Below are 57,671 nucleotides of genomic sequence, written 5' to 3'. Positions count from 1 at the left end.
TAAACGGGCGCAACAGAACAAATTGCAGTATCGTATCATATCCGTCAAATCCATATAAAAAAGCAATTATTCCGAACATGAGCAGAGAAAGAAGCAGCGTAAAACCTACACCTACCGTCAATCCCGCAAGGGTTTTCGCTGCATATAATTTCTTCTTCCCAAGGCGGGTACAAAGGATTACCTGGTCTGTTTTTCGGGTATGCTCCACGGTAAATACCGTTGAAAGACAGATTGCAATAAACATGATTTCCATACAGGTAATCAATTTCATCATATCTGCAATTTGCCGCCAACCGTCAAAATATCCGTGATAAACAATCGGCTCGTCAAATGAAATACTTTCGGTCAGCCCTGCCGGGGTATTTGCTTCTAACTGTGCATTTAATTTTTCATAAAATGCTTCGCTATCACATACTAATATTTCCGCGCCTGCTTGTGTCCCCAATGTTCTGCCAATGAAATTATATACATCTAAGTACGGGAGTGCTTCTTTGTAATTTCCGTTAAAAATAAAATCCTCATACGCAGGGCGCATTTCGTCAATCAGTTTTTGGTCTATCGCTCTGCCGGAGATCTGCTCTGCGGCTTCCTGTTCTGCCCGATTTGCTGCATATCCATTTAGGGAACTGTCGGAATATTCCCTATTTTGCGGAAGTACAGCACTTGCTATACCCCAAATAACAAGTCCTACAAGCAGGACGCCGCCTGTAATCCAAACAATTTTTCTGCTGATAATCTTTCGCAGTTCAAACTTATATAGCGTAAGCATAATCACTCCTCCTCAAATTCATCAAGATAAAATTTCTCCAAGTCGTCGATTTCATCAGCAGAGCCATTAAATACAATCTGTCCTGCTTTCATCATAAGCACCGTATCTGCGATATGCTCAATATCTGATACGATATGGGTAGACAGTAAAACAATGCTTTCCGTACCCAATTCTTTAATCAGATTACGGAAGCGCACACGTTCTTTCGGGTCAAGCCCAGCGGTAGGCTCGTCTAAAATAATAATCTTTGGGTCATTCAAAAGTGCCTGTGCAATACCAAGCCTTTGCTTCATGCCGCCGGAATAGGTCGCAATTTTCTTTTTGGCTACGTCGGAAAGGCTCACCAATTCCAGAAGTTTTTTTGATTTTCGTTTTGCTTCTGTCTTTGTCAGTCCTTTTAATGAAGCCATATATAAGAGAAAATCCATGCCGTTAAAATCCGGGTAATAACCGAAGTCCTGCGGAAGATATCCCAATTCCGCCCGGTATTCCTCGGAAGATACGTCCATTCCGTCAAAAGTAACCGTACCGCTTGTGGGTTTCAAAATACCGCAAAGCATACGCATAAAAGTAGTTTTCCCTGCGCCGTTTGCCCCAAGCAGACCATAGACACCGTTTGTCAGTTGTAGGCTTACCCGGTCAACGGCTATTTTGTTTTCATACTGTTTTGTCAGTCTGTCAATGCAAAGTTCCATATAAATCCCTCCGTTTTTTTGAATGTATGGTAAAATTCTTTTGCAGTAATTCCAAACAGGAATAAAGCTGCTACTATCCACCATACCAAGTAATTTGTCTGGAATAAAAAGTCTGCCATATAGCGAAGCGTCATATTTACCCCGCTTACAAAAACAGCTACCGCCATGCACCCATAAATGACTTCTTTATTACGGAAACGTCGCACAAGATATAGGCTGATACTTGTTGTCAATAGATACGGAACAAACAAATATACACCTGTCTGCATAAAGGAAATACTGTTTGCAACATGGCAGACCGGAATTATGATACAAAAAATCCCAAAGTTGAAAACACCTAAAATAATCAACCTTGCCAAAACAACACTCTTTAAGGAAAACCGGGCAGACATTTCTAACTCATTCATTCCGTATATGGCAGATTTTGTGCTTTCTGCAATAAGCAGCAATGCAAGAAAAGGGGTAAATGCAGATACAATCCATACCGTATTTTCACTTGCAAAAGAAGCCGCCCATGCTACGGGCAAAAGTATCAATATAGACATTAGCCATACGCTTTTCTTGATAAAGGGAATTTGGCTGCATATAAATGTTTTGGTACTGATATGCGGGCGGGGCAGCGAATGGATAAACTGAACCTTGCGACCCGGCGTAGGTGCGTCAAACGCTTTAGCAATCTGTTTTTTTAGTTCTCTATTCATCTGAAAAGCCTCCTTTCTGTAACTCCGTTTTGAGATATTTTAATATCCTTGCGGTTTTTCGGTATATGGCAAAACGGGAAAGTCCTGTAATCTTGCATATCGAAGCTATGGGAACATCATTTGCATATCGAAGCAGCAACAATTCCTGTTCGTCCTGCGGAAGTTTGTAAATGAGGTTTTTTATTGCAATGCTGTCTATCCACTCCTGTGTTGGGTCATAGCTCAATTCCTCGTTTATCTCACATGATTTTTCTTTGCTTCCTTTTCGGTATTCTTCAATACATAAATTACGGGCAATCGTGTAGAGATAAGGAAGTTCTTTGTCGCTGTTAAGGCTTAACTGCTTATTGAAAAATCGCAGAAATGTTTCCTGCGTTATATCCTCTGCCGTTTGACAATGGCGGACTTTGAAATAACAGTAGCGGTATATTTTGTCATATTGTTCTTCCAAATCCATAGCGTTCAAGACCTCCTTTCATTATGTATAACGGTTTAGCCACATCAAATGTGCGGCTGTTTTGAAAATTATAGCATATTTTTGCAAGTTCTTTTAGGCTGCGGAATAGTGGTAGGCTACTGTCTATGCTTGTATTTTGGTTTTGCTTCTTTACTAAACATAAGCATTCGCACCGGGGTTATCGTTGCCGTAACCTTCAAGGAGGTTTACGACGCCCCAAAGCGAAACACCGCCGCCGATCAGGCAGATGACGCTTTTGAGTACGGTGCAGGCAGTAGTGATGAAGGACGAGGTATCGACCTCGCCTGTGCCTGCTGCGAATGCCTGAGTTGCACAGGTAGATGCCATGATGCCTGCAACAGTGCAGAACATCGTTGCCTTCTTTGCACCACGGGTGAGCTTAGAGAGCCACTTGTGCTTAGGTGCAGAGGTAGTGGTTGCTGTCTCCATAGCGGTAGCATCGACCGCAGAAATATTCAGTTCGTTCATAGGTAAAAAGTCTCCCTCAAAAAATAAAGTAAAGAATGTCCGCAGCTTCAACCGATTATCTCTTTGTTCGGTTTCTTCACTGTCCGAGTTAAAATCCGACATATATCTCTTTTTCGTCGGTTTCCTCAGAATTTTGAGTATCAGCGGTTTCTGTTTCTGTTGCTGATACTGTTGTAACTTCCTGTCCGGCGGCCGTCATATCAACACCATACCCCGTGAACTTCTCCTGTTGAGACAGTCTCAAACGCATCGCCTTTTGGTCACTCACATATTTTTCGATGTTGAACCCCATCTCAGGATTATCGTCCAAAAGCATTGGATATTGCTTATGACGGGTAATGTCAAACTTGTCCGAGAAGAACGGACGCACTCCTCGCACCTGTAAGATACATTTACCGCCGTCCATGACCGCCAGTTCGTCTTGACTTTTCAGCTCTTTTCCGAGCTTCTGATAGTTCATACCGTAGCTCTCGCTCTGACCTCTGTTCGTAGAGGTATTAAAGGAGTCGATTGTCTCTTTGCCGAGACTTTCACTGATCTCCTTTAATGTTGACTTCTCCTTACCGCCCAAAAACAGCATCGTATCACAGTTGCCTTCGATCGTATCTGCATTATCTTTATAAATAGCCTTTAGCTGGCTCTTAGCTTGCAAGATGATACTTGCCGATATTTCACGGCTTCGAATAGTCGCAATGAGCTTCTCAAACTGCGGTATTTCGCCAAATAGTGATAGGTAATCCTTTGATATAATCACCAGATTTTCCCCCACTCCACACCGTGCGTGACAGTTTCCCGTCACACGGCGTTCCATCATTTTCAGAATATTTTTAGTGCATATGTAGCCCTGTTACTGTAATTTGATTTTGTAGCTTAAATTTCTGCCATACGCAACAGGAATAATAGGTCTGTCATGAATCCAACGCATTTGCTTGGATTTTCCGTAGTTGTCTGCGATGAACCTTGACCGTATTTCACCTGATTTTTCTACCGAACATTGCCTGCTGTTGTGATTTGCACCACTTAGCATTTTTTGAATCGGATAGCCGATTTCGGCAAAATCCGCACTGACGTGCGTCGCCATTTTATAATAGTTGTGCAGTCCGCTTATCAACGAATTATGCAGACTGATATTTTTATCAAGTGACTTCTGGTCATTATGGTTCAATATACGTTTTGTGCTTTCAGCGACTTTCTTTTTGGCTCTGGTTTTCGCCTTGTCGGTCATATGCGATTTTACCGCATATTTCTTCCCTTTTGGCACAGCTCGGATTTTTAAGCCCAGAAATTCCATGTAATTCTTTTTCAGATAGGTGATTCCGGATTTTTCCTCGCTGATTTCCAGAGAAAGCCGTTTTTTCAGCCAGTTGACAACAGCTGTATAGGTTTTCTTTGCTGTTTGATAATCCCGGCAGAAGATTTTGAAATCATCTGCATATCTGACGATATAAATTTCTTTCAGCTTGCTTTTTCCCCGAAGCATCGTCCATTTTTGCGACCTGTCTGTGACAGTATTTCCCTTTTTATCGGTCTTGCTGTACTCCCTGTTGACTTTTGTCGGCATCGTTTCCCATTGACTGGCAATCCACCAGTCCAGTTCATTCAGCACGATATTGGACAGCAGCGGCGATAAAATACCGCCCTGCGGTGTTCCTGTTTCGGGGCTTGTTACAATGTCATTGAACAATATATCCGCCTTTAACATTGCTTTGATGATTGCAAGGACTTTCAAATCCTGAATGCCCATTGACCAGATTTGCCGTATCAGCTTTGCGTGGTTGATGTTGTCGAAAAATCCCTTGATGTCAACATCTACAACATAATGCAGATTCTGTAATTGAATCATTTTATAGCATTGTGCGATTGCATTCTGTGCAGACCTGTACGGTCGAAACCCATTGCTCCGCTCATGAAATTTTGCTTCACAGATAGGCTCTAAAACCTGTAACACGCATTGCTGTATCAGCCTGTCCCATATGCTCGGAATACCAAGCGGACGCTGTTTGCCGTTCCCTTTATCAATATAGACTCGGCGTACTTGTTTCGGCTGATAAAATTGCAGTTTATTTCTGACCTTTTCTACGACTTTCTGAATCGGATATTTCTGTATATCTGTGATGATTTTTCCGTCAACTCCGGCAGTAAAACTGCCTTTGTTCTTGCAGATGTTCCGGTACGCAAGCACCACATTTTCTTCTGAAACAATCAGCTTCATCAGATGTCTGAACTGCTTTCCCTGCCTGCTTTGCTCATATAAATTGCAGAGCTTCTCTTGCAAGCCGTACCGATACATATTCTTTTCTGATTTGTTTACAGTTTCCTTCGTCATAGTAACCACCGCCTTTCAGCGTGTTTTTTCTTTCTCATACCCGAAGCTATGAAATCACCTTGTGATTACTACATATACATATTGAATATTCTGAAAATGACTTGTGCCTATCCCTCCACGGCTTATTATCACCGTTTCATTGGTACTGTGGCACTACTCTCACAGTCCTGAATCAGCTTATACGGATTGCTCCGCTTTCGTCTGAACATCAGTATAGAAATGTGAATTTCACCGACTGGACTGCTTTCCACGTTCCATTATTCTTAGCATTGGTACAACTTAGGTCAATCCTTTAGTCCTGCAAGCATTATCCTCGATATTCTCAGGATACGTGCCGCCTGTAACAGCACAGGGAGTTTCATACTAACAACTTTTACTCCACCCCGCCTGCGTGCATTTTGCACCCCGACATTTCTATCGGTCATTCGTTTAGAACCGTACACTCGGATTTTTGTCGGACTGTATTTCAAGTCATTCTAACCATATTGCACCGCCGTCCGCCCTATAGGCAGTACACCGCACCTCTGCGGCGCTTTCCTCGTCTGAAATAAATTTCTCCGTTAGGACTGCTCTCGCACGACTTCCACGGGCTTACGACCTCTGCATTTCACACTGCATAGCCGTCCGTAGTTTTAACGTGAACCTTTCCGGGCGTTACTCCCTCATTCGATTCATCAGAATAATAGTTCTACGTAACTATTTTATTGTTACGTGCCGCACCTTTTCAGTACGGAACGTGTCACACTATTGGCGAACTCGTCTAACAAACAGCGTACATGATAGTCCAGCTTTCCGCCCGGTGAATTATCTGCTTTTGTGCAGAGTAGGTTGAAAAGCTGGGAATACATGATCGCCACAAGGAAGTTGAATGTAGCGTCTGTATCGGAGATGATTATGAAAAGCGCACTCAGCTCGTCACCGAGCTTGTCGAGGTGCAGCTCATCGTAGGAGGTGATCTCCAAGACCTCATCTATTGCAAAAGGCGCGAGTCTTGTGGAACAGGAAATCAGGATAGATTTTGCCGTCTTGCCTGCTGCCAACTTGTAAGCCTTGAATTGTTTGAGTGCAAATGCACCCAAGCGCCGTTGTTCGGCATCGGGTTTCGTTTCAAAGATGTCACCGTAATCAGCCATGACTTCGGGATCTTCGTGCTTTGTGCCGTTCAGCCAGCACTCCACGATCTCAAATTCAAGGTCGATACAGTTCTTAAACTCCTCATCGTCCTCACGGCACTCCGAATTGTTGATCATGTCGATCAGCGTTTCAAAATTCCATTGATCTTCGGGATACATAGCGAAAATCAGAGCGATATATGCCGTGTATAGGAGCTTTTCAGCTTTTACCCAAAAGTCATCGCCGGACGGCTGCTGAGAAGAAGTAGTATTCTTGATAAGGACTTCCACGAATTTGAGAATGTCCTTCTCACGGTTTTTCTTGCTGATGTATGCAAACGGATTGTAGTGCATCGACTTCGCAAAATCAATGGTATTGAACACCTTGATCTTGTAAGGCTCATAAACAGGGATATATCTGCCTTTTTTGTCTTTGAGATAGTTTCCCTTATCATCCCTGCGGTACACAACTTTCCCGTCAACTCGTTTCGGGCGGCCCCTTTGGAGCATTCTTCCGCATTCCACAAGCACCGTACCCTTCGGGTCGGTCACTACATAAGAGGAGTGCATCTGCATCAGGTTCGGCTTCACGAAAAATCGTGTCTTACCTGAACCTGAACCACCGATCACAAGAATGTTCTTGTTTCGGGCGAATTTTGGTGCAGAGGGCTTGCCCATTGTAAGAGATTCCGTCCGTGTGAGAATGACATTGTTTTCGGGGCAGGATAAGTCCATATATGGCTCAATATCCTTTTCACCGCCCCATACGGCAGAGCCATATTCCTCACCCTGGCGGAACTTCTTTTTGTTTTTCGATTTGATATAGAGAACAAGTCTCATGACACCCGCCAGTACCAACCCGAATAAAATATCCGACGGGTGTAAACTGGGAAAGATTCGTGCAAATGCCACACCGAGATTGCTCATGAAAGGCAGGATTTTTTCCTGAAATCCCTCGCCCTCAGCGGTACGGTATGCAAAGCCGATCAGGTTGCCCACATAAGAGAAAACTGCATAGGGAACAGCCTTGATGATCAGCTTTTTGAGCTTCCTGGTGTTAAGCTGCAATCAGCAGTCTTATCCTTTCTCACAGTATCGGCATCAAAAATCGCCGTAAAAGTATCATCGCCCCTTGCCCGTGGAACGGGTGCAGGCTGGAAGTGGTTATAGATCACCGTCTGTTCTCCCTTGTTTTCTCTCTCTGTTTCTGTTTGCGGGGCTTGCTCCTGAGCTTCTGCGCCTGCTGCTGCATCTGCTCACGGGTGAACTCACCACGCTTCTGTGTCTTGCCCTGTCCCTTGCCGACATACTCTGAAAATGCTCTCTTGAAATCCTCTGTTTTGGCAGCGGAAAAGAAAACATGATAGGTAGGCGGCGAGGTGCTTTTATCTCTTTTCAGGGCAAAATCTACATCGTATTTTCGTGCGGTTTTCAGAAAATCCCCGATATTCCGGTCTGAAACCTCAATGCTGTCGAGCTTTGACGGAGACTTTGCCTGCAACTGCTTGTAGGTCATTCGTCCCTTTTTCTCTGCCTTACCCGACATAAACTCCTGCAATGCCGATTTCAGCACATCGGCGGTCATTTTCTCCGCCTTGATCGAAATGTCGATGGTTTTCTTCGCACCGCTTTCGTAGTCGGACGGCATTACGCATCACCGCCTTCGTTTCCTTCGGGCATCTCAAACGTGCTGAACGCTTCGTTCTGGAGCCAGCGGATAAAGTCGCTCATTGCCGCACAGACCTCATCTTCGTTCGGGGAATGGAAAAGAATTGTTTGTCCGCCGTTAACGTCCATAGCGACAATACAGGGTTCGTCAACAACACGATCCTCCGCATAGTCAATGGGGCAGATTTCCACGCTGACTGCGATCAGGTTATCGTAGTTGATAATATCGTTACTCTGTGTCAGGATATTCTTAGCCATGATTTTTCACCTCCCGTAAAAGCTCATAGAGCTTGTTGTGATATTCCTCCTGAAGCTCGTCAAAAGAAGAAAACACGGTGTCAAGCGTTTTTCTGTCTATCCTGTCACCGAGCATATCCATGACGATCGCTTCAAATTCGCTGTGAAAGCTGTAAAACAGGTCGTTTACAGACTTTCAGGCGGCTTCGGGATCTGCGTCCTGCTTATAATAACCGAGCTTTTCCCATACTTGCTTGTCGGGACAGTAATAGCGATACATCTTGCCCTCACCGCAGGGGATAGCATAACCGAAGTCGAGCGCACCCTCACGGAGTCCCTGCTTGAGCGCAGCGACACTGATACCGCTTGTCTGTGCAATCTCGGTAAGAGCGACGTTTCTGCCCGTAAAAGCAGGATTGTCCGCCTTCTTCTTTGCAGCCATAAAAACACCTCCTTTCTCGGTCAGACAGCCACGCCATAGCCGAAATCACGCCTGATCTGTTCGTCAATGTTACGGCTCTCACAACCTTCGTTAAAATGATAAGTCAGTACCTCGTTGTAGAGGGAACTAATGAAATATCTGCGGAAGTCCTTAATATCGTCAATCAAAGCCATTTTTTCAATGACACTTTCGACCATGTAGATATTGGCTTTAAGCATCTTTGACTGAATAACGGTTCTGGGGAATGCTGTACCTCTGAGCGTGGTATAGGGCAGAGGTGAACATATCTCATCAACGATAAAGCCAACGATTTCATCTGCTTCTGCATAACCGTCCCGACCGTCCTGACAGAGCCAGTCACCAAGATGCCAGTAGTCGAGATTCTCCCTGATAACTTCCGTGTAATACTCAACTTCTTCTGCGTTATATCCGTCGGTCACTCTCTCAGCAGATTTTTCAACACCCGAAATGTTGAAAGTTGGCTTTGCCGCCGCAGGAATGATAGAGGATTTATCACTCAGTAATTGATTTTTTTGTATTGAATTGTAAGTATTATATTGTCCCTGATTTTCAGACAGCGGAGTTTCAGCAGGTGGATTGTCCAGATACGGGTTTTCCACCCCCTGTTTTTCGTCCGCAGAAGAAACAGCAGCTTTTGCCTTGCCGCCCTCACGAATCGTGATAGCCTTGCGTCTGGTCTCGGCTTCAAGCTCGTCAGCTTCTTCCTTGCTGACAGGAACATCAAAAAAGCTGTACACATATTCAAAGCAATTATGAACGCTCTCGTTAGACAGGAGCTTTGTACGAACCAGATAGCCCAAGTCAATCAGTTTGTTCACAGCGTTATGCACGGCAGTCTTGCCCTCTTTGCAGATAGCTTTCAGTCCTGACATAGAGAAATTCCAGCTATTCGGCAGAGAAAGAACCTTCATCATAAAGCCGATCAGTTTGTTTCTGATCTTATTGCTCCTGATGAGCTTTGCACTGATAATGGTGAAATTACTGTCCTTCTTTACACGGTTCAGGGTAGCGTTATCTGCTGTGAAAGTCTCCATTTCTATGTCATACTTCGGGATAGAGTCGTCCAGTTCAGAGTATTCATAGAAATCATAGAGATAGCTGATCCTGCCCGTAGGGGACTCATTTGGCATCAGCAAGGTCTTTTTGACATATCCCCATTGCTCCAGTTCAGCAAGCTGAGACTTGATCGCTGTTTCCCCGTCCTCACAGATAGCCACAAGTCCGGCTATCGTGAAATTCCATGAAGGCGGCAAGTCATTGATCTTACCGAGCAGTCCTATCGAATCACAGCCGATATTGGTTGAACGCACAAAGCAGTTGCTTAGAACGGCATAGCCGCCTGACCTATGTACCCGGCAGATCGTATCTGGTATTGTCTTTTTTGCTTTTTTCATCTTGTCCATTTCTCTCACCTCGGCTTACGCTCCGTACACAAATTCCATATTGGATATTCGCAGCTTGTTGACCGCATAGACATGACCATACGGCTTCTGCACCACAAGGAGGAAACCTCTCTTGCACAGCTCATACACAGCGGTACGAAGCTCATCGAAAGTGAACTGCGAAAGCTCACTGTAATGGCGAAGCTCATCGACCGTAACGTAGTCAAAGTCTGAATGGTTAAGCATAGCCGTCAGCAGTTCGTCACAGGCTTTGGCTTCAAAATGGTAATTGAGCAGATTGATCTCAGTAGGGTTCGGCATAGAAAGACCTCCTTGACAAGTTTCATCTGAAATAAAAAAGCTCCTCATCATCCTGTTTGTGTACAGGCTCAGTGAGAAGCGATGTGCAATATTCAATTTTTAGGCATAAAAATAGCGGACAGCACTTCTGTTATGAAACACCGTCCGCTATTGTCCATTATTCAATTTGCTTTGTCAACAGGCTTTCTACCGTTTGTTTTAGGGTTTCTACCAACTTTCTACCAACCTTGACGGCGGTAGGTATCTACCAAGTTTCTACCCAAAATCTTAAATCAGGTAGATTTTTGAGTTTGACGAAATAGCGCGGTTTCTGAGATTTCTACCTCAAAAAGTGACGTAAAATAGAGTTCTAAATGTCTCTTAATGACCACTAAGGGATACTAATGCCGAATAGCGTCAATAATACCATAAAAAGAATACAAGTCAATAAAAAAAGACGTTGTTTTAAGAAACTCATAAGAATTTCCCTCATCTATAAAGACGTGCAATAACAAAAAAAGTTGCAAACAAAAAAAATTTCTCGTACTATCCCGCAGAGGCACCTGATGTTTTTAAACACTCTCGGTGCAAACAGCATTCACCAATACAGATTGTAACAAATCACCCCAACAAAAAAAGGGCAGCCCACGCCGCCCTAATATGTATTATTTTTTCTTAGCCATAAGCCCTATCATTATAAGCACTACCACCGCACCGCCGCCGATACAGCCGAAAAGCACCCAATCGGTCTCAGTGTTCTGGGTGGAGTTTTTCTGCGCCTTGATAACCTCCTGCTCCGCCATAGCCTCCGCCGCAGAGCTTTCCGTCACAATGGAGCTGTCCTCCGTCTGAGGGCTGTCCGCATACACCGCCCACGGTATTATCATCATAAGCGACATCACAGCCGCTCCAAGCCCCGACAAAAGCTTTCTTGTCCTCATATAAAAAGACCTCCTCCGATACGCCATTTATCAACAGCAAAGCTTTATCACAGAGCTGCTCAAAGTTTTCCTCATTCAATTATACACATTTTCCAATAAAATTACAAGCAGAATTTTGTACAAATCATACATTCGTTTACACAACAATATACACAACACCTCACGAATTACAAATAAATCGCTGTAAATTTTGATTTATCAGTTTATTAATTGTGTATTGTCACAAAAATATATAGCAAAATTCATCAAAAATAGCATTGAAAATCTTGTTCATATGTGATATAATAACGAATAGCAACATACTGTTCACACTTTACTTGTAAGGAGGTCTTTATTTTGGAAGAACGTATGCAAATTATACAGGCAGCAGGCAACAGCAAGATACAGATAGGCGTTATACCGGGTCACTATGCAACTAACCACTCGCATATCAATTATTATGTAGATATAACATCTCTTAAAACTGGTTATAAAATGGCAAAGGAAGCCGCAAAGGCATTGGCAGCCACCTATGTTTCAACACATATCGACACTATCATATGCCTTGAAGGCACAGAGATCATCGGTGCCTTTCTCGCTGAAAGCCTTGGCGAAAGCGGCATAAACAGCGGTGCAGACGTAAATGTAGTAACGCCTGAGCTAAACGCTGTAAATCAGATGATATTCAGAGATAACACTCAGAAGAAGATATGGGGCAAACAGGTGCTTCTGCTTATCGCTTCCGTTTCAACTGGAAAGAGCATAAACAGAGCAATGGACTGTCTGAAATACTATAACGGCAACCTTGTAGGAATAGCTTCCATATTCTCCGCTATCAAAGAGAACAACGGCACTGCTATCCACGCCCTTTTCACAGAAAAGGATCTGCCTGATTACATGACATATACATCATCAGAATGCCCAATGTGCAAATCAGGACAGAAGGTCGACGCTTTGGTAAACAGCTTCGGCTATTCAAAGATATAGCTTGTAACTTCATTCTCCATAAAAATAACGTTAAAGGGACGGAATTTGACTTCCGTCCCTTTTTCTTTTGCCAAAATGTCAAATCAACGGGCGAACACTGTTCGCCCCTACATACAAACAGCGTATTTACGTCGTTTGTAGGAAATTGAGGCGTCACGCTTGTTTGAGCCTTTTTTTCTTTTGCAAATAATGTGTAGGGGCGACCTGAGGTCGCCCGCTTTGTTTCACCGCTATGACGTCTACTTTAACCAAACAAATGTGAAAACTTCTTTTTAAGCCCAGCCTTGTCAAAACCAAGACCAAGCACTATATAAAGTATCGAGCTTGCAAGCACCTGTATGCAGTAAGCAGGAGTCTGACCGAAAGCCGAGATTATTGCGCTCTTTGAAAAACCGCCTGCCATAAAAATTCCCTCATAAAGACTGTAGCATACCACGCATATAACAAGTGCAGGGATAATTCCAAGCAGATTTCTCACGCAGATTATTTTCTCTGTCTTTCTTGAAAAGCAAAGGGCAGTTATAGCCTTTATAACGATAGTTCCAGGGAGCCATACCACAAATCCTGAAAGTCCGTCTGCAAGACCTGCTCCGATAGCGCCTGCCGCCATTGCATAAGGTGTAGGAAGCATCGAAGCCGCAAGATAAATAAGTCCGTCACCTGCGTGTGTGTAGCCTGCACCCGTAGGAATGTGAAGCCATGCCGTAAGAACATATATCATTGCCGCAAAAAGACCTGTCACACAAATAAGCTGAATATGCTTTGTTGAATTTTTTACCTGAACTGTTGTACTCATTATTATCACTCCAATTTAATTTCTATCCTTATTTTATACCTCCAGACTATGATTTGCAAATGCCTCAGTTTCGCACTTTTTCCACCGTAGATTGTATCTTTTGCACAATCCAAAAGTCCTATCCCAACATCACATTTGTGCATCAAAGCAATACAATATCCCACAATAATTTTACAATAACATGACAAAATCAATTATGCACAAAACCAAGCTGTCATATAGGCTTTCTTTTGTGCTATAGGTAGAAGATAAAAAGGCGTAAAAAAAGAGCGGTCATAGTCAAGACCACTCCACTTTGCAAAACATAAATCATCAAATTGTAGGGGACGGCGCCCCCGACGTCCCGATACTTCTTTTCCCTTAAATGTTACCGAGAAATCACAAGCCCTAATACCTAGATAACGTAATCATCTATCCTTGCATTTTCCTGATTTACAAGGTCCTGCAAGGTAATGCCGTCAACAACACCATTTATAGCACCGTAAAGCTTTTTCCATACCGTCAGCGTTGCACAGCAGTCCTGACGTGGACAGGTATTTTCTTCCCCCTCCAGACAAGCCACAGGAGCAAGACTTCCCTCTGTGAGCCGAAGTATCATTCCCACAGTGTATTCCGCAGGCGTTTTTGCCAGCTTGTATCCGCCCCCTGCACCACGAACGCTCTTTACAAAGCCCGCTCTTGCAAGAATGGATATTATCTGTTCAAGATACTTGTCGCTGATGTCTTGTCTTTCAGCGATCACTTTGATAGGCACATATCCGCTCTGCTCATGTAAAGCAAGGTCAAGCATAAGCCTCAGTGCATATCTTCCCTTTGTGGATATTTTCATCAGCGTCAGATCCTTTCATAAATCCTATAGAAAATCTATGATTAATTATATATCATATTTGTAAAAATGTCAAGCAAAAACCACCGCAAAGGGCGTATTTACAAAAAACTTCTTTTTACCCTCTTTATTTTTCTCAAAAAGTAGTGTATAATACAATTAAGTATACAAGTTCACAGTAAAGAAAATAAAGGGAGGTCAAAAGCTATGAAAAACAAGCTTAAAGTAAATATTTATAACCGTACATACAATCTGCTTTCCGAAGAGTCGCAGGAGTATACCAATAAACTTGCGTTGGTGATAAATTCAAAGATAAAAGGCATGATGAAAGCTATCCCGAGCCTTTCCGTTCAGGACGCCGCAGTGCTGACAGCACTTGATTGTCTTGACGAGCTTAGCAAGGCAAATCAGAATATCGAAAATATCCGCACCCAGATAAAGGACTATGTTGACGACGCAGGCAGAGCAAGAAGCCAGGCTGACGAAGCTCAGAAAGAAATAAGAGAGCTTCAGGCAAAAGTCCATGACCTTGAAGAACAGCTCGAAGCACGCACAGTTGTAAAAAGAGAGCCTGAGGACGAAGTTATAAACGCAAACGAGCTTCTTTCGCAGGAGATAAAGAACGCTATCGAAAGACCTGTCCACCCTAATCAGCCTAACAACGGCAATTTTGTCGGCACAGTGAATTACAGACCCGAGGGAGGAAGCCATTAATGGCTCACAAAGCTGAGATACTTGCCCCCTGCGGTTCTTTTGAAACTCTCGAAGCCGCCCTTAGAAGCGGCTGTGACGCAGTTTATCTCGGGGGAGAGAAATTCTCCGCCAGACAAAATGCCGCCAATTTCACAGATGAACAGCTAAAAGAAGCCGTAAGGCTCTGTCACCTGCGAGGTGTAAAGGTCTATCAGGCGATAAACACTGTTGTCTTTGACGAACAGCTCGAAGAGTGCAAAAAAGCCGTCAAATTTGCCGCAGAAATTGGCGTTGACGGACTTATCACCCAAGACCTGGCCCTTGTGAAAATATGCCGTGAATGTTGCCCCGACCTTGAATATCACGCCTCCACCCAAATGACCATTCACAGCGAAAGCGGTGTGAAAATGGCTAAAAAGCTCGGCTTTTCAAGAGCCGTCCTGTCAAGAGAGCTTCCCGAGCATACCATAAAAGACCTCACCGCCCTTGGCATCGAAACAGAGGTCTTTGTACACGGCGCACTTTGTATGTCCGTGTCAGGTCAGTGCTATATGAGTGCGTTGATAGGTTCGAGAAGTGCCAACAGGGGACTTTGTGCACAAGCGTGCAGACTTCCCGCGCAAGGGGATAAGATAACAAAGGGGCAGGAGCGTTACGCCCTCTCTCTGAAAGATATGTCCTATGTTGATAAGCTCCAAAGACTCGAAAAGGACGGAGTTTCCTCTCTTAAAATAGAGGGCAGAATGAAGCGCCCCGAATATGTTGCGGCGGCAGTGAACTGCTGTAAAAATTCTCTCGAAAACAAGCCTTATGACCTGAAAGTCCTTGAAGCTGTCTTTTCCCGCGGTGGCTTTACAGACGGATATTACAATGGCAGATTAGGCAGAGAAATGTTTGGCACAAGGCAGAAAGAGGACGTTTCCGCCACCGCCAAAATTCTTCCCGAACTTCATGAGCTTTACCGCAGATGTGAAAAGCGCACAAAAGCCTTTTTCACCATAAAGCTTCAGGAAAGTTCTCCGGCGGAGCTTTCTCTCCGTGACAGCGAGGGAAACACCGTGACCGTTTACGGCGATATACCACAAAAAGCCTTGAAAAAGGCATGCGACAGCGACTATGTAAAAAAACAGCTCTCCAAGCTTGGGGACACCATATACGAGTTCGGAGGACTTGAAGCCGCCATAGGCAAAGACCTTGCCTATCCAGCTTCCGCACTTAATGACCTAAGACGGCAGGCGGTAGAAAAGCTTGACCAGAAGCGTATAGACTTTTTCACCCATACCGCCGATTTTACCGACAAAGCACTTGCCGATCTTCCTACCCTGCCAAAAGCCTATGAACACAAAAAGATCCGCATAATGCTCTCAAAGCTCTCTCAGCTTGAGGGTGTTGACCTTGACAAAGCAGAGCTTGTGGGCGTGCCAATAGAGATAGCGTCAGAAGCGGTAAAGATCGTGTCCGACAAAAGCAAGCTTATGATAATAATGCCACGCTTCACATTCGACGAGAAAGCCCTATGTGAAAAGCTTTCAGCCGCAAAAGAAGCAGGCATAACAAAAATGCTCGCCATGAATATCGGCCACTGCCTTATTGCGAATGACCTTGGCTTTGAGCTTCACGCAGGCTATTCATTCAATCTCTGCAACTCAGCCGCATTGGACGAGGTAAAAAAACTTGGTGCAAAAGACTGCACAGTGTCCTTTGAGCTTAAAGCGTCGCAGATAGAAAAGTTAAAGAAGCCCATCGAGATAGGCTTTGTGGCATACGGCAGACTTCCCCTTATGCTCACAGCAAACTGTCCTATAAGAAACGATATAGGCTGTAAAAACTGCAAGGGCAAGCTTTTTGACCGCACAGGCAGAGAGTTTCCGGTGAGATGTCCAAAGGGCAGAGATTGCGCAGAGATACTAAATTCCGATATTTTGTATCTTGCAGACAAGCTGACGGATTTTGACAATGCCGACTATATGGAGCTTCACTTCTATGAGGAGAACGCCCACAGGATAAACGAAATAATAAAAGCCTACAGTGGCGAAAGGGGCGCAAAGCCTGAAAACGCCACCAACGGATTATACTACAGAGGAGTTTTATAAAATGAGATTACTTATAAAAAAGCTTAAGGAAAATGCAGTTATCCCTGCAAGACAAACAGAATTTAGCGCAGGCTATGACCTTTGTGCCTGCACAGACGCACCCGTAACCATAAAAGCAGGTCAGACCGAGAAAATACACACAGGCATATCAGCCGAGGTTCAGGGTGAGAAAAACTGCGTTCTTCTTATCTATGCAAGAAGCTCACTGGCATCAAAGTTCGGCATTGCCCCTGCAAACTGCGTTGGCGTTGTTGATTGGGACTACAGAGGCGAGATAATCTGCGCTCTCCACAACAGTTCAGACAAGGACTACACCATAAACAGTGGCGACAGGATCGCACAGCTTGTGATAACCCCTGTTTTCACTCCCGAAGTAGAGGAAGTAACAGAGCTTTCCGATACAGAACGTGGCGCAGGCGGCTTTGGCTCAACAGGCAAATAAGAATGGTGAAAACTGCATATGAAAATTTACAACGTTAAAATAAAGACCATGGACAGCGACAGACGTGTTATTGAAAACGGCTGGGTGGAGATAACAGACGGCATTATTTCCGCTGTAGAAAGTGGCTCTCCCGAAGCTGTCACAGCCGAAGACATAGACGGCAACGGCAGAACAGTTTACCCTGGTTTTATCGACATTCACACACATCTTGGACTATCCACAAGCGGCGTAGGCATGGAGGGCGAGGATTTCAACGAGGAATCTGAACCATGCACAGCACATATCCGCATTGTTGACGGCATAAACCCCATCGACTATTCCTTTGAGCTTGCAAGAAAAGCAGGCGTAACATGCTGTCTTGTATCCCCAGGCTCAGCAAACCCTGTTGCAGGCAGTATTGCGGCAGTAAAAACCTATGGCAAGCGAATAGATAAAATGCTTGTAGGCACAGTTGGAATGAAATTCTCAATGGGTGAAAACCCTAAACTCACCTATTCTGACAAAGAGGACGCCCCCTACACCCGAATGGCAGTGGCAGGCATAATAAGAGAAGCACTTATAAAGGCGCAGAAATACGGTGAAGCGGTCGAGCGTGCAATGGGAAGCGAGGAGGATATGCCGGAGTTTGACATGAAGTCGGAGGCTCTGCTCCCTGTTCTCAGAGGTGAAGTCAAGGCGCATTTTCACTGTCACAGGGCGGACGATATTTTCACCGCCATAAGGATAGCGAAAGAATTTGAGCTTGACTATGTGCTTATACACTGCACTGACGGTCATATCATAGCTGACGAGCTTGCAGAGGAAGAAGCAAGCTGTGTGATAGGTCCTGTAATATGCGACAGGTGCAAGCCTGAAATGGCAAATCTTACCCCGGCAAACGCAGGCATACTTTCTTCTCACGGCATAAAGGTAGCAATCTGCACCGACCACGCAGAAGTGCCGATAGAATATCTGCCCTTGTCAGCGGCTATTGCAGTAAAAAACGGTCTTGACTATGAAAAGGGCATAGAAGCTATCACCTGCACAGCGGCAGAGATAGCAGGCATATCCGACCGGGTAGGCTCTGTAAAGACAGGGCTTGACGCAGACCTCACCCTATTCAGCGGCGACCCCCTTGATGTAATGGTATCACCTGACATGGTGATATGCGGTGGAAAAATAATTTGATATGATACCAATGCGGAACGGTTTTCGTTTCGCATTTTTTATTTGCGGTATCCGCAATTTATCATTTTTTTAACCATGTAGGGGCTGGCGCCCTCGACAGCCCGCACCTGTTTGCCTGTCCAATCCTGCGGTAACCATACAAAGTTCGGCACGTTGTTTCAAAATGCCATACGACACATATACACAATATTGCGAAACATAACCACTAAAAATTATTGCACAAACCCCGATAACCCCACAAATGGCGGTAGGGGCGAACAGCGTTCGCCCGCCTTTATTCGCCTACATGGTTTGTACAAATTCAACCCCCGCAACTCCTCGAAACGGGACGTCGTATTTCTGCAAAGCAGAAATTGCGCTGCTCCCCTACAGGTATTCGGGCAAGTTTCTGCGCCGCAAAATCGCTCCGCTCTTTGCGGATATACGTTTTGCTTTGGGATAGAATAGCGGTGCAGATTGTGTTACTCCGATATTTCTTTTGTCTGATATCTTATTTCTATATGCTTTTAATACTACAATCTGCACCTAGTCGGCTATCGCCGAATGAGGCTCTGCCTCATACTCCGCTAGGGGCTTTGCCCCTAGACCCCACAAGCCCTCCAGCGCCGAGCTTGAGCGTGCGCTTTATCTCTCGCTTCGCTCGGTGCTTGGGGGCAGCTTTGCTCATTCCTCATTCCTAATTCCTCATTCCTAATTCCTAACTCCTCACTTGATCGTTTCTTTTACTTAAAATGCACAAAAATGCTTGAAAAATATCAAAAAATTTGCTATAATATTATTGATTATATCCGTATGCTTCAACAGCACCGAAAGGGAGTGACTTTTTTGCCGAAATTTGAAAGCGGTATGGAAAATATGGCGGATATGTTCGTCTTTGAAACAGGCGACCTTCTGGAAAAGTTGGACGAGATCCTTATGCGCACCGAGCAGGAAGACTCTATCTCCTCCGATGATATCAACGAGATATTCCGTACCATGCACACTATTAAAGGCTCTGCCGCCATGATGAGTATGCACAATATGTCTACCCTTGCCCACTCAGTTGAGGATCTCTTCTACATTATCCGTGAAGACCCTACTGTGAAATATGACAAGCCTGCTCTCTATGAGCTTCTTTTCTCGGCTTCTGATAATCTTAAATCTGAGCTTGATTCACTCTATGACGACGCACCGCTCACCGATTTTTCAGAGCTTGAAAATAAGATACACGCCTTTGCTGCCACCATGAAAGGTCAGCCTGCCACAGATAGTTCCGATACTTCCTCAGCCGATACCGACACCTATGAGGGACTTTTCCCTGATGATGAAAAAGAGGGCGTTCTCACCTATAAGGTCACATATTCCGAAAGCTGTGCAATGCCTGATATGCGTGCATTGGTGCTTTTGCGTGCTTTAGGTAAAATGTGCGAGGTAATAAAAACTTTCCCTGAGGATCTTGACGCCGACAATGCAGGGGACGAGATATCCAAAAAGGGACTTTACATAAAGCTTATCACCGATGACCCGAATGGCGTTCTTGACCTTATGAAAAACGCCGTGAACGTTGACAAAGCCGAGCAGGTGAAAAAGCCTGAGCAACCTGCTAACGCAGCCAAAAAACCTCAGCCTGCCCAAAAGTCTGCTCCAGAAAAGTCAGCCCCAAAGCCTGCTCAGCCTGCAAATGCAGTCCCCAAAAAGCATGCCGAAAAGCATGAGCAGTCCATGATATCCGTCAAGCTCGATAAGCTCAACAGACTTCTTGACCTTGTGGCTGAGATCGTTATAACCGAAGGTTCTGTTATCTCCTCTCCAGACCTAAAAAAAGCCGAGATAAACCTTGACCGCTTCAATAAATCCTCCCGTGAGCTGAAAAAGCTTACCGATGAGCTTCAGGACGTTGTAATGTCCATACGAATGGTGCCTGTTTCCACAGCATTTCAGAAGATGAACCGTGTTGTCAGGGATATGAACCAAAAGCTCAAAAAGAACGTTACTCTTGTGTTTGAAGGGCAGGAAACGGAAGTGGATAAATCTATCGTAGATATCCTCAATGACCCCCTTATGCACATTGTGAGAAACGCAGTTGACCACGGCATAGAAGACCCCGAAGTCCGTGCAAAAGCAGGCAAGACTGAGCCTGCCACAGTTACTCTAAGCGCAGGCTATGACTCCAACGAAGTGGTCATCTCCTGCCGTGACAACGGTGCAGGAATGGATACCGCAAAGCTTATGGCGAAAGCCAAGAAAAACGGTATGCTCACAAAGCCTGAGAATGAATATACCGACAAAGAGATATTCAATTTTGTTGTGGCCGCAGGCTTTTCCACCAATGATAAAATAACCGAATATTCAGGCAGAGGCGTGGGAATGGACGTTGTAAAGAAAAACCTTGAGAAAGTCGGCGGAAAGCTCTATGTTGACTCCAAGTTTGGCGAAGGCTCTGTCTTTACTATAAGGATACCACTTTCTCTGTCTATCCTTGACGTTTTAAGCGTTGACGTAGGGGGCGAGAATTTCTCTCTGCCTGTTTCCGCAGTTTCCGAAGCTTTCTCCTGCAAAGCCGAAAGCTTTATCACCGACCCCGAGGGCAACGAGTTTATAATGCTCCGTGAAAAATGTCTGCCTCTTATCAGAATGAGCGACCATTTTGATATACCAAATGCCGAAAAGGACGTAACAAAGGGCATAATGCTCTGTTGTAAAGACGGTGGCAAGGAAGCCGTCCTCATGGCAGACAGGATAACAGTTGACCAGCAGGTGGTAGTAAAACCGTTCTCACCACTCCTTGACGCCTATCCCCTCAAAGAATCAGGCATGGCAGGCTGTTCGGTCCTCGGTGACGGCAGTATAACCATAATACTGGATATGAAAGAATTTCTCGGCAATTATGACTTCCGAAAGGGTGAATAAAGATGTCAGAACAGGATATAAACGAATTTTGTCAGAAGGGCGGAAAAATACTCTCCTTTGTTTCTGATGAAAAATATTACGCCTTTGAGGTAAAAGATGTCACCGATATAATAGGGCTTCTCCCCGTCACAAGGCTCCCGAAAACACCAAAGTTCATAAAAGGCGTTATAAATCTGCGAGGAAAAGCCGTTCCCGTGATAGATCTCCGCCTGCGCCTTGGACTGCCCGAAGGGGAGTATGACAACAGAAGCAGTACCATAGTGATAGAAGTCGGCTCAAATCAGGCTGGCATAATATGCGATAAGGTCTTGGACGTTGAGGATATCCTCCCCCAGCAGACCGCCGTGTCGCCCGTAAAAAACAGCCTTGTAAAATGCTTTATAAACGCAAACAACAAAAACATATCCCTGCTTGACCCTGATATTCTGGTCAGAACAAACAGGTAAAACATAATAACAAGGAGGAAGAGGAATGCTGTCACGTCTTGAGATCTCTCAGTCAGACTTTGACGAGCTTACTGCATTCATAAAAGAAAAATACGGTCTTGACCTTGCAAGGAAAAAGTCTATCGTTGAAAGCAGGCTGAGCAACTATGTATTGGACTGCGGTTTCAACAGCTTTTCAGAATATCTCAGCGCCGTCTACAGCGATGAAACAGGCAGAGAAACTGCCAACCTTATAAACCGCCTTACTACCAACCATACATATTTCATGCGTGAAACGGACCATTTCCAACACTTCATGGAGAAATTTCTCCCCTATGCCGAAAAAAACGTCCTCGATCATGATATGCGTATATGGAGTGCAGGCTGCTCATTCGGCAACGAGCCATATAATCTTGCCATGTGTATGGACGATTATTTCGGCTTTGATCGCCGTTTCTGGGACTTGAAAATACTTGCCACGGATATCTCCCTTAACGCACTGCGTTCTGCCAAAAACGGCATTTATACCAGTATGTCCATAAAGAATATCCCCGAAGATTGGCGTAAAAAATATTTTCACCCATATTCAAACACAAAGGATCTCTGGCAGGTCAGCGATACAATAAGGCAGAATGTTGAGTTTCGCTACCACAATCTTATGGATGATTTCACTTTCAAAAAGAAATTCGACCTTATCGTCTGCCGTAACGTCATGATATATTTTGACGACGATACAAAAGCCGAGATATGCAGAAAATTCTATGATGCAATGGAGGAGGGCGGCTATTTCTATATCGGTCACGCAGAATCAGTGCCGAAGTATATGCCTTTTGTAAAAGTTGCCCCTGCAATATACCGCAAGCTGGGAGGGGATAAAAAATGACGCCTCTCTTTCTTGTGATAACCGAAAACAAAGCCTTTGCACAGCTTTGCAGAAAGGCCCTTACAAACGCAGGCTTCCAAAGCTCAAAGCTCGCCTCAGCCTGCCTTAGCAACGGCAGAAAAAGCGTCACCGCCCTTTCTCCCGACTATGTTCTTCTCGACGGTGATTGCCAAGACAATATGGACGACTACATCATAAGCCTTGCCCCACGATATTCTGTGCCTATAATCTATCTTACCATTCAGCATAACAATAAATATCCCATGATGCAGGCAGGTGCCATAGACGTCGTATATAAACCTGACGGCACTCCGTCTGATAACGAGCGTTTTCAGAAACGCTTTGCCGAAAGCATACAGCGCCTTGAAAAAGCAAGAGCTAATTCTGTTGTGCATATACCTGCCATAAATACCTCCAGAATAATAGCCATAGGCGGTTCAACAGGCTCAACGGAAGCCCTGAAAGCTATCCTTAAAGACCTCCGCCACGACCTGCCCCCTATAGTGGCAGTCCTGCATATGCCTGCAGGCTATACAAGGATATATGCCGAACAGCTATGCACCGAAACCGGTCACAACGTTGTGGAAGCCAAAAGCGGTCTGTATCTCAGCCAAGGCATGGTGGTAATAGCGCAGGGCGGTCAGCACCTTAGATTGTTCAAGGATAAAAAAGGCTATTTTGTCACCTCTGAAGCAGGTATAAAGGTTTCAGGTCACTGTCCGTCAGTTGACGTGCTTTTTGACTCTGTGGCATACAGCGCAAAGCGTAACGCTATAGGCGTTATCCTCACCGGCATGGGCTGTGACGGTGCAAAGGGTATGCTCAACATGAAGAAAATGGGAGCATATAATATCGGACAGGACGCAGAAAGCTCCATAGTCTATGGTATGCCCAAAGCCGCATATGAAAACGGCTCAGTGTCAAAGCAGTGTCCACTTGACAAGATAGCACAGGAGATACATTATCGCATCGACAGCGGCTTATGATAAAATATAACAAGGAGGGATAGCTGTGGAAAACAGCAGATATCTCATTTTCACCTCAGCAGGGCGAAGCTTTTCACTGCCCTTTGAAGATATAAAAATAATCATAGCGGCGCAGACCCCAACTCCCGTGCCTGATTTTCCCGACTATGTGCCGGGAACAGTGGTGAACGAGGGCGAGGTAGTGCCTGTCATAGACCTGCGCAGACGTTTCCACTATGAGCCAAAAGAGATCTCCGACAGAGATTGCATAATAATCACAATGGGCGAAGAAGTTTCCGTAGGGCTTTTGTGCGACAGCGTAACAGGCTTCACGGATATCCCCGAGGATAAGCTGTGTAAAGCCCCAAACGTCAACGAAGAAGCCTGCGCAGATTTTCTAAAAGGAGAATTTCTTCTGGAGGGCAAGCCATGCTATGTCCTTGACAGCGAAAAAGTAATAAAGCTCAGCGACCGTGAAAAGGTAGCAAATACAGAGCGAAAGGATAAATAAAAATGAGAGAGATAAACGTTTCAGAAGTAGAAGAACTTGTAAGAGATCTGTGCATAAAAGCCAATCTGTATCTTCCTGAGGATATGGAAAGCTGTATAGAGTGCAACGCCAGGGAAGAGCAGTCCCCGGTGGGAAAGAACGTCTTTGCTGATATCCTTGACAATATGAGAGTAGCAAGAGAAGAAACTATCCCTATCTGTCAGGACACAGGCATGGCAGTTATCTTCATGACCATAGGACAGGACGTGCATTTTGTAGGCGGTTCTCTGAATGAAGCCATAAATAAAGGCGTAGCAAGAGGCTATACAGAGGGCAGACTGCGCTGTTCTATAGTATCCGACCCATTGGAAAGAGTAAACACAGGGGATAATACACCGCCTGTTGTGCATCTTAAAATAGCAGAGGGCGAAAAGGTAGAAATAATGGTGGCACCAAAGGGCTTTGGCAGCGAAAATATGTCACAGCTTAAAATGATGACCCCGTCAGTTACCGAGGACGAGATAGTGGATTGGGTAGTGTCAGTATGTGCAAAAGCAGGTTCTAACCCATGTCCGCCAATAGTCATAGGCGTAGGCATAGGCGGCGACTTTGAGAAGTGCGCATACCTTGCAAAGAAAGCACTGTGCAGAAGCGTATCAAAGAGAAATCCAAAGGAACGTTATGCAAAGCTTGAAGCGAAAATGCTGGAGAAGATAAATCTCCTTGGCATAGGACCACAAGGCTTTGGCGGCACACAGACCTGCCTTGCAGTAAATATAGAAGAAGCACCGACCCATATCGCAGGCCTGCCGGTGTCAGTGAACGTAGGCTGTCATGTGACAAGACACGCAAGCGGAGAGATATGAGGGCATAATGTGGAGACGAACAGTGTTCACCCGCCTTTTCCACAGCACGCACATCTTATTATTCATCAAACAAGCTCCTACATCTTATTCGGGCAAGTTCTTCCGCCGCAAAATCGCTCCGCTCTTTGCGGATTTACATTTGCTAAGGGATAGGGAAAACGGTGCAGATTTTTGCTCCGATATCACCTTTGTTTAATATCGGACTTTCATGTGCTTTTTTCTCATTAAATCTGCACCTAGTCGGCTTATGCCGAATGAGGCTCTGCCTCAAACTCCGCAAGGGACTCTGTCCCTTGACCCTGCAAGCCCTCTGACGCCGGGCTTGTGCCTGCGTTTTACCTCTCGCTTCGCTCGGTGCTAACTTTTACTTTGTGCTTGTGCACAACTCTGGTCAGCTTTGCCAATTCCTCACTCCTCACTCCTCATTTCTCATTCCTCATTCCTCATTCCTCATTTCTCACTTCTCACTCCTCATTCCTCATTTCTACCTCTTTTCTCCACAACACCAACACCCCGATAACATTCGGCACTGCCATAAGTCCATTGAAAATATCCGACACTCCCCACACAAGCTCCATGCTCCACATCGTTCCAATGCACCCACAAGCTATCGCCATGATCCTATAGATCATATCATTTCGAGGGAAAAGGTATCTCCAAGCCCTCTCTCCAATGAAAAACCACCCTGCCACTGTCGCTAATGCAAAAAGTATCAGCGAACCTGACATGAAATACTTCCCCGCTCCACCAAGAGCAGCATTGTAAGCCCGCACTGCCATATCCTCCCCCGTGAGGTCAGTGCCGCTTATTATTATCACCACAGCCGTCAGAGTGCATATGACAAAGGTATCTATAAAAACCTCAGCCATTGCCCATGTTCCCTGCAATTCAGGCGACTTTATCTCGCATGAGCTGTGTACTGCCACCGTCGAACCTAAGCCTGCTTCGTTTGAAAACGCTCCACGCTTTAACCCCTCCACCATGGAAAATATTATCGTCCCTGCCACCGAGCCTGTTATGCAGGCTGTGGGGCAAAAGGCGTTTTTTACTATCATTGATATCGCTCCTGCGGCTTTTAATGGGTGAAATATTATCACTCCCAAACTGCCGCCTATGAAAAGTACCGCCATTATCGGCACAAGCTTTTCGCAAAGACAAGCTGCTGAGTTTTTTCCCACAGCTACTAAAAATACGAAAATAAGCACCACAAGTGCAAATATATATGAGGGTATCCCAAACCCCTCTCGGGCAGCCGCAGCCGCCGAACCCGTCTGCACCATGTTGCCCATTCCAAGGGACGCACCCACCGTAAAAACTGCAAACAAAACAGCCGTGAGCTTCGTTCTGCCTATCTTTTCGAGATAAGACGCCGCACCGCAAAGCTTTCCGTCAGAGCATCTCACTCCCAGATAGTTTTCGCAGTAAGCAAGCCCCATTCCGAAAAATGCAGACACCCACATCCAGAATACCGAGCCTGCGCCCCCTATCCTGATACATTCCCCCACGCCCACCACCGAGCCTGTTCCTACAGTTGCCGCAAGCGCCGTGGAAAATGTCTGAAACTGCGAGAGAGAATCGCTTTCGGAGCTTTCTTTTTTAAACAGCATAAAAACCGTTTTCTTCATTATTTTTAAAATGTGTATCTGTGGAAATCCAAGCTTTATGCTCAGATATATTCCGCCCCCAAGCAAAAGTACCAAAAGCGGAACGCCCCACAAAAACGAATTTATCTTGTTTATTATAGCCGTAAGTTCCATAGCTTTCCCCCGAAAACACTTTTTTCGTGCAAATAATTGCCTTATAAATGATATGATATAAAAGGGAGATTAATTCTTGAAAACTGAGATAACCATACATACAAATACGCAAAAAAACAAACAGCGAGGTGAACGTCCTCAAATGCACAGATATAAGCCCTCAAAAATACCGCTTTTTATCTTCTGGGCTATCCTTGCGGTAATATTGTTTCTTATCCGCTATGCGGTCAATCTCATAGAAAAACTTATCCCATTTTCCGTGAATTATATCCTTATGCCAATGTGGATAATCGCCGCACTTTTTTGCCTGTTGGTGCTTCCATTTTATTTCATCAGATCTTATTTCACCGTCAGCTCAAAAGAAGTCACCGCCTTTACAGGGCTTTTCTTTACCATGCGGCATTTTATGCCCACCTCGGCAATAAAATCCGTCACAACTATCATAACCCCACTAGGCAGTATAACAGGACTTAACTTCGTTGTCTTAAACGCCTTGGGCGCAAGACTTCTTATACCTTTTATGAGCCGCCGTGACGCCATGGAAATATCCGCCATAGTAAACAGCTCCATACGAAACAGAGAACGCAAAGAAGACTAGATACCAAAGACAGGAAAGGTTTAAATGAGCCGCAGAGAAACTATCAAAGAAAAAAGAAGCTGGCTGAAGAATTTCTTCGCCCACCGCCAGCACCCTATAATGATATTATCTTATACAACTAAATATATGTGGCTTCTTGCTATCCCTCTTGCCAAGTATCTCATAGCCGCAAAATTCAACTTTCAAAGCTGGTTTCAGGCACATTGGGTTGATATCCTCACTATCACATTTATCTTCGGCTACGCTTTCCTGCGCTGGATATTTGTCTACTATGAGCTTGAAGAAGATTGCATCATAGCCCACACAGGCTATTTCGGCATAACACGAACTAAGGTCTATTTTGCCGAGATAAGCTCATTGTCACTGTCACAAGGATATATTTCCAGACTTATACATTCCTGTGCCGTATACATAGACACCGATGCAAAATCACTGCAAAATGCAGATATAATGCTCACCCTTACAAAAAAACGAGCCTTTGAGCTTTATCATTTTGCCACTGCCAAATGCAAAAACAAACCTAAATATGTCTACAACTCAAAGAAAAGCCTGCTCGTTATATTCTCTCTCATCTTTTCATCAACTCTGTCAGGCATGATAATCGTGCTGTCGGTACTTTACGAAGCATATAGGATAGTAGGAAGAGAGGCGGAGGAACAAATACTCCGCAGAGTGAATACGGAGATAGCAAAAGTTCCGGTGCTTGCAGAAGTGCCTGAATATATCCTTATCGCAGGCGGTGTGCTGGCAGGAGGCTGGCTCATATCATTTCTGTCGAATCTTATGCGCCACTGGAATTTTTCCTGCACACGCTGTGCCGACCTTTTCATAATCAGAAGCGGGATAGGCACAAGACGCAGACACGTCCTCTATAGAGATAGAGTAAACTATATCGACCTAAGACAATCATTGCTTATGAAGATATGCAAAATAACCTCTGTGTCTGCCCACTGTACAGGATACGGAAAAAGACGGCTTGAAATATCAGCCCTTATACCGATAACGACAAACGGACAGGTTGACCGCTCCCTGAAGATGCTCATGCCGAAAATACCGCCGGTGAAAAGCGACATCTCCACAGGAAAAGCCGACCTTGGCAGATTTATAACGATACCGCTCATATGCACGTTTATACCCATCGTATCAGGAAGAGGAACGCTTTACTTTTTTCCTAACTGGAAAAGAGAAATAACCATACTTGTTATACTAACTACCATACCATTGCTGTGGCTCGTGATAGTCAAGGCGGCGGCAGCGTTCACAACATCAATAGGCTTTGAAAACGGGCATTGTACATTGTCATATTGTAAATGGTATAGCTTTCATAAATCAATAGCCGCACTTGACAGAGTGTCAATGGTAACTGTCATGCAAAATCCGTTTCAGAAGATAAGCCATACTTGTGCCGTGAGAGTTTATACCAATTCGGAGAGTACAGACTATCATACTGTAAAGGGACTTAATTATGATAAGGTCATAAAATTGTTGAACAGGAATGGGTATGCGGTGTGAAAAAATGAGGAATGAGGAATTAGCATAGCAGACCAAAGTTACCCCCTCAGCACCGAGCTAAGCGATTTTGCAGCGGTAGAACTTTGGTGTAGGGGCTGGCGCCCTCGACAGCCCGATATCGAAGCGGCTAAGCTTGGAATTTTCACGAATGAAAAGAAGCAGACAATGTTGTGAATTGTTGCGCCGAACTTTGTGCGGATAACGCAAGCTCGTACAGGCAAATAGGAAATGGGCTGTCGAGGACGCCAGCCCCTACACAGTTTGATAAACAAATATCATCAGGGACGACCACCTCGTCCCCGATTTTTTTATTCAAAAAATTTTTTTCACTGCAACATTTCAGTGAAAAATATACACTTATATTATGACGGACGACAGGGGGGATCAGATTGGACAAAAAGGGAAGAAAAAAGCTCGCAGAACTTGCGGTGAACGGCGATACGGACGCCTTTTCTAAGCTCTATGGAGAGATATATAAGGAGCTTTATTATTACGCCCTCGCTAACCTGCAAAATGCCGAGGACGCCGCCGATGCAGTGCAGGACGCTGTGCTGGACGGCTATATGAGCATCTCCTCGCTGCGGAAAAGCGAAGCTTTCGATAGCTGGATGTTCAAAATTCTGGTCGCCAAGATCAAACAAAAACAAAAGGAATACGCCCAAAGACGCTCTAACCTCGATTATATTAATGAAAGCGACGCAATAATCAAGGACGAAAACGGATTCGAGCGGTGCGAGATCTTAGAAGAGTTTGCTGATCTCAGTGAAGCGGAAAGACTCTGTATATCACTTCACTGTATAGCAGGCTACAAAGGCAGGGAGATAATGGAGATAACAGGTATTAAAGATACGACAGTCCGTTCCCATATATCCAGAGGTAAAGCAAAAATACGCAGTAAGCTGTTTGGAAAGGAGGTGACATGATGAGAAATTTAAGAAAACGCAGAAAGCTTATCAGACAAATGGAACAGGCAAACAAAATTCCTGATAAGCTCATGCCCCAGGAAATAAAAGATATGCTGGACGTGGCAGGCTTCAGACCCGTTATCGAAAATACTCCAAATAGTGCAGAGATAAAAATAAACAGCGGCAGAAGCAACGCCCTGAGATGTCTGGCTGTGGTGGCGGCTTTCGTCCTTGTGGTAGGCGGATTTGCTGTGCTTAGGTTCAGCAATACCCAGTTCGTCAAAAAATACCCCAGTTCCGCTTCTTCACAGTCCGCTGACGCCTCAGGTCTTGACGGCCTCCGTGGAACGACCTATAAGGGTCTTTACAACTATATAAATAGCAACAGCAAAAACATAGAGGACTTTATAGTTGACAATAGCTATATATTCAAAAATATCGACGCTTTGTCTGTTGATGACGATGACTATGTGGCTTTGTATAAGCAGGCGCTCAGAGATCACCAGCTCACCCCTAACCCCGCTGATATACAGCTCACTCGCTCAGGCGTGGATATCACCCCCACAACCAGCATAGATGAGCTGGAAACAAACATAACCTACGGAAACGCCCATTTCATTACTGACAATGGCGGTATCGACGTTTATATTACCCAAAACGGAAATATCACAAAGTCAGAACAGGATATCTTTGCGGAAACCTTCCTTAAAAAAGGTCTTGTTGACATTGCCGAATACGAACAGTACGGCTGTAAGTTTGCTCCAAGCGTTGTTGCAATGTATTTGGATAATAACGAGCTTTACGCTTTCTTCGACTTTATCTTACCCGTGAAGGCAGGAAAGAAAAACCTCGATATCGAATACTGCGGAATGTGCGTGTTTGACGTGAGCGACCCTGAGAATATCAAGCTCATAAGCGAGTTTGAACAGCCCGGCGTGCTGGAGGGCATAAGAAAAGTTGACGGAAAATTTTTCATCGTGTCACGCTACACCCGAGCGGCTTCACTGCTCTTAGATGACCAAAAGCCCGAGGATATCGCACCAGTGCGATACATCAATGGTGAAAAACAGCTTTTTGAAGAAAGTGAAATGTATATCACAGCCAGAGATAATACACCGTCCATGATCCTGCTTTCGTCCTTTGACGGAAAAAATCAAGGCTCATACATGGCTTCAAAGCTTATCGCCTGCGGTGAAAGCAGCATCTTAATGGGAACAGACAACATTTATATTTTAAGAGCATATGGCTTTGAAAAAACAGACGATGATTACAGCACAGTGCCAACAAGAGCGCTTATTACAAGAATAAACTACGGTGGCGGCGACATGGAGCTTAACAAAACTCAGACCGTCACAGGCGCAGACGCCGAGCATATAAGCCACGCCATATCAGGAGATGAGTATAACGGCAGATTGTCGCTGTTCTCAAACGACTCTGCAAACATTTACGATATCAGCACACACAATATCTATTATAGCGGCATTAATATCTGCACCCTGTGGCTTTTTGACAATGACCTTGGCGTCCCTGTGAAAAAGACCCTCACATACGAGGATATCGACTTCGAGAGCGTAAGATATAACACGTTCTATCATTCTATGCTGTATGTTTACAGAGATTATTCTTCCGCATATAACAATGATGACACTTATCAGCAAGCGAACAATATCCAGCTTGATGAAGTATATGATTTCTCAGACCCTAACAAGATAACTCAGGTGACCCCTGATGATAAAGTGATAGCAGTGTCAACGGCAAACAACATTTTCCATTATGGACTGACGAACTATAATGACGATATCGCAGTGCGCACCGACAGCACGTCATTTGACTCTTTCAGCGTAAAGATACTCGACAAGAGCAAAACAGAAAAGCAAGAAACGCTTTTATACGGCTCAAGCGGCAAGGGCATAGCGAATGCTAACGGCACAGTGGATCAGGTGCAGGTTTATGACACAAAGGTAGTAAAGAAATTCAACTTCTTCAAGACTATACAGGAATACAAATATCACGAGAAAGAAATGGAAACAACAGTTGACGGAAAGGATATGACCCAAAGATCCGCAAGCACTGTTTCTTCAAACTCCATAATAACAGACAACGAAAACGAATATATAGCCATACCATTCTATGACATAACCACAGTAGGCAAGACCGATGACGGCGACAATTGGGAATATACCTATTATGAAAAAACTATTGAAAAAATTCTGGTAATGAAATATAACATAGAAACCAAAACCTTCAGCGAGTATGGAACTATAAAGCTTGACGAATATACAGATTATTTTGACGATTATTTCGATCAGGCTAGCGAAGACGAGATCACGGCTATGGTCAACGACAATGACCAGAGAGATCGTTACCGCAGTGCATTCGTTCAGGACGGATATATTTATATCTTCTCCGACAGACAGATACGCTCATACAGCTATGACGATCTCTCAAAACCCGTAGACAGTGTAGCCATAGTTAAATAGCATTACACCAAATTTCCCCTTTAGCACCCGACGGATAAATTTCTGTCGGGCGTTTTTTTGCTAAAACGTTTTCGTTATTGCACACAAATAAAGTCGCCGCAAATTGTATAGTATGTACAATAAATGTTCACAGTAATATAACCAATTGAAACTCTGTTTGTGCTAAAATAATATGGTTTTAGGAATAAATATAAGACATAAATAGGAGAAAGAATTATGAAAGACCTAACGAAAGGAAATATCACAAAGCTGATATTGATGTTTTCCCTGCCCCTTCTGCTTGGCAACATTTTTCAGCTTTTTTATAATCTTGCCGACACCCGTATTGTGGGTCAGACCCTAGGCAAAAACGCCATAGCCGCCCTTGGTGCAACTTCATCAGTGAACACCGTCATAATAGGCTTTCTGAACGGTCTTACAAACGGCTTTGCCCTTGTGACAGCACGCTTTTTCGGTGCAAAAGAGTTTGACCGCCTGAAAAAGTCCGTCGCCCACGCCCTTACCCTAGGTATCGCAACGGCAATAGCCCTCACCGCCCTCAGCCTTGCCTTTATCGACCCACTGCTGAAAGCGTTGAACACGCCTGACAACATCTTTAAGCAGGCAAAAACCTACATAGTCATAATCCTTGCAGGAATGATAATATCAATGTTCTATAACATCTGCGCAGGTGTCCTCCGTGCAGTGGGCGACACTGTTTCGCCACTTATCTTCCTTATAATATCAACTATCGCTAATATCGGGCTTGACCTTCTCTTTATCCTTGGCTTTAAAATGGGTGTTGAGGGCGCGGCATATGCCACCCTTATCGCACAGGGTATCTCAGTTGTGCTTTGTGTAATATACATCATTAAAAAACACAAATTCCTTATCCCATCAAAAAGCGACTTCCGCTTTAACTTCAAGCTCGCAGGAGATATGTATGCAACAGGAGTTTCAATGGGACTTATGATATCTCTCGTTGGTATCGGCACTGTTATAATGCAGGGCGCAATAAATATCTTCGGCACTGACATAATAGTCGCCCACACCACCGCAAGAAAAATATCTGAGATCTATATGCTTCCTATATCAGTTTTCGGTGCAGCTTCAGCAACCTTTTCAAGCCAGAACTACGGTGCAGGCAGGATAGACAGAGTAAAAGAGGGCGTGAAAAAAGCGACCCTCATAACATGGGGCTGGTCTGTTATCGTAATAGCCGCAACATGGCTTTTCACACCATTTTTCGCACACCTTATCACAGGTATCAGCGACCCTGAGATAGTGGGTACAGTGGAAAAATACATGAAAATAAACACAGCATTTTACTTTATCCTCGGCATAGTAATAGTTTTCAGAAACGCACTTCAGGGCGTAGGAGATAAGATAACACCTATAGCTTCAAGCATAATAGAGCTTTTGGGCAAGTTCGCAGTGGCAATGATACTCGCCCCACGCATGGGATATTTCGGCATCATGATAAGCGAACCCCTTGTGTGGGCAGGCATGGCTGTGATGCTCGGCATAGGCTTTGCCGCAAATAAGACCTTCCGTAAAGAGAATATCACCAATACGGCAGAGCAAATGTAAATAGTTTGTTAATTCACATAAAACAGATAGCTCCCTATGTAGAAAAAAGCAAGCCACTATTGATTTTATCAAAGAAACGTGTTATAATTAGTAAAAACATACAATCCACAAAAGTGTGGCTAACATACCATAGAAGTGAAAGGGGGAAATGCCTGCAAACGGCAGGCATGACAGAAAAAATGCTTTCAAAAATATTGTCAAAAGAGGAATGTGCAAAGTGCAGGATATGCTGCTGCTTTGACAGCTATGATATATGGGAAACACCATATATCTCACAAACGCTTGCAAGCAAGATATTGCAGGAGTATGCCCCTAAGCAGGAATTTATAAAGAAGGAAAACCATTTCTTGTTCAAAATGGATAAGGAACAGAATGCAGACCTGTATTATTGCCCGATGCTGGATAACGAGAAGGGCTGTATATTAGGCGACGACAAACCGTTCGACTGCAGGATATGGCCACTGAGAGTAATGGCGCTTAACGAAACTAAAGTAATAACATTGTCGCCGGTCTGTCCTACTATGAATGAAAAGTCCATAAAGGAGCTGACGAAAACGGCTAACGAGCTGGCAGATCAGATATTTGAGTATGCAGACGAAAATCCGGAAGCCGTGAAACCGTATCTTGACGGCTATCCAATATTGGTGGTAGAGGGCAAGAAATATAAAGATACACTTGTATGATAAAAAGGGCAGCAAATTCGCTGCCCTTTTATTCTGCCTAAAACATATCCAGTGCAGTGTTTCTATGTAGAGGCGACCTGAGGTCGCCCGCTGATATTATTTTTCGGTAGCCCACCAACATCATTTTTTTTACAAACAGACCTCGCTGCTTGTTACCTCAAAAACAAATAATAAATAAGTCCGTAAAGCACACTAGCCAAAGTGCCGTAAAGAATAACAGGTCCGCTGATAATGAAGATCTTCGCCCCAAGCCCAAGAATATATCCCTCCGTCTTGAACTCAAGAGCAGGCGCCGCCACAGAGTTCGCAAAACCTGTTATGGGTACAAGCGTACCTGCACCTGCGTGCTTCGCTATGCGGTCATACCAGCCAAGACCTGTGAGAAGGGCCGATAAAAATATCAAAGTTATTGATACCGACATTGAGGCGTTATCTTTGGATAAACCTAAATATAAATACATATCCATAAGCGATTGCCCAATAACGCATATAAGTCCGCCAAATAAAAACGCCTTCGGTATGGTCACCCACCACTTTGTCCCCTTTGACGCCTCTTTGTACATCTCGCTGTATTGTGCCTTGCTCAAATTTATATCCATTTTGTTCTCGCTCCTTTTTTGTTTCTGACTGCCAGTATTGTGCCACATAAAGCTCAGGTTATTCATATTTTAAGTGCACGATTTTCGCATGATTTGTTCAATATGTTGCTGTAAGGTTAATATTTTTATATAGTTTCAACAAGTTTTGTATAATGTAAACGATTTATCATAGGGAAATTTGTTAAAATAGTATCTTGAAAAAAATGCGAAAATTTTGTATCATATTCATTAGAGATATTCTATCTTAGGGGTAGTGTAACTGCCATTATTTTTCAGGAGGTTATTATAATGAAAGCTAAAAAAATTCTTGCTGCTGTCACAGCTCTTTCTCTGACAACAGTAGTATTCGCATCATGCGGCGATTCAGCTGATTCTTCAAGCTCTACTGCTGCCGTAACAACAACTACAGCTGCTACTACAACTACAGCTGCAACAACTACAACAGCTGCTACAGAGGATTCTGCTGCAACAGGCGGCGGAGCAGGCGACTCTGCTGTAGCAGCAGACAGCACAGCTGACTCAAAGACAACAGGCGGTGACTCTGATTACACACCTGTAAAGACATTCGAGGGCTATGATGCATTCCTTATGTTCGGTGACGGAGAGTGGCTCTGGGGCAACTGGGAAGGTCAGGGCGAACCTGAAGCTACTAAAGCATTCGGCGTTGACGCTGACATAACAGGCGACGGTGAGTACACAGTTTCTATCACAAACGCTTCTATCTCTTATGACGATCCGGACGAGGGTATCAACCCACAGATCGCTCTTGACGGCGACTATGCTGTTGGCGCTCAGGGTTGCGTAGTAATGTGCGTTGATATCATCGGTCTTCTTAACGGCGAAAAACTCAAGGGCACAGGCGATCCTAAGACTGATAAGGAAACTCCAGGTAAGTACAACGCTGACGATCTCAAGGTAGAACTTAAGTCTATCAAGGCTGACGGTCAGGAAGTTGCATTCGATAAAGCTAAGATCAAGTATGGCAACATCGAGGACAACAACAACTGCTACAGAATCGAAATCTACAACGATTACGGCGATACAGCTAAGGATTCTCCTATCGACAAGGACAATCTTGCATTTGAGGACAGCCTTGAGATTACATTCTCTATCGAGGGCCTTTCTGAATAATTTTTCATGAAAACTAAGAGCAGACCGCAATATGGTCTGCTCTTTTGTATTTTTATACATTTTTCAAGTGACAAAAAGTGTGACAGATTTTTTAAAATAGCTGTCACACTTTTATGTTGACATGAAACTAAGGGGAATATATAATAATAGTATTATAGTAATTCTATAATATCATCACATATTTTATTAATCCCCTAAGAAAAAAGCCGTGGTACCCTTTCTTACCACAGCTTTTTTCTTTTTTATCCACTTTTGTTAGCTATTCCGCCTGACTGTCTGCCACCAGACCGCCGTTATCCGCCATAAGCTTGAATTTTATCTCAAACTCTTTCTCATCACCGCTGTCCGTCTTGCGATATACTTTGCAAACGACTTCATCTCCTGCCTGCTTTCCTGAAAACAGCGACGCTATATCCACCTCTCCTGCGGTGGACTTTCCGTCTATTTCCGTGATGATATCGCCCTCCGCAAGATCTGTGTTGGCAACGTCACAATCAGGGTTTATGGACACAATACAAATGCCCGGCTTTATGCCGTATATCTCAGCAGTGGTGTCGCTGACAGCATAATAAGTCACACCTATCTTTACTCTGCCTGCCACATAGCCCTTTTCCATAAGCTCCTCAATAACAGGCTTCGCCTCGTCAATGGATACCGCAAAGCCTATGCCCTCATAATCGCTTGAAGCAAGCTTCGATGAGGTTATCCCAATGACCTGACCCCACATATTGAACAGCGCTCCACCTGAGTTACCGGGGTTTATGGCTGCGTCTATCTGTATGCAGTTCATTATTATTGACGAGTTTTCAAGCCTTATCCTGCGGTTCACACCTGACACGATACCCTTTGTCACAGTGCCGTAATAGCCCGCCGGTGAGCCGATAGCGACTACCTCTTCCCCTGCATTCACCTGAGTTGAATCACCGAACTCAGCCGCCTGCAAGCCCTGCGCCTGTATCTTTATCACCGCTATATCCGTGGCAGGATCCTGCCCCACCACCTTGGCTTCATACTCCGAATTGTCGCTTAGAACAACTTTTATGCCCGACTCCGCCGCATTTACAACATGAGCGTTTGTGACGATATATCCATCAGCAGACATTATAACACCGCTGCCCTGACCTGCCGCAACATATCCACCCGAATTTTTGTAAACCTCTATAGATACCACAGCAGGAGAAAACCCCTTTGCGATACCCTCGGCAGTGTATCTTCCGTCAGCCTGATAAAATTCATCATCAAGATTCGGCTTGTCAGCCACAGGAAGCGTAAAGCTTATCTTCTCGTCCCCTGTAACAAGATTTCTCACCCAGCCGCTTCCCCTTATAGAGGTTATTGATATGGCAATTCCGATACCTACAAAAAGCACCATAAAGCACAGCCTTGCAACTGCATGGCGCATACGCTCTCTGTAGCGGCTTCTTTTTTTTGCCGAATCAACAGCCGACCAAAAATCTTCGTCCACCTTATGAGCGGCTACCGCTCCCTCAGGCAGCTTGTAATGCCCGGTTTCTTGGGCTGTATCTTCATTTTCATCATGCAGACAAGGCTGCTCTTCAAACTGCTCCATATGAGCCTCCTAGTCGCCCTCCGCCTTGTTAGGCAGCGTAAACACAAATTCCGTATACTCGTTCTTAACGCTTCGTACCATTATCTTGCCCCCGTGGAGCTTTATGATAGAACGCACGATATTAAGTCCCAATCCAACGCCCGTCTTGTCAAGTCCTCTTGACTTATCGGTCTTATAAAATCTGTCGAACACCAGAGGAAGCTCGTCCTCAGACAGACCCTCACCGCTGTTTCTGATAGAAATGCTTGTCATGTTGCCCTCAGGCTCAAAGTGAAACTCTATATAACCGCCCTTGTCAACGAACTTTATGGCGTTCTCTATCAAGTTATACATGACCTGATGAACAAGGTCGTTATCAGCATAAAGGGTCACTCTGTCAACGTCAAGACCCCTTATCTCTATCTGCTTTTCCTCAAGCCTTGGCTCAAAAGTCACAAGGGTATCGACTATCGGCTCAAGCACAGAGAAATACTGCAAATTAGGTTTAAGCTCGCCTGCCTCGATCTTTGCAAGATTGAGCATACTTCTTACGAGCCTTGCAAGTCTGTGTACCTCAGAGGAAATTATCTTAAGATAATATCTCTCCTGCTCCTTTGGTATGGTGCCGTCAAGCAGACCGTCCACAAAACCGCCTATAGACGTCATAGGCGTTCTAAGCTCATGAGAAACGTTCGCAAGGAAGCTATTTCGCATGGTGTCATAGCTTTTCAGGCTGGCCGCCATATCGTTGAAAGCGTTGCTGAGCTGTTCAAGCTCCGAGGTAGAATAATCAGGCAGCGTGACGGAAAAATCTCCTGCTCCTATCTTCTTTGATACCTCCGCTATCTCTTTTATAGGCTCTGTAAGCTTCAGCGTCATGAAATATACCAGAAACATTACTATGACCAGAACTATTATAGCGGAAACTATAAATATTTCCATTATGTTGTAGGTATAGTCGTCCTGAGCCGCCTTTGAGCTGAATGCAAGCACATAATATTCAGGTCCATTCGCTTTGAACGACTTACCTATCACATGATATATAGCATCGAAAGCTCCTCCGAGATCCGAATAAACATACTCGCAATTGTCAGAAAAAGCTTCAAGCTCATGGACAGATATATTATGAGGGCTGCACACAGGATCCTTACTGGAGTTCACAAGCACTGCTCCCGTAGAGTCGCACAAGATAAAATCAGCGTTGCACGCCATTGAATACTGCATCATCTCATCTGTCACCGACTTTTTCCAGTCGGCAGGCTGAGCCAGCATTTCTTCCTGCGTATATAAAGCAAGAGCCTTGGTGTTTTTCTCCAACAGGCTCTTTTTTTCATCAATAAAATACCTTGAAGAAACCAGCAGTAATACCGTTCCTAAGCACACAAAGCTTATAAGTATTACTGCTGAACAAATTACAAAGTATTTAAAGAATATGCTTTTACGATTACTCATGCGGTGTTTCAGCAACTTCAAACTTGTATCCTACGCCCCATACAGTTTTAAGTGCCCACTTGTCAGAAACGCCCTCAAGCTTCTCACGCAGACGCTTAACGTGAACGTCGATAGTTCTCGAATCGCCGTAATATTCAAAGCCCCATACCTCATCAAGGAGCTGATCTCTTGTATAAACTCTGTTCGGATTTGAAGCAAGGTGGAACAGAAGCTCAAGCTCCTTCGGCGGTGTATCAAGCACCTGACCGTTTACTCTCAGCTCATATCTTGTCATATTAACTGAAAGCTTGTCATACTTGACTTCCTTTATCTCAGCTTCGCCTGATGACTGACCTACTCTTCTGTAAACAGCCTTTATTCTTGCGATAACTTCCTTTGTATCGAAAGGCTTTACGATATAGTCGTCAGCTCCAAGCTCCAGACCAAGCACCTTATCAAATGTTTCTACCTTTGCGGTTATCATGATGATAGGCACGTTGGACTTCTTTCTTATCTCACGGCATACCTGCCAGCCGTCTATACCAGGCAGCATAATGTCAAGCAGTATGATGTCAGGCTTAAGAGCGTTGAATTTTACCACTGCTTCCTCACCGTCATGTGCAAGTATTACTCCATAGCCCTCCTTTTCAAGGTAAAGCCTGAGCAGCTCGCAGATGTTCTTATCATCGTCTACTACCAATACTCGTCCAAGCGACATATTTCATCTTCCTTTCGTTTATTTACTTCTTTTCATGCCCATTATTTCAAATTTTCGCACTTCTGAAAATTTGAACAAAAGGCAATAATTATTCAAATTGATATAAGTATTATAACAAATTCACAAACCCATTGTGTGAATATTTATTTAATTTTTTATTAAATATCATAATTTGCTTCAATTTTAAGCGGACGTCTGCAACAATATGTATATATTTAATTTAATTAATCAATACTTTTGGATTTTACTTACAAAAGCATTGAGGATATTATTTGATTTTTGTAAACCATGTCATAAAATATTACCCATTCCATACAAACAGCCTCCGCAGGATAACTACGGAGGCTGTAAATTATATCAGATATTAGTCATGGGAGCTTATTAGTACATACCGCCCATTCCGCCTGCACCTGCTGCTGCGGCTGCCATAGCAGCGTCAGCCTGTGGGTCCTTCTTGTCTGCAACAAGGCTCTCTGTAGTGAGCACCATTGAAGCAACAGAAGCTGCGTTCTGGAGAGCTGAACGTGTAACCTTAGTAGGGTCAACGATACCTGCAGGTATCATGTCAACATACTCAGAAGTATAAGCGTTGAAGCCGTAGCCGACCTTTCTTGAACGGATTATCTTGTCTATGATAACGCTGCCCTCAAGACCTGCGTTCACTGCGATCTGTCTAACTGGTTCTTCAAGAGCCTTGTAAACGATCTGAGCGCCTGTCTTTTCGTCACCGCTGAGCTTGTCAACGAGCTTCTTAACTGCTGGCATAGCGTTGATAAGAGCTGTTCCGCCGCCTGCTACGATACCCTCTTCAACAGCTGCCTTTGTAGCTGCCAGAGCGTCCTCGATCCTCAGCTTCTTCTCTTTCATTTCTACCTCAGTTGCAGCACCGACCTTGATAACAGCTACGCCGCCTGAAAGCTTAGCAAGTCTTTCCTGAAGCTTTTCTCTGTCGAAATCAGAAGTTGTGTTCTCGATCTGTGACTTGATCTGACCAACTCTTGCCTTGATATCGTCGCTGTTGCCTGCGCCGTCAACAATGATAGTGTTCTCTTTCTGAACGACTACCTGTCTTGCTCTGCCCAGCTGCTCCATAGTTGTTTCGCTGAGTTCAAGACCAAGTTCAGATGAAATTACCTGACCGCCTGTGAGGATAGCGATATCCTGGAGCATTTCCTTTCTTCTGTCGCCAAAGCCAGGAGCCTTTACAGCTACACAAGTGAAAGTACCTCTCAGCTTGTTTACGATAAGAGTTGAAAGAGCCTCGCCCTCAACGTCCTCGGCAATGATAAGGAGCTTCTTGCCAGCCTTTACGATCTGCTCGAGAAGTGGAAGAATTTCCTGAATGTTAGAGATCTTCTTGTCTGTGATAAGAATGTAAGCGTCATCAAGGACAGCTTCCATTTTATCTGTATCTGTTACCATATAAGGTGCGATATATCCTCTGTCGAACTGCATACCCTCAACGACTTCGCTGTAAGTTTCAGCAGTCTTTGACTCCTCAAGAGTAATAACGCCGTCAGCAGTTACCTTTTCCATAGCCTCAGCGATAAGCTTACCAATGTTCTCATCAGCGGCAGAAACAGCACCTACTCTAGCTATCTCATCAGAGCCTTCTATCTTCTTTGAGTTAGCGACGATAGTTTCAACAGCAGTATCTACAGCCTGATCCATACCTTTCTTAAGTACCATTGGATTAGCACCTGCTGCGATATTCTTCATACCCTCTCTAACAAGAGCCTGAGCAAGCAATGTAGCTGTTGTTGTACCGTCACCGGCAGCGTCGTTAGTCTTAGTAGCGACTTCCTTTACAAGCTGTGCGCCCATGTTCTCGAATGGGTCGTCAAGCTCGATCTCCTTAGCTATAGTAACACCGTCGTTTGTGATAAGAGGAGCACCGTACTTCTTATCAAGAACTACATTTCTGCCCTTAGGTCCCAGTGTTATCTTAACAGTGTTTGCGAGCTTGTCGATACCGCTCTGCAAAGCTTTTCTTGCGTCTTCGCCAAAAATTATATCCTTAGCCATTGTAAATTACCTCCGTTTATATACTATTTAAAATGCAGTGAAATTAGTCAACAACTGCGAGAATGTCGTCCATTTTAACGATAATGAACTCTTCACCGTCCAGCTTAACATTAGTACCGCTGTACTTAGAGATAAGCACCTTGTCACCCTTATTAACGCCCATAGTAACGTCCTTTTTACCAGGGCCTACAGCTATTACCTCTGCGACCTCAGGCTTTTCCTTAGCTGAGCCTGTGAGAATGATACCGCTCTTTGTGGTTTCCTCAGCCTCTGTCATCTTAACTACAACTCTGTCCTGCAATGGTTTGATCGCCATGATAAGTTCCTCCTTTTATGATACCTTTTAATATGCTAAATTAGGATCCTTCGTGGTCGTACCTATGTTTTCAGCACTCTCACGATCGGATTGTTAGCACTCAGTCTTTCTGAGTGCTAATTATATTTTAGCACCTTTTTCGCAAAATTCAAGTCATTTAAGGTCATTTATGTGATTTTTGTAGGGTTGCACAATATCTATTAAGTCGCAAAATGATTTTGAGAGCATATTGTACAATTCATTGTGGAGTATTGCAGATCTTAAATCAGATTTTCGGGTAGGAATAAATGTATTCAATGGAGGTATGCGTATCAACAGTATCCATAATTGTAGGGGACGATGGGCAAGTTTTTCGGTTGCCAAACCGTGTTGTAATTGTGGGCTTGTTCCTTCGACGGGCGAACGGTGTTCGCCCCTACAGATTTGTTGCCGTGGGGTTCGTGTTTCAGCCGTTTATATTCTATTTTCAAGCTTCAAACAAGGTGCAGGAAGTGCTTTTCTGTGCGATCAGAACCTCTCATCGTGTTCACCTAACTCACGTTGACAAAATGTTTCCTCATACACTGCTACCTTGCAGGATATTCGATTTGGGATAATACCCTTATACTTATCCCGAAAAAGGGGTGCTTTGTTGCATAAAAAATGCAACAATTGCAGAAATGTTGCCAAATTAAAAGATAAATCATTTGTTTGCACAAGTTTAGTTGTCAGAATTTGTGCAGTTATTACACAAAATTATTACAGAAATATTGATGAAAGTACGAGAAAAAATAGTGTGTCTATGCAGTTATCCCACAATTTTAATATATATCAATATATGCAATTTTGATAAAAAACAGTTGACAAACGGGTGCGATTTGGTGTATTATTGTATTGTAATCGTTTAATCGTTAAGATCAAACAATAATATATTCGGAGGTCAAAATTATGGCAGAGTATTTTAAGGATATTCCAAAGATCAAGTATGAGGGTGTAAACTCAACTAATCCCCTCTCTTTTAAGTACTATAACCCAGATGAGGTTGTAATGGGCAAGACTATGAGAGAACAGCTCAAGTTCGCTCTTTCATGGTGGCACACAATGGGCGGCGACGGCACTGATATGTTCGGCTGCGGCACTACTGACAAGACTTGGGGCGAGGCTGCTCCTGAGGCAAGAGCTAAGAAGAAGGTCGATGTTGCTTTCGAGATAATGGACAAGCTTTCTATCGACTATTTCTGCTTCCATGACCGTGACCTTTCTCCTGAGTACGGTGATCTCGGCACAACTAACGCAAAGCTTGCTGAGGTAGTTGACTACATAGCTGAAAAAATGACTGCTGACCCTACTAAGAAGCTTCTTTGGGGTACTGCTAAGTGCTTCGATCACCCAAGATATATGCATGGTGCAGGCACATCACCTTCTGCTGATGTTTTCGCTTATGCGGCTGCTCAGATCAAGAACGCTGTTGACGCTACTATCAAGCTTGGCGGTAAGGGCTACGTTTTCTGGGGCGGAAGAGAAGGATATGAGACTCTTCTGAACACAAACATGGGTCTGGAGCTTGACAACATGGCAAGACTTATGAAGATGACAGTTGATTACGCTCGTTCAAAGGGCTACACTGGTGATTTCTACATCGAGCCAAAGCCAAAGGAGCCTACAAAGCATCAGTATGATTTCGATACAGCTACAGTTCTTGGATTCCTGAGAAAATATGGTCTTGACAAGGACTTCAAAATGAACATCGAGGCTAACCACGCTACACTTGCCCAGCACACTTTCCAGCATGAGCTGAGAGTTGCAAGAGATAACGGTGTATTCGGTTCTATCGACGCTAACCAGGGCGACCCACTGCTCGGTTGGGATACAGACCAGTTCCCTACAAACGCTTATGACGCTACACTTTGTATGTACGAAGTTCTCAAGGCAGGCGGCTTCACAAACGGCGGTCTGAACTTTGACGCTAAGGCAAGAAGAGGCTCATACACAATGGAAGACATTTTCCTGAGCTACATTGCAGGTATGGACACATTTGCACTTGGTCTTAAGGCTGCTGCAAAGATCATTGAGGACGGCAGACTTGACAAGTTCGTTGATGACAGATATGCAAGCTGGACAACAGGCATTGGTGCAGACATCATTGCAGGTAAGGCTGACATGGAGAGCCTTGAGAAGTATGCAGTTGAGAAGGGCGAAGTTACTGACTCACTTTCTAGCGGCAGACAGGAATATCTGGAGAGCGTACTCAATCAGATCATGTTCAATCTTTAAGCAGGGGCGTGCCCCTGCACCCATATCCGCTATCATTCGTGGTAGCGGATTTTTTTGTACAAAAAAAGAGCGGAGTTTTTTGCTCCGCTCTTTGCTTTTTTTTCATTACTTTTCTTTTCTTGAGAGTTCCTGCAGCTCCTGTTCATACTGTGAGAAGCCCTCAACAGACTTCATAAGCTCGTCCTCAACGTGTTCTTCATGATTATCCTTAAACACAAACTTCAGGAATACCGGTGTGATTATCGTTGTTGCAACCACCATGATGATGATAGGTGCGAAAACTTCGTCGCCCATAAGTCCAAGCTTCTGTCCTTTAGCCGCTACTATAAGTGCGACCTCGCCTCGTGAGATCATACCCATTGCTATCTGCAAGCTTTCCTGATTTGTATACTTACAAACCTTTGCGCCTAGTCCGCAGCCTATTATCTTTGTGATTATTGCCACAGCAAGGAGCAAAACTGTAAACAGCACCATTTTGCCGCTCATGTTGATACCGTTCATTGTAAGACCGATGCTTGCAAAGAACACTGGTGAAAGGAACATATACGAAAGTGTTTCAAATCTGTTTGAGATATACTTTACGTCCTTTTCGCTTGAAATTGCAAGACCTGCAACAAATGCGCCTGTGATATCTGCTACGCCGAAAAGCTCTGCTACATACGCCATGAGCAGGCAGAAAACGAAGGAAATGATAACGTGACGTCTAAGGTCTTTTTTATCTCTTTTTCTCCACTTTGTGAACACAACATGGTAAACGACTGTACAGCCGATAGCCACTGCAAAGAACGCTACTATCTTAATAAGAACTGTTGCAACGTGAACGCTTGTATCTGCAAGGCTTGTGATAAGGGTCAATGCGATGATACCAAGGATATCGTCTATGATAGCCGCACCGAGAATGGCATTACCTGCTCTTGTAGAGAGCTTGCCAAGCTCTTTCAGAGTTTCTACTGTGATAGAAACTGATGTTGCAGTAAGCACAACGCCTATGAAGAGATGCTGCAGGAATGGTGAGCAGGCGAGCTTATCGCCCTTGCCTACGCCCATTGCAGCGGCAAGTCCAAGTCCGCCGAACAGTGGTACGATAACGCCAAGAAGAGCGATTATGAATGACGCTTTACCAGTCCTTTTAAGCTCCTTAACGTCTGTTGTAAGTCCTGCGGTGAACATCAGCACGATAACGCCAATTTCTGACAGTTCTGAGATGAACTCAGTTTCTTTTACAACATTAAGAACGGCAGGTCCGAGTATTACACCCGCCAACAACGCACCGACTACCTGCGGCAGTTTCATTTTCTTTGTTACAAGTCCGAGAATTTTGGTCGAAAGCAGTATAAGTGCAATAAACAATATGTAGCTGTATTCTTCCATGATTTTACTTCCTTTCCACGCCGCCATTATATGACGTTAATGCGTAAAAATAACGATCTACAGCATTTTACTCTCTGCAAATCGTCATTGATTTTCCGTATCTTATTATAGCATTATGCCGCACTATAGTCAACAGACAGCACAATTTGTTCACAAAAAAGAGCAACAAAAAAGAGCCGCAAAAGTCGGCTCTTTTTGTGATTATTTTATCAAAGTTTGTTTATACAGCTTTTTTGCCGTTAGGGAATATCTTATCCTCGCAGATACCTGCCATTTTCTCTATAGCAGGCTGTATATCCAGCCACAGACCGCAGCCGTCGTCCTGACCGCTTGTTTTCCATGCAAACACGCCGTTCCAGCCATTATTGTAAGCGTCCTCATAAGCTGAGGTGATGTCGAAATCGCTGTCGCTTGCAACGGCTGGGCATTCGCCTATAACGCAAGGCTTTGTACCGTCAAGGCCAAAGTCTGTTGGAGATTCGCTGAAAGGATATCCCCACATTCCCTGCATCCAAGTGTACCAATGAGTTGAATAAAAGTCAACATAGGCAAGGCTCTTGTCATACTTATCACCGCTCAAAACGGTCTGAAGCTCGCTGTCGGATATTTTGTTGCCCTGCTGGCTGTCGGAGTTATACTTTATCATACCCATGCCCACAGTTACGAGAACGTCTGAATTTGCATGGATAGCTGCGGCTGCCTTTGCATAATACTGCTCCAGATAGAGCCAATCAAGCTTGCCACACTCTTCATTTTCAACTATCCAGTCAGGCTCGTTACAAAGGTCCACAGACCAGAAATAATCGCTCTTGCCATATCTTTGAACGAGAGGAACTATATAGTTATCTACAAACATATCTGTCTTGTCGCTGTCCTGAATGAGCGTTCTCCAAGCCTGATAATTCTGGTTCTGATCCTTGAAGTTATCAAAGGACTGAACTGTTGCCATTATATAGATCTGATACTGCTCTGCAAGATAGAACAGATTGTCAAGATCCTCCCAATGAGCTGTTGTTGCACCGTCAAATGTACCGTCTGCTGAGATAGCCATACCAACGTCGCCGTTGCAGATTATCCAGATCCTTGCGGCATTTACGCCTGAATTGTGAAGCTTCTGGAAATGATCCTGCCAGAACTCAAAATTAAAGCCTCCGCCAAAGTCGTTCCACTTATCCCATGGAGCGTTCACTCCATTGAACCAAAGCTCCTTGTCGCCCACCATGAATTTTGTTCCGTCGATCTTGACTTTCGCTGAGCCGTCGGTCGTTGTTGCATAATCCTTTTCAGGCATTGCAGTTTCCGAAACAACGGCAGAGCTGTTGTTTGATTTGCTTTCAGCCTTTGAGCTTGAGGAATTATCTCCGCAGCCCACGGTCGAAACAAGCATCAGCACTGCAAGTGATGATGCAAGCCACTGTTTAACTTTCATAAAATATACCTTCCCTTTCTTTGGACTAAAGTTTTGAACACATTTGATTATAGCACAATACTGCTCCATTTTCAATAGCAAGATCTGATTTTTTTGCAGATAATATCCTCTAAAATTTTAACATTGTATAATTATATCAGCTCTAATAATCGACACTTTTTCATATAGTGATTAAAAATATGAACATATGAGATTTATACACAAAAAGAATGTACGTTATTTGTTTAATAAGCGTATTCTAATTTGAACAGAGATGTGGTATAATAAAAGGTACTGATGAGGTTAATATTTTATATATGAAAGGACGGGAAAGAATGAAATCAGTATCAAAAAGATACCTGAGCTTTATTTTATCTCTTTTAATGGCAATGACCATATTTATTGGTCTTGACCTTGGGGATATAAATGCGCAGGCATTGTCGGGAGATACTCTCAAAAACGCTGACACGGAAGCCATACTTGAGGATATGGGTCTGGGCTGGAATTTGGGCAACTCTCTTGACGCAACAGGCGGTTCGGGTCTTGACACGGAAACATCGTGGAGCAATCCTAAAACAACTCAGGCTCTTATAGACAAGGTAAAGTCTTTAGGCTTCAACACAGTGAGAGTGCCTGTTTCTTGGGGCAAGCACGTATCGGGTGACAACTACACTATCGACTCAGCATGGCTTGCAAGAGTAAAGGAAGTAGTTGACTACTGCTACAAAAACGATATGTATGTAATTCTCAACATTCATCATGACACAAAGTCTTCTGCAAGCGCTTCGGGAGCAGGATATTATCCAAGGTCTTCTGCATATTCAAGCTCTGAGAAATTTGTTACGAGCGTATGGTCACAGGCGGCAGAATATTTCAAGGATTATGACTATCATCTTATATTTGAGACCCTTAACGAGCCTCGGCTTATTGGCACAAGATATGAGTGGTGGTTCGACAAGTGGAACATTCCGTCAGAGGTAAAGGACGCTATAGACTGCATTAACAGGCTCAATCAGAAGGCTGTTGACACCATAAGAAACACAGGCTCAAACAACAGGGGCAGACTTATCATGTGTCCTGGTTATGACGCTTCCATAGACGGGGCAACTGTTTCAGGCTTCAAGCTTCCTACAGATATCTCAGGCAACAAAAACCGCATCGCTGTATCAGTTCACGCTTACAGCCCTTACAACTTTGCAATGAATGTTGGTTCAGGCTCTACCTCTACATATACATCTTCTATAAAGAACGAGCTTCGGGACCTTTTCAGCACGCTGAAAAGCAATTTCCGTGACAAGGGTATACCTGTTGTTATCGGCGAGTTTGGCTCAACGGACAAGAACAACACTGCTGAGCGTGTAAAGTGGGCAACAGACTACACTGCGCTTGCAAAGAAGAACAACATTCCATGCGTACTGTGGGACAACAATGCTTTTGCAGTATACAACGGAAGCAGTATTGTTCTCAACAGTGAATATCACGGCTACATAAACAGAAAAAACAACACTGTTACAAGCCCTGCAAAGGACGTTATCGAGGCTCTTATGAAGCCTTACGGCAAAAAAGCAGATCTTAACTGCTCTTCAAGCGTTACTATAGTTGCGGGACAGAGCAAGAACATTGGCGCAAGCTCATCAACAAGCGGCGCTGTTCTCACATACAAAAGCACGACTCCGTCAATATGCACTGTTGACAAAAACGGAAACGTGACCGCTCTCAAGACAGGCACAGGATATGTTACTGTTACGGCTTCTGCAAATGGTTATAACAGCGTTTCAAAGGACGTTAAGATAGTTGTTTCAAAGAAGAGCCTTAACAACGGACTTATTACGCTTTCAGAAACAAGCTATGTTTATGACGGCACATACAAAAAGCCTGCGGCTACAGTTACGTTTGGCGGCAAGGTGCTTCAGGAAGGCAAGGATTACACTATCTCATACAGAAACAATCTGAACGTTGGCGTTACAACTGTTATTGCGACAGGCATGGGCGACTACACAGGTTACACATCAAAGAACTTCACTATCACAAAGCGTGCAATGGCAGGCGGAACAGTTTCAGTGGCTTCAAGCGTTTCATTCACGGGAAGCAATATTACTCCGTCAGTTACAGTAAAGGTAGCAGGCAGGACGCTTACAAGCGGCACTGACTACACAGTTTCATACTCAAACAACAAGAACGTTGGCACGTCAAACGTTTATGTATACGGCAAGGGCAACTATTCAGGCTCTCTGAGTGCTAAGTTCGACATTGTTCCTGCAAAACAGCAGATACAGAAGCTTGAAACAAAATACAAGGGCTTCTTTGTTGATTGGGCGCAGAAAGGCTCTGCAACGGGATATGACGTTGAGTATTCTGTAAACGCAAACATGAGCGGTGCAGTTTCAAAGCATTTGACAGCAAACAAGCCTGACACGCTGACAGTAAACGGTCTGTCGGGGGACAAGACATATTATGTTCGTGTTCGTTCTTACACAAACGTAAACGGCAAGGTATACTACGGCGCATGGTCTGATGTAAAGAGCATAAAGACAGCTAACAACGACATCACAAAGGCTACTGTTTCGGGCATTTCCACAAAGGCGTTCACAGGAAAGGCTATTACACAGAACGTAACTGTAAAGGTCGGAAACACTGTTCTAAAAAACGGCACTGACTACACAGTTTCATACTCAAACAACAAAAAAGTTGGCAAGGCTACTGTAAAGATAACAGGCAAGGGCAAGTATGGCGGAGTTATCACAAAGACGTTCAAGATAAATCCTGCAAAGCAGGAGATACAGAAGCTTACGGCTAAGTCAAAGGCTTTCTTTGTGGATTGGGCGCAGAAAGGCTCTGCTACCGGATATGAAATTCAGTATGCTACAAACTCAAAGTTCACAAGTGCAAAGAAAGTGACTATAACAAACAACAAGACAGACAAGACCACTGTTTCAAAGCTTTCTGCCAACAAAAAATACTATGTTCGTGTAAGATCTTACACAACTGTAGGCGGCACAAAGTATTACGGGGCTTGGTCGGCTGTTAAGAATGTGACTACTAAGAAATAAGGCTATATTGGCATAATGAAAATACCGACGGCTCGGGTTGAGCGGTCGGTATTTTTTTGCGATATTTTTCAGTTTGTGGGGAAGCTAGGCGGACGAACGTTGTTCGCCACTACATGGGGTCGGGGTTTTATCCGTTGGTGCTTGCCACAAAGAAGTATGTTATGTAGGACAGGACGATAAACGCAGAAGAAAGATAGCTCAGGGTGCTGACTATGGCTTTGCAGGGGGCTTTTTCAGAGCGGTTGCAAAGGTCTGTGAAAAGTCCGATATTTATAAGTCCTATGAGCATACAAGGGATTATGTATCTGAAATTCATTGTGCAGATAAAAGGATATCTGATACAGAAGTTATAATAGTTGCCTAAGATAGTGGCATAGACCACTGTGAGCATGAGTTTTTCGGTAAATCTTGCGTTATCGGTCTTTACAAAAAGCACTATGAGCATTGCGATGAACGCTATGACCGCAAGAACCAAGGCTATCCAGAAAAGTGCATATGGCACGAGCCTTGCGTTTTCGGGGAAGAAAGTTTCGTTTATGCCCTCGCCAAAAATGGAGTTTTTAAGCATTGCTATGGTAGGGTTATACTCTTTATAGCTTTCTCCGCCCCACTGCTCAAAGACTATTTTGATCTGTGAGAAGCTGAAGTCTGTAAGGCGGTGTTTGGCTGTAAGGTCGCCTATATACTGGACGTCGGCATTTGAAAGGCTTGGGACATAGTTTGGTTTTATGCCGAAACGCAGGTAGTTTCTCACGCTCCACCAAAGTCCAAGAGGACAGCATATTACACCAAAAAGGCACATTTGACCTAGGCGGTTTGCCATATTCTTACGATTTTGCACAAGCGCCACAAAGAAAAGTATGGCTACGGCAGGGGCGATAAGCCCTACGGATATTTTTGTCATCATGCCAAGACCGATACAGAGGGCGGCTTTAACGATATTCTTTGCGGTCTGCTCTCTATACCATTTCAGCACGCAATATATTGCTCCCACTGTAAAGCACAGCATAAGAGGGTCGTTATTTATTCCACCTGACATAAGGACAAAGTATGGATACATACAGCACATTCCAAACGGGATAGTCAGGGCTTTGCCTTTAAGGTCAAAGAGCCTTAATATCTTATAGACTGTTATTGTTACGGCACAGACATAGAAGAGGGTCAAGGCTTGTATGGCCTCGCACGCCATATAATACTCTATGCCTACGGAGGTGCAGAATTTCAGCCATACTGCACAGATGATATGATGCAGAGGCGGGTGATAATACTGCCAAAGGGTGGTAGGGTCGAAATTCGGCAGGGCGTTGTTATTATAGATATACTCTATATAGCCTGCGTGACCGCCCTCGCCGCCGAAATACCACACGTCATTCTGTCTTGTATAGATATCGGACATAAAGACATAGGAATAGCGCAGGACAAAGCCTGCTCCTGCCAAGGCAAGGCAGGTGACACGGTCGTGGAACTTTTTATCGTTATTGAGCAACGCGACATACATAACAAGCACGACGCAAAGTCCTGCAAAGCAGATAAAAGCCGCTTTATACTGGGTATGTACGAAATAATTCACTGCCGCAAGGGTCAAAAGGGTCTTGCCTGCAAAGGTCAAAACTGAGCCTGCGGTATGCTTTCCGCTGTCATCGAGCTGTTTCAAAAACCGTCTGAGGTAGAAAAACTCTATTATCATGAAAACGCCATACACAATGACGCCGTTTAAAAACTTATAGCTATAGCTTCCAAAGCCTGTGAGTGCAAGGCATATGAACGCTGAAACTATATAAGGGTGACGGCTGAGGGTGCGGAAGATCGCCTCAAGCCGTCTGTCGCTTATGGCTCTTCTGTTCATGTCTTTCCGCAGGGACAGAAGAAGTCCACCTTTCTTTTTGTTCATATTAGTTTCCAGATTTTTCTTCGTGATATTCTTTTTCTGTATTTACGTTCCAAATATCTTTTCTGCTCTTTTTGCCTGTTTTTATGGCCTCGGCTGTTTCCATGGCGGTGAGCATTGAATGGTCCATATTATTATATCTATGCTGACCGTTTCTACCCACGCAATAGAGGTTAGGGAAAGTATCGAGAAACTTTATCATGGTATCAAAGTGCTTATATGTATCAAAATAAGCAGGATATGCTTTCTTGACCTTTTCTCTATGGGAATCGAGGACTTCGTCTTCGGAGATAACTCCCATTTTAACAAGCTCGGCGGTGGCGAATTTCACGCAGTCCTCCTCGGACATATTCCAGAAATCGTCCCCCTCGGCGCAGAAATACTCAAGGCCTATCCAAACTGTATCCTCAGGCTTTTCCACCATATAAGGCGACCAGTTGTTGAATATCTGTATTCTGCCCAGTTTCACGCCCTTATCCTGAACGTATATCCAGCAGTCAGGGACGATATTGCCGAGAGTTGTTTTATTTGTTTCATTTTTAAGGTTGAGCTTATTGACCAGCAGACCAACGGTAACAAAGTCACGGTATGGCAGACCCTTGGCTATCTTTATGACGGTATCGCAAGGCTTTGTGCCGTCCATGCCGAGGATAAGGTCTTTGACAGGCATTGAGGAGATAAAGATATCCCCTATGAAGGTCTTTTCGCCCTCAGCTGTATCGCAAACAACGGAGGTGACTTTTCTGCCCTCGCACATTATTTTCTTCACCTGACAGCCTGTGAGTATTTTTCCCCCAAGCTCTTTCACTTTCTCAGCGGCTGTTTCCCAAAGCTGACCTGGGCCGTATTTTGGATACCAGAACTGTTCGATAAGGGAAGTTTCCACCTCGCCTTTATTCTTTGTGCCGAACACCTTTTTGAACATATCTTTCAAAAGGGCTGTGATAGAGAGGCCTTTTACTCGCTGTGAGCCCCAATCTGCGGATATCTCGCTTGGATGTCTGCCCCAGAGCTTTTCGGTATAGCCCTCAAAGAACATAGAATAGAGGACCTTTCCGAAACGGTTTATATAGAAGTTCTCAAGGTTTGTTTCAGGCTTTTTGAACACGCACGCCCAAAGGTAGCTGAAACCTGCTTTCATGGTGGTGACAAAGCCCATGTTCTTTATGGTTTCAGGCTTCATTGAGATAGGGTAGTCGAAGAAGTGCTTATTGTAATAAATTCTCGACACTCTGTCACGGACGAGCATTACTCTATCCTCAGTTTCAGGGTCGGGGCCGTTTTCGGCAAGTGGCTTTTCGTGGCCTAGCTTTTTATCGTCATAGGCAGGCTTGCCCTGCAAAGGCATAAGGTCTGCCCACCAATCCATGACCTGCTGATTTTTGGAGAAAAATCTGTGTCCGCCTATATCCATGCGGTTGCCGTTATATCTCACTGTCTGTGATATTCCGCCCATCGCCTGCGAGCCTTCAAGTATGGTCACGTCATAGTCACCGCCGTTTTTAAGAAGCTCTATTGCCGCAGTCAGACCGGCTGGGCCTGCGCCTATAATAATTACCTTTTCCATGTGTTATCCTCTCCTGTTTAGTCTTTATTTTTATCAAATATAATAAATTTTCTGCCTGCAAAGTTCCATATGAAAACTATCACTGTGGAAACAAGTTTGCCCACAAGATAATATTTATCCTGTGGGAGAAGCGTGCCGAATATGAGCTTTGAAGCAAGGATATCCTTGAAAAACCATATTATTGCGGCGTTTATTCCAAGTCCCACAACGCCCACGGCGGCAAATGCCGCAAACTCTGCAAGGCGGTTTTTTATCTTTGACTTTTTGAATATCCAAAACGTACTCAGAACATAATTCACCAAAAGCCCTGCCACGAAAGAGATAGTCGCAGCAATGACAGGGTCGAAGCGGCAAAGCTCCACAAGTGCGGTCATAATGCCGTAATCCACCACAAAGGCAAAGCCGCCCACAAAGACGTATCTGAAAAACTGTATGAATGTATTATCGGTATCACCCGAAAAAAGCTGTTTTATCTTCATTTTCACGTTCCGTTCCTAATATGCTGACACATATAAATGCGTTCACAGGGGCAAAAAGTTGCACACAGGTGGTTACTGCGGCTCAACTTCTCCCTTTCGCACAAATATACGTTCTGCTTTTTGTACACATTGTTAGAAACACATAGTTCACAAAGCATCAATTAATATTATACAACTTTTATGTCGTTTCGTCAAGCAAAATTATGCAAAAAATAAAAAACGGACGGTTTTATCCGTCCTCTAAGCCTGTCGAAAAACACTCAAATAACGGGCGAACGCTGTTCGCCCCTACATACAAACAGCGTATTTTCGCCATTTGTAGGGGACGGCGCCCTCGACGTCCCACTTGTTTCAGACTTTTTCAACAAGCTAAAAGGACGGTTTTATCCGTCCTCTAAGTTTTTTCAGACCCATTACAGATCATATTCTGTTATGAGGTTTAAGTCTTTTATCCTCATACATATATTTATCTGCGATGTGCATAACGTCGTCAAACCAGAAATTTTCTACCGGAGCAATGGCTGCGCCCACGCTTACTGAGAGGACATAGGATTTTCCGCAGTGTCTGTTCAGCTCTGCCATTTTATCCTTTATCTCCTCCTTGACCTGCTCGGAAAGGTCTGTATCAACGATAGCGAAAAGGGCAAGCTCATCTCCGCCAAATCTGCCGCAAACTTTATTTTCTATGCTCACGCTGTCGATAGCGTTTGCGGCGGCTCTTATGGCATAGTCGCCTGCTTCGTGTCCGAAATTATCGTTTATATACTTTAATCCATCAACGTCCACTGAAACCACCAATGCAAGCTGGTCGTTTCTTCGTGGGAGAGTTTCAAGGGCATTATAAAAGCCAGTACGGTTATAAAGCCCTGTTAGCATATCGTGACGGTACATTTCTTCGATATGCTTTGTCATATACTTCTGATAGGTGACGCTTCGGAAGCTGCCCAAGGCGGTATTTAGGGAATTTACATAGAGTGGTATTTTAAAATACTCGTTGAGCATGACAGGAAAATAGAAGCAGGCATAGCCAAGTGGTATGCCGATATAGGCAAGTGCGGAGAATATGAGGGGAACTTTATAGTCCATTATATTCTCTATATCGGGAATGATGTTGGTGCGGTCAAAAGGCTGTGGGATATTTCTATCTTCCACGGCACGGCTCCGCAAAAGTATCATTTTATCGCTAAAAAGCGGTTCTCTATCGCTTATTACACCAGGGGCTTTACGTTCGTCAAAGAAATCGCCGTTCACCACAACAGCCACATCGCCAAAATTATACTCCTTCAGCAGTGTAGCAAGAGTCTTAGGAGTTTCACAATTCATGATATTCACTGCAAGCTCATAGAGGACACGCTCCTCGTCCTGATAGCGGTTCATTCTGTCTCTGAGTATTCTGATATACTCCCCTGTATTTATCTGCTCCACTGATGGTTCACAGCCGCAGGAATTTTCAACGGACAGATCATAGTCTACTGTATATATCTTTTCGGGCTTTTCACCAGCCAAAGCTTTACTTATAACATCAATGATGGTTTTAGCGGTATCATCATAGCTACAGCCGCTTGTTGTAAGCATAGGAGTGCAAAAATTAGCTTCTTCTGAGCCGTCAAAGCCTGTTACGATAATATCCTCCGGGATCTTATAGCCCCTTCTTTGAAACTCAGCCCCTGCGGCTATAGCCATCATATCGTTTGCACAGATGATCGCTCTTGGGACTTTATTTTTTTCTATCATATCGTCCACTGCTTTCAAAGCAGGAACAGACCAATAGTCACCGTAATAAAAGACATCATTTCTGAAGGGAATATCATACTCCTCGAGTAGCTTTCTGAAAACTGCTATACGCTCTTCTGAATTTTCTTCGTCTTTTCTGCCTGCGATAAAGCCTATATCTCTTACACCATGCTGTTCTATCACATGGCGAACCACTTGTTCAAAGCCTTTTGCATAGTCAAATTTGATGCTTATGCAATCGTCATGCTCTACGCCGACTGATATGACAGGCTTACCATATTTGGCGGCGTCCATTCTGATTTTTGTCATTACATTCTCAGCATACACACCCTCTTCAAAGGTCACGACAGCATCTGTTATATTATAATCAATAAGGTCAAACACAGACTGCTCGCCTTTTTCAGACAGAGTCTTCCAATAAAGGTCTGAGCAGGTGTGATATACAAACAACCTGTAATCGTTTTCAACAGCAAGATTATTAAGAGCCCGTATGATTCTATAATTACGCTCATCATAGACTTTACACATACAGACCGCAATTATTTTGATGTTACCGATCATACAGCACAGCTCCTTTCCTATAAATTCAAACACAGTGTTATTATAACATGATTTAATGAATAAATCAAGAGAAAATCGGACGATTTTTAAGAAATTAAGACATAGTTTCGCACACTTGATTAAATGATTAAAGAAAAGGAGCAGGCTGTTAATCCAGTCTGCTCACATCGTTCCATGACCTTACACGCTGATAAGACATTTTATGCTGTTGGAGATACTCGTCGGTATTTTCGGGAGGGCTGGCGATATCCTGTGGTTTATCGCTTGTAAAGATATCCTCATAATCGTTAGTTATGACCTTATCGCCCTTTTGGTTATCCAGTAATTTTTGCAGGTTTTCGGTCATTTTATCACGGGAAAGCCCCTCGAAGTCTATACGCTCTTTTCTGCCGTCGAAGGGAAAGTTGGGGAGTTTACGCATGAAATTAAGGTCAGACACAGTTTTTGCGGTGATGACAGCGACTGCTATAAGGTAGGCGAGCATAACGAAAGTATCGCCTGACACGCTGTAAAAAAGGGCGAATTTCAGACCCATATATAATATCATCACGGCAGGGGAGGCGACTATCAATTTAGTTGTATCCGCCATGAGCAAAGCACCGCAGGCGGCAAACGCCACATAGTTAAAAAAGGCATTTGAGCTTGCATCAAAAAATGCGAACATCGCACTTTCCGACGCAAAAAAATTCGCCCATCCCATCATTCCGTATATTATAGCCGCAGGAATAAGCAACGCAAAGGTAAAAGCTGCAAATCGCCGCTGCCTTTTTATAAGCCTGCGGAAATGCCTGCGAAGAGTTTCGTCAGGCAGTGTTTTATAGTCGGCTCTCAGATCAAACATTTCCATGTTATGTCACCTCCTGAATTTATTATAGCATTGGGGGAGGGGATTGTCAAATGGTTTCTGGGGGTGTTAGCACAAACCATGTAGTGGAGCGGCGCAATTTCTGCTTTGCAGAAATACGACGTCCCATTATTTCTCGCACGTCACCATTTGTGTTTTTTCACAACAACCCCGAATAACCACACAACGCATTTGTAGGGGA

The 57,671-nt window shown here is 44.1% G+C and carries 49 protein-coding genes and 3 pseudogenes (1 of these 52 running past the window's edge); 20 read left to right on the top strand and 32 right to left on the bottom strand.

Annotated elements, in window-relative coordinates:
- From AB5627_RS09665 to AB5627_RS09590, 16 genes and pseudogenes are all read right to left on the bottom strand, one after another.
- Window positions 1–769, bottom strand: the 5' portion of a protein-coding gene (locus AB5627_RS09665) for an ABC transporter permease subunit (protein WP_173681420.1). 380 nt of this gene lie to the left of the window's left edge; the window shows 769 of its 1,149 coding nt (coding positions 1–769); its start codon is at window positions 767–769; its stop codon lies beyond the left edge, outside the window.
- Between the two features lie 47 nt (window positions 770–816).
- Window positions 817–1,464, bottom strand: a pseudogene (locus AB5627_RS09660) (ABC transporter ATP-binding protein); the annotation flags it as partial.
- Window positions 1,440–2,165 carry a hypothetical protein gene (locus tag AB5627_RS09655; RefSeq protein ID WP_173681422.1) on the bottom strand — a complete coding sequence of 242 codons (726 nt, stop codon included), beginning with the start codon at window positions 2,163–2,165 and terminating at the stop codon, window positions 1,440–1,442. The pseudogene AB5627_RS09660 and the gene AB5627_RS09655, both read right to left, overlap by 25 nt.
- Complete coding sequence (locus tag AB5627_RS09650) at window positions 2,158–2,622, bottom strand: RNA polymerase sigma factor (RefSeq protein ID WP_173681423.1); 465 nt, start codon at window positions 2,620–2,622, stop codon at window positions 2,158–2,160. Before AB5627_RS09650 ends, AB5627_RS09655 begins: the two co-directional genes overlap by 8 nt.
- A gap of 153 nt (window positions 2,623–2,775) precedes the next feature.
- Window positions 2,776–3,111: a Maff2 family mobile element protein gene (locus AB5627_RS09645; protein ID WP_368369821.1), complete on the bottom strand. Its 336-nt coding sequence runs from the start codon at window positions 3,109–3,111 to the stop codon at window positions 2,776–2,778.
- A 247-nt stretch (window positions 3,112–3,358) separates the two neighbouring features.
- Window positions 3,359–3,832: pseudogene (locus tag AB5627_RS09640) on the bottom strand (type IV secretory system conjugative DNA transfer family protein); the annotation flags it as partial.
- Window positions 3,833–3,958: 126 nt separating this feature from the next.
- Entirely contained in the window at window positions 3,959–5,437 is a 1,479-nt protein-coding gene (ltrA, locus tag AB5627_RS09635; protein WP_368369820.1) for a group II intron reverse transcriptase/maturase, read from the bottom strand.
- A gap of 746 nt (window positions 5,438–6,183) precedes the next feature.
- Window positions 6,184–7,617, bottom strand: a pseudogene (locus AB5627_RS09630) (type IV secretory system conjugative DNA transfer family protein); the annotation flags it as partial.
- Complete coding sequence (locus AB5627_RS09625) at window positions 7,584–7,724, bottom strand: hypothetical protein (protein WP_195221667.1); 141 nt, start codon at window positions 7,722–7,724, stop codon at window positions 7,584–7,586. The gene AB5627_RS09625 and the pseudogene AB5627_RS09630, both read right to left, overlap by 34 nt.
- Complete coding sequence (locus AB5627_RS09620; protein ID WP_195221668.1) at window positions 7,721–8,197, bottom strand: PcfB family protein; 477 nt, start codon at window positions 8,195–8,197, stop codon at window positions 7,721–7,723. The genes AB5627_RS09625 and AB5627_RS09620 overlap by 4 nt, the downstream gene beginning before the upstream one ends.
- The gene (locus AB5627_RS09615; RefSeq protein WP_195221669.1) at window positions 8,197–8,475 is read right to left on the bottom strand and encodes a hypothetical protein; all 279 of its coding nucleotides are present in this window, start codon (window positions 8,473–8,475) and stop codon (window positions 8,197–8,199) included. Before AB5627_RS09615 ends, AB5627_RS09620 begins: the two co-directional genes overlap by 1 nt.
- A complete protein-coding gene (locus AB5627_RS09610) occupies window positions 8,468–8,596 on the bottom strand; it encodes a hypothetical protein (protein ID WP_272114374.1) in 129 nt (42 codons plus the stop codon). Before AB5627_RS09610 ends, AB5627_RS09615 begins: the two co-directional genes overlap by 8 nt.
- A gap of 54 nt (window positions 8,597–8,650) precedes the next feature.
- Window positions 8,651–8,896: a hypothetical protein gene (locus tag AB5627_RS09605; protein ID WP_195221670.1), complete on the bottom strand. Its 246-nt coding sequence runs from the start codon at window positions 8,894–8,896 to the stop codon at window positions 8,651–8,653.
- Between the two features lie 20 nt (window positions 8,897–8,916).
- Window positions 8,917–10,320, bottom strand: a complete 1,404-nt coding sequence (locus AB5627_RS09600; RefSeq protein ID WP_276712230.1) for a DUF6017 domain-containing protein — start codon at window positions 10,318–10,320, stop codon at window positions 8,917–8,919.
- A 15-nt stretch (window positions 10,321–10,335) separates the two neighbouring features.
- Complete coding sequence (locus AB5627_RS09595; protein ID WP_195221672.1) at window positions 10,336–10,620, bottom strand: hypothetical protein; 285 nt, start codon at window positions 10,618–10,620, stop codon at window positions 10,336–10,338.
- Window positions 10,621–11,264: 644 nt separating this feature from the next.
- Window positions 11,265–11,540, bottom strand: coding sequence for a hypothetical protein (locus tag AB5627_RS09590; RefSeq protein ID WP_256321681.1), 276 nt, complete (start codon window positions 11,538–11,540; stop codon window positions 11,265–11,267).
- A gap of 336 nt (window positions 11,541–11,876) precedes the next feature.
- On the opposite strand from AB5627_RS09590, the gene AB5627_RS09585 reads away from it, so the two are divergent.
- Window positions 11,877–12,506 carry a phosphoribosyltransferase gene (locus AB5627_RS09585; RefSeq protein WP_022288693.1) on the top strand — a complete coding sequence of 210 codons (630 nt, stop codon included), beginning with the start codon at window positions 11,877–11,879 and terminating at the stop codon, window positions 12,504–12,506.
- A 244-nt stretch (window positions 12,507–12,750) separates the two neighbouring features.
- Here AB5627_RS09585 and AB5627_RS09580 read toward each other — a convergent pair whose 3' ends face one another.
- Both AB5627_RS09580 and AB5627_RS09575 read right to left on the bottom strand, forming a co-directional pair.
- Complete coding sequence (locus AB5627_RS09580) at window positions 12,751–13,302, bottom strand: TIGR04002 family protein (RefSeq protein ID WP_051706220.1); 552 nt, start codon at window positions 13,300–13,302, stop codon at window positions 12,751–12,753.
- A 394-nt stretch (window positions 13,303–13,696) separates the two neighbouring features.
- Window positions 13,697–14,131: an Rrf2 family transcriptional regulator gene (locus AB5627_RS09575; RefSeq protein WP_022288695.1), complete on the bottom strand. Its 435-nt coding sequence runs from the start codon at window positions 14,129–14,131 to the stop codon at window positions 13,697–13,699.
- A gap of 204 nt (window positions 14,132–14,335) precedes the next feature.
- Here AB5627_RS09575 and zapA point away from each other — a divergent pair, with 204 nt between their 5' ends.
- From zapA to AB5627_RS09525, 10 genes are all read left to right on the top strand, one after another.
- Window positions 14,336–14,842, top strand: coding sequence for a cell division protein ZapA (zapA, locus tag AB5627_RS09570; protein ID WP_022288696.1), 507 nt, complete (start codon window positions 14,336–14,338; stop codon window positions 14,840–14,842).
- Window positions 14,842–16,914, top strand: coding sequence for a DUF3656 domain-containing protein (locus AB5627_RS09565; RefSeq protein ID WP_368369819.1), 2,073 nt, complete (start codon window positions 14,842–14,844; stop codon window positions 16,912–16,914). The genes zapA and AB5627_RS09565 overlap by 1 nt, the downstream gene beginning before the upstream one ends.
- Window position 16,915: 1 nt before the next feature.
- Entirely contained in the window at window positions 16,916–17,356 is a 441-nt protein-coding gene (gene dut, locus AB5627_RS09560) for a dUTP diphosphatase (RefSeq protein WP_022288698.1), read from the top strand.
- A gap of 18 nt (window positions 17,357–17,374) precedes the next feature.
- The gene (locus tag AB5627_RS09555) at window positions 17,375–18,523 is read left to right on the top strand and encodes an amidohydrolase (protein WP_195388321.1); all 1,149 of its coding nucleotides are present in this window, start codon (window positions 17,375–17,377) and stop codon (window positions 18,521–18,523) included.
- Window positions 18,524–19,348: 825 nt separating this feature from the next.
- The gene (locus AB5627_RS09550; protein WP_278643474.1) at window positions 19,349–21,412 is read left to right on the top strand and encodes a chemotaxis protein CheA; all 2,064 of its coding nucleotides are present in this window, start codon (window positions 19,349–19,351) and stop codon (window positions 21,410–21,412) included.
- A 2-nt stretch (window positions 21,413–21,414) separates the two neighbouring features.
- Window positions 21,415–21,858: a chemotaxis protein CheW gene (locus AB5627_RS09545; RefSeq protein ID WP_022288702.1), complete on the top strand. Its 444-nt coding sequence runs from the start codon at window positions 21,415–21,417 to the stop codon at window positions 21,856–21,858.
- A gap of 25 nt (window positions 21,859–21,883) precedes the next feature.
- Complete coding sequence (locus AB5627_RS09540) at window positions 21,884–22,720, top strand: protein-glutamate O-methyltransferase CheR (protein ID WP_022288703.1); 837 nt, start codon at window positions 21,884–21,886, stop codon at window positions 22,718–22,720.
- A complete protein-coding gene (locus AB5627_RS09535; RefSeq protein WP_368369818.1) occupies window positions 22,717–23,706 on the top strand; it encodes a chemotaxis protein CheB in 990 nt (329 codons plus the stop codon). The genes AB5627_RS09540 and AB5627_RS09535 overlap by 4 nt, the downstream gene beginning before the upstream one ends.
- Before the next feature lie 25 nt (window positions 23,707–23,731).
- The gene (locus AB5627_RS09530; protein WP_181982547.1) at window positions 23,732–24,196 is read left to right on the top strand and encodes a chemotaxis protein CheW; all 465 of its coding nucleotides are present in this window, start codon (window positions 23,732–23,734) and stop codon (window positions 24,194–24,196) included.
- 2 nt (window positions 24,197–24,198) lie between these two features.
- Window positions 24,199–25,041: a fumarate hydratase gene (locus AB5627_RS09525; RefSeq protein ID WP_278634598.1), complete on the top strand. Its 843-nt coding sequence runs from the start codon at window positions 24,199–24,201 to the stop codon at window positions 25,039–25,041.
- Between the two features lie 464 nt (window positions 25,042–25,505).
- Here the strand turns inward: AB5627_RS09525 and AB5627_RS09520 are convergent, their stop codons facing one another.
- A complete protein-coding gene (locus AB5627_RS09520; protein WP_368369817.1) occupies window positions 25,506–26,798 on the bottom strand; it encodes an alanine/glycine:cation symporter family protein in 1,293 nt (430 codons plus the stop codon).
- A 142-nt stretch (window positions 26,799–26,940) separates the two neighbouring features.
- Here AB5627_RS09520 and AB5627_RS09515 point away from each other — a divergent pair, with 142 nt between their 5' ends.
- The 6 genes from AB5627_RS09515 (at window position 26,941) to AB5627_RS09490 (ending at window position 34,545) form a co-directional block, all read left to right on the top strand.
- Window positions 26,941–27,396, top strand: a complete 456-nt coding sequence (locus AB5627_RS09515) for a hypothetical protein (RefSeq protein WP_046440618.1) — start codon at window positions 26,941–26,943, stop codon at window positions 27,394–27,396.
- 24 nt (window positions 27,397–27,420) lie between these two features.
- A complete protein-coding gene (locus tag AB5627_RS09510) occupies window positions 27,421–28,908 on the top strand; it encodes a PH domain-containing protein (protein ID WP_022288709.1) in 1,488 nt (495 codons plus the stop codon).
- 389 nt (window positions 28,909–29,297) lie between these two features.
- Complete coding sequence (locus tag AB5627_RS09505; RefSeq protein WP_022288710.1) at window positions 29,298–29,831, top strand: RNA polymerase sigma factor; 534 nt, start codon at window positions 29,298–29,300, stop codon at window positions 29,829–29,831.
- Entirely contained in the window at window positions 29,831–32,293 is a 2,463-nt protein-coding gene (locus tag AB5627_RS09500; RefSeq protein WP_288178048.1) for a hypothetical protein, read from the top strand. The genes AB5627_RS09505 and AB5627_RS09500 overlap by 1 nt, the downstream gene beginning before the upstream one ends.
- Window positions 32,294–32,509: 216 nt before the next feature.
- The gene (locus AB5627_RS09495) at window positions 32,510–33,862 is read left to right on the top strand and encodes an MATE family efflux transporter (RefSeq protein WP_333634958.1); all 1,353 of its coding nucleotides are present in this window, start codon (window positions 32,510–32,512) and stop codon (window positions 33,860–33,862) included.
- Between the two features lie 167 nt (window positions 33,863–34,029).
- The gene (locus AB5627_RS09490; protein WP_242843649.1) at window positions 34,030–34,545 is read left to right on the top strand and encodes a hypothetical protein; all 516 of its coding nucleotides are present in this window, start codon (window positions 34,030–34,032) and stop codon (window positions 34,543–34,545) included.
- Window positions 34,546–34,697: 152 nt separating this feature from the next.
- Here AB5627_RS09490 and spoVAC read toward each other — a convergent pair whose 3' ends face one another.
- Window positions 34,698–35,144: a stage V sporulation protein AC gene (spoVAC, locus tag AB5627_RS09485; protein WP_022288714.1), complete on the bottom strand. Its 447-nt coding sequence runs from the start codon at window positions 35,142–35,144 to the stop codon at window positions 34,698–34,700.
- A 288-nt stretch (window positions 35,145–35,432) separates the two neighbouring features.
- On the opposite strand from spoVAC, the gene AB5627_RS09480 reads away from it, so the two are divergent.
- Entirely contained in the window at window positions 35,433–36,275 is an 843-nt protein-coding gene (locus AB5627_RS09480; RefSeq protein WP_118059506.1) for a hypothetical protein, read from the top strand.
- A gap of 259 nt (window positions 36,276–36,534) precedes the next feature.
- Here AB5627_RS09480 and AB5627_RS09475 read toward each other — a convergent pair whose 3' ends face one another.
- The 5 genes from AB5627_RS09475 to groES form a co-directional block, all read right to left on the bottom strand.
- A complete protein-coding gene (locus AB5627_RS09475) occupies window positions 36,535–37,845 on the bottom strand; it encodes a trypsin-like peptidase domain-containing protein (protein ID WP_333634956.1) in 1,311 nt (436 codons plus the stop codon).
- A 9-nt stretch (window positions 37,846–37,854) separates the two neighbouring features.
- Entirely contained in the window at window positions 37,855–39,276 is a 1,422-nt protein-coding gene (locus tag AB5627_RS09470) for a cell wall metabolism sensor histidine kinase WalK (protein ID WP_038670254.1), read from the bottom strand.
- Entirely contained in the window at window positions 39,269–39,973 is a 705-nt protein-coding gene (locus AB5627_RS09465) for a response regulator transcription factor (protein ID WP_022288718.1), read from the bottom strand. Before AB5627_RS09465 ends, AB5627_RS09470 begins: the two co-directional genes overlap by 8 nt.
- Before the next feature lie 381 nt (window positions 39,974–40,354).
- Window positions 40,355–41,998 carry a chaperonin GroEL gene (groL, locus tag AB5627_RS09460; RefSeq protein ID WP_117877148.1) on the bottom strand — a complete coding sequence of 548 codons (1,644 nt, stop codon included), beginning with the start codon at window positions 41,996–41,998 and terminating at the stop codon, window positions 40,355–40,357.
- 43 nt (window positions 41,999–42,041) lie between these two features.
- Window positions 42,042–42,314 carry a co-chaperone GroES gene (gene groES / locus AB5627_RS09455; protein WP_022288719.1) on the bottom strand — a complete coding sequence of 91 codons (273 nt, stop codon included), beginning with the start codon at window positions 42,312–42,314 and terminating at the stop codon, window positions 42,042–42,044.
- Window positions 42,315–43,241: 927 nt separating this feature from the next.
- On the opposite strand from groES, the gene xylA reads away from it, so the two are divergent.
- On the top strand, window positions 43,242–44,567 hold the full coding sequence (gene xylA, locus AB5627_RS09450; RefSeq protein WP_278643777.1) for a xylose isomerase: 1,326 nt from the start codon (window positions 43,242–43,244) through the stop codon (window positions 44,565–44,567).
- 105 nt (window positions 44,568–44,672) lie between these two features.
- Here the strand turns inward: xylA and AB5627_RS09445 are convergent, their stop codons facing one another.
- A complete protein-coding gene (locus AB5627_RS09445; protein ID WP_117957298.1) occupies window positions 44,673–45,938 on the bottom strand; it encodes a cation:proton antiporter in 1,266 nt (421 codons plus the stop codon).
- Window positions 45,939–46,158: 220 nt separating this feature from the next.
- On the bottom strand, window positions 46,159–47,367 hold the full coding sequence (locus AB5627_RS09440) for a carbohydrate-active enzyme (RefSeq protein WP_022287210.1): 1,209 nt from the start codon (window positions 47,365–47,367) through the stop codon (window positions 46,159–46,161).
- Window positions 47,368–47,681: 314 nt separating this feature from the next.
- Here AB5627_RS09440 and AB5627_RS09435 point away from each other — a divergent pair, with 314 nt between their 5' ends.
- Window positions 47,682–50,396, top strand: a complete 2,715-nt coding sequence (locus AB5627_RS09435; protein WP_022287209.1) for a cellulase family glycosylhydrolase — start codon at window positions 47,682–47,684, stop codon at window positions 50,394–50,396.
- 127 nt (window positions 50,397–50,523) lie between these two features.
- On the opposite strand, the gene AB5627_RS09430 is transcribed toward AB5627_RS09435, so the two are convergent.
- The 5 genes from AB5627_RS09430 to AB5627_RS09410 all read right to left on the bottom strand — a co-directional run bounded on the left by AB5627_RS09430 (window position 50,524) and on the right by AB5627_RS09410 (window position 57,472).
- Entirely contained in the window at window positions 50,524–52,287 is a 1,764-nt protein-coding gene (locus tag AB5627_RS09430) for an ArnT family glycosyltransferase (protein WP_368369816.1), read from the bottom strand.
- A gap of 1 nt (window position 52,288) precedes the next feature.
- Window positions 52,289–53,851, bottom strand: coding sequence for an NAD(P)/FAD-dependent oxidoreductase (locus tag AB5627_RS09425; protein WP_368369815.1), 1,563 nt, complete (start codon window positions 53,849–53,851; stop codon window positions 52,289–52,291).
- A gap of 17 nt (window positions 53,852–53,868) precedes the next feature.
- The gene (locus AB5627_RS09420) at window positions 53,869–54,330 is read right to left on the bottom strand and encodes a GtrA family protein (protein ID WP_278634588.1); all 462 of its coding nucleotides are present in this window, start codon (window positions 54,328–54,330) and stop codon (window positions 53,869–53,871) included.
- A 420-nt stretch (window positions 54,331–54,750) separates the two neighbouring features.
- Complete coding sequence (locus AB5627_RS09415; protein WP_368369814.1) at window positions 54,751–56,625, bottom strand: diguanylate cyclase; 1,875 nt, start codon at window positions 56,623–56,625, stop codon at window positions 54,751–54,753.
- 148 nt (window positions 56,626–56,773) lie between these two features.
- A complete protein-coding gene (locus tag AB5627_RS09410) occupies window positions 56,774–57,472 on the bottom strand; it encodes a hypothetical protein (protein ID WP_368369813.1) in 699 nt (232 codons plus the stop codon).
- Window positions 57,473–57,671 lie beyond the last annotated feature (199 nt).

The sequence above is a fragment of the Ruminococcus sp. RTP21198st1_G1_RTP21198_201120 genome (genome assembly GCF_040924265.1).
In the GTDB taxonomy this organism is placed as follows: Bacteria; Bacillota; Clostridia; order Oscillospirales; family Ruminococcaceae; genus Hominimerdicola; species Hominimerdicola aceti.
Note: the sequence above shows the minus strand (reverse complement) of the source record. Positions and strands in the feature narration are given on the sequence as shown.

Excerpts from the sequence above, each read along its gene's own strand:
- AB5627_RS09555 (WP_195388321.1), top strand. The coding sequence starts at position 17,375 with ATGAAAATTTACAACGTTAAAATAAAGACCATGGACAGCGACAGACGT.
- AB5627_RS09535 (WP_368369818.1), top strand. The coding sequence starts at position 22,717 with ATGACGCCTCTCTTTCTTGTGATAACCGAAAACAAAGCCTTTGCACAG.
- AB5627_RS09480 (WP_118059506.1), top strand. The coding sequence starts at position 35,433 with ATGAAAGCTAAAAAAATTCTTGCTGCTGTCACAGCTCTTTCTCTGACA.
- AB5627_RS09525 (WP_278634598.1), top strand. The coding sequence starts at position 24,199 with ATGAGAGAGATAAACGTTTCAGAAGTAGAAGAACTTGTAAGAGATCTG.
- groL (WP_117877148.1), bottom strand. The coding sequence starts at position 41,998 with ATGGCTAAGGATATAATTTTTGGCGAAGACGCAAGAAAAGCTTTGCAG.
- AB5627_RS09610 (WP_272114374.1), bottom strand. The coding sequence starts at position 8,596 with ATGGATATGCTCGGTGACAGGATAGACAGAAAAACGCTTGACACCGTG.
- AB5627_RS09595 (WP_195221672.1), bottom strand. The coding sequence starts at position 10,620 with ATGCCGAACCCTACTGAGATCAATCTGCTCAATTACCATTTTGAAGCC.
- dut (WP_022288698.1), top strand. The coding sequence starts at position 16,916 with ATGAGATTACTTATAAAAAAGCTTAAGGAAAATGCAGTTATCCCTGCA.
- AB5627_RS09600 (WP_276712230.1), bottom strand. The coding sequence starts at position 10,320 with ATGGACAAGATGAAAAAAGCAAAAAAGACAATACCAGATACGATCTGC.
- AB5627_RS09650 (WP_173681423.1), bottom strand. The coding sequence starts at position 2,622 with ATGGATTTGGAAGAACAATATGACAAAATATACCGCTACTGTTATTTC.
- ltrA (WP_368369820.1), bottom strand. The coding sequence starts at position 5,437 with ATGACGAAGGAAACTGTAAACAAATCAGAAAAGAATATGTATCGGTAC.
- AB5627_RS09515 (WP_046440618.1), top strand. The coding sequence starts at position 26,941 with ATGCACAGATATAAGCCCTCAAAAATACCGCTTTTTATCTTCTGGGCT.
- AB5627_RS09645 (WP_368369821.1), bottom strand. The coding sequence starts at position 3,111 with ATGAACGAACTGAATATTTCTGCGGTCGATGCTACCGCTATGGAGACA.
- AB5627_RS09655 (WP_173681422.1), bottom strand. The coding sequence starts at position 2,165 with ATGAATAGAGAACTAAAAAAACAGATTGCTAAAGCGTTTGACGCACCT.
- spoVAC (WP_022288714.1), bottom strand. The coding sequence starts at position 35,144 with ATGGATATAAATTTGAGCAAGGCACAATACAGCGAGATGTACAAAGAG.
- AB5627_RS09510 (WP_022288709.1), top strand. The coding sequence starts at position 27,421 with ATGAGCCGCAGAGAAACTATCAAAGAAAAAAGAAGCTGGCTGAAGAAT.
- AB5627_RS09430 (WP_368369816.1), bottom strand. The coding sequence starts at position 52,287 with ATGAACAAAAAGAAAGGTGGACTTCTTCTGTCCCTGCGGAAAGACATG.
- AB5627_RS09580 (WP_051706220.1), bottom strand. The coding sequence starts at position 13,302 with ATGAGTACAACAGTTCAGGTAAAAAATTCAACAAAGCATATTCAGCTT.
- AB5627_RS09540 (WP_022288703.1), top strand. The coding sequence starts at position 21,884 with ATGCTGTCACGTCTTGAGATCTCTCAGTCAGACTTTGACGAGCTTACT.
- AB5627_RS09420 (WP_278634588.1), bottom strand. The coding sequence starts at position 54,330 with ATGAAGATAAAACAGCTTTTTTCGGGTGATACCGATAATACATTCATA.
- AB5627_RS09470 (WP_038670254.1), bottom strand. The coding sequence starts at position 39,276 with ATGAGTAATCGTAAAAGCATATTCTTTAAATACTTTGTAATTTGTTCA.
- AB5627_RS09565 (WP_368369819.1), top strand. The coding sequence starts at position 14,842 with ATGGCTCACAAAGCTGAGATACTTGCCCCCTGCGGTTCTTTTGAAACT.
- AB5627_RS09520 (WP_368369817.1), bottom strand. The coding sequence starts at position 26,798 with ATGGAACTTACGGCTATAATAAACAAGATAAATTCGTTTTTGTGGGGC.
- AB5627_RS09435 (WP_022287209.1), top strand. The coding sequence starts at position 47,682 with ATGAAATCAGTATCAAAAAGATACCTGAGCTTTATTTTATCTCTTTTA.
- AB5627_RS09575 (WP_022288695.1), bottom strand. The coding sequence starts at position 14,131 with ATGAAAATATCCACAAAGGGAAGATATGCACTGAGGCTTATGCTTGAC.
- AB5627_RS09410 (WP_368369813.1), bottom strand. The coding sequence starts at position 57,472 with ATGGAAATGTTTGATCTGAGAGCCGACTATAAAACACTGCCTGACGAA.
- AB5627_RS09465 (WP_022288718.1), bottom strand. The coding sequence starts at position 39,973 with ATGTCGCTTGGACGAGTATTGGTAGTAGACGATGATAAGAACATCTGC.
- AB5627_RS09415 (WP_368369814.1), bottom strand. The coding sequence starts at position 56,625 with ATGATCGGTAACATCAAAATAATTGCGGTCTGTATGTGTAAAGTCTAT.
- AB5627_RS09495 (WP_333634958.1), top strand. The coding sequence starts at position 32,510 with ATGAAAGACCTAACGAAAGGAAATATCACAAAGCTGATATTGATGTTT.
- AB5627_RS09440 (WP_022287210.1), bottom strand. The coding sequence starts at position 47,367 with ATGAAAGTTAAACAGTGGCTTGCATCATCACTTGCAGTGCTGATGCTT.
- groES (WP_022288719.1), bottom strand. The coding sequence starts at position 42,314 with ATGGCGATCAAACCATTGCAGGACAGAGTTGTAGTTAAGATGACAGAG.
- AB5627_RS09545 (WP_022288702.1), top strand. The coding sequence starts at position 21,415 with ATGTCAGAACAGGATATAAACGAATTTTGTCAGAAGGGCGGAAAAATA.
- AB5627_RS09620 (WP_195221668.1), bottom strand. The coding sequence starts at position 8,197 with ATGCCGTCCGACTACGAAAGCGGTGCGAAGAAAACCATCGACATTTCG.
- AB5627_RS09425 (WP_368369815.1), bottom strand. The coding sequence starts at position 53,851 with ATGGAAAAGGTAATTATTATAGGCGCAGGCCCAGCCGGTCTGACTGCG.
- xylA (WP_278643777.1), top strand. The coding sequence starts at position 43,242 with ATGGCAGAGTATTTTAAGGATATTCCAAAGATCAAGTATGAGGGTGTA.
- AB5627_RS09475 (WP_333634956.1), bottom strand. The coding sequence starts at position 37,845 with ATGGAGCAGTTTGAAGAGCAGCCTTGTCTGCATGATGAAAATGAAGAT.
- AB5627_RS09590 (WP_256321681.1), bottom strand. The coding sequence starts at position 11,540 with ATGAGGACAAGAAAGCTTTTGTCGGGGCTTGGAGCGGCTGTGATGTCG.
- zapA (WP_022288696.1), top strand. The coding sequence starts at position 14,336 with ATGAAAAACAAGCTTAAAGTAAATATTTATAACCGTACATACAATCTG.
- AB5627_RS09615 (WP_195221669.1), bottom strand. The coding sequence starts at position 8,475 with ATGGCTAAGAATATCCTGACACAGAGTAACGATATTATCAACTACGAT.
- AB5627_RS09490 (WP_242843649.1), top strand. The coding sequence starts at position 34,030 with ATGACAGAAAAAATGCTTTCAAAAATATTGTCAAAAGAGGAATGTGCA.
- AB5627_RS09445 (WP_117957298.1), bottom strand. The coding sequence starts at position 45,938 with ATGGAAGAATACAGCTACATATTGTTTATTGCACTTATACTGCTTTCG.
- AB5627_RS09500 (WP_288178048.1), top strand. The coding sequence starts at position 29,831 with ATGAGAAATTTAAGAAAACGCAGAAAGCTTATCAGACAAATGGAACAG.
- AB5627_RS09605 (WP_195221670.1), bottom strand. The coding sequence starts at position 8,896 with ATGGCTGCAAAGAAGAAGGCGGACAATCCTGCTTTTACGGGCAGAAAC.